The 57,671-nt window shown below is 42.4% G+C and carries 52 protein-coding genes, 1 tRNA gene and 4 pseudogenes (1 of these 57 running past the window's edge); 37 read left to right on the top strand and 20 right to left on the bottom strand.

The features are described 5' to 3' along the window. The 3 genes from M5U24_RS15290 to M5U24_RS15280 all read right to left on the bottom strand — a co-directional run. On the bottom strand, positions 1–155 hold the 5' end (the start) of the coding sequence (locus M5U24_RS15290) for a YifB family Mg chelatase-like AAA ATPase (RefSeq protein ID WP_099324644.1). 1,378 nt of this gene lie to the left of the window's left edge; the window shows 155 of its 1,533 coding nt (coding positions 1–155); the start codon lies at positions 153–155; its stop codon lies off the left edge, out of view. 392 nt (positions 156–547) lie between these two features. After that, entirely contained in the window at positions 548–748 is a 201-nt protein-coding gene (locus M5U24_RS15285; RefSeq protein WP_099324643.1) for a DUF542 domain-containing protein, read from the bottom strand. A 128-nt stretch (positions 749–876) separates the two neighbouring features. After that, the gene (locus M5U24_RS15280; protein ID WP_157820431.1) at positions 877–1,686 is read right to left on the bottom strand and encodes a DNA glycosylase; all 810 of its coding nucleotides are present in this window, start codon (positions 1,684–1,686) and stop codon (positions 877–879) included. A 407-nt stretch (positions 1,687–2,093) separates the two neighbouring features. On the opposite strand from M5U24_RS15280, the gene hutU reads away from it, so the two are divergent. The 19 genes from hutU (at position 2,094) to M5U24_RS15185 (ending at position 20,833) form a co-directional block, all read left to right on the top strand. After that, positions 2,094–3,779: a urocanate hydratase gene (gene hutU, locus M5U24_RS15275; protein WP_230408050.1), complete on the top strand. Its 1,686-nt coding sequence runs from the start codon at positions 2,094–2,096 to the stop codon at positions 3,777–3,779. 436 nt (positions 3,780–4,215) lie between these two features. Continuing rightward, positions 4,216–4,773 (top strand): hypothetical protein, encoded by a 558-nt coding sequence (locus M5U24_RS15270; protein ID WP_099324640.1) that lies wholly within the window; start codon positions 4,216–4,218, stop codon positions 4,771–4,773. A gap of 666 nt (positions 4,774–5,439) precedes the next feature. Continuing rightward, positions 5,440–5,604, top strand: coding sequence for a hypothetical protein (locus tag M5U24_RS15265; protein ID WP_157820430.1), 165 nt, complete (start codon positions 5,440–5,442; stop codon positions 5,602–5,604). Beyond that, positions 5,601–6,362: an ATP-binding protein gene (locus M5U24_RS15260; protein WP_197705369.1), complete on the top strand. Its 762-nt coding sequence runs from the start codon at positions 5,601–5,603 to the stop codon at positions 6,360–6,362. Before M5U24_RS15265 ends, M5U24_RS15260 begins: the two co-directional genes overlap by 4 nt. Before the next feature lie 141 nt (positions 6,363–6,503). Beyond that, a complete protein-coding gene (locus tag M5U24_RS15255) occupies positions 6,504–6,851 on the top strand; it encodes an STAS-like domain-containing protein (protein WP_099324638.1) in 348 nt (115 codons plus the stop codon). Further along, on the top strand, positions 6,851–7,474 hold the full coding sequence (locus tag M5U24_RS15250) for a hypothetical protein (RefSeq protein ID WP_099324637.1): 624 nt from the start codon (positions 6,851–6,853) through the stop codon (positions 7,472–7,474). Before M5U24_RS15255 ends, M5U24_RS15250 begins: the two co-directional genes overlap by 1 nt. Positions 7,475–7,576: 102 nt before the next feature. Further along, on the top strand, positions 7,577–7,867 hold the full coding sequence (locus tag M5U24_RS15245) for a nucleotidyltransferase domain-containing protein (protein WP_099324636.1): 291 nt from the start codon (positions 7,577–7,579) through the stop codon (positions 7,865–7,867). Further along, the gene (locus M5U24_RS15240; RefSeq protein ID WP_099324635.1) at positions 7,860–8,231 is read left to right on the top strand and encodes a DUF86 domain-containing protein; all 372 of its coding nucleotides are present in this window, start codon (positions 7,860–7,862) and stop codon (positions 8,229–8,231) included. Before M5U24_RS15245 ends, M5U24_RS15240 begins: the two co-directional genes overlap by 8 nt. 247 nt (positions 8,232–8,478) lie before the next feature. Then, positions 8,479–10,434, top strand: coding sequence for an AAA family ATPase (locus M5U24_RS15235; RefSeq protein WP_099324634.1), 1,956 nt, complete (start codon positions 8,479–8,481; stop codon positions 10,432–10,434). A gap of 280 nt (positions 10,435–10,714) precedes the next feature. Continuing rightward, positions 10,715–11,017, top strand: a complete 303-nt coding sequence (locus M5U24_RS15230; protein WP_099324633.1) for a hypothetical protein — start codon at positions 10,715–10,717, stop codon at positions 11,015–11,017. A gap of 213 nt (positions 11,018–11,230) precedes the next feature. After that, complete coding sequence (locus tag M5U24_RS15225) at positions 11,231–11,536, top strand: nucleotidyltransferase family protein (RefSeq protein ID WP_099324632.1); 306 nt, start codon at positions 11,231–11,233, stop codon at positions 11,534–11,536. Then, entirely contained in the window at positions 11,526–11,876 is a 351-nt protein-coding gene (locus M5U24_RS15220) for a DUF86 domain-containing protein (protein WP_099324631.1), read from the top strand. The genes M5U24_RS15225 and M5U24_RS15220 overlap by 11 nt, the downstream gene beginning before the upstream one ends. Further along, positions 11,873–12,076 carry a hypothetical protein gene (locus tag M5U24_RS15215; RefSeq protein WP_099324630.1) on the top strand — a complete coding sequence of 68 codons (204 nt, stop codon included), beginning with the start codon at positions 11,873–11,875 and terminating at the stop codon, positions 12,074–12,076. Before M5U24_RS15220 ends, M5U24_RS15215 begins: the two co-directional genes overlap by 4 nt. 40 nt (positions 12,077–12,116) lie before the next feature. Further along, positions 12,117–12,443 carry a 4a-hydroxytetrahydrobiopterin dehydratase gene (locus M5U24_RS15210; RefSeq protein WP_099324629.1) on the top strand — a complete coding sequence of 109 codons (327 nt, stop codon included), beginning with the start codon at positions 12,117–12,119 and terminating at the stop codon, positions 12,441–12,443. A 2-nt stretch (positions 12,444–12,445) separates the two neighbouring features. Then, positions 12,446–14,506, top strand: a complete 2,061-nt coding sequence (recG, locus tag M5U24_RS15205; RefSeq protein WP_157820429.1) for an ATP-dependent DNA helicase RecG — start codon at positions 12,446–12,448, stop codon at positions 14,504–14,506. A 302-nt stretch (positions 14,507–14,808) separates the two neighbouring features. Next, positions 14,809–16,014: an efflux RND transporter periplasmic adaptor subunit gene (locus tag M5U24_RS15200; RefSeq protein WP_099324627.1), complete on the top strand. Its 1,206-nt coding sequence runs from the start codon at positions 14,809–14,811 to the stop codon at positions 16,012–16,014. A 118-nt stretch (positions 16,015–16,132) separates the two neighbouring features. Continuing rightward, positions 16,133–16,855, top strand: coding sequence for an ABC transporter ATP-binding protein (locus tag M5U24_RS15195; protein WP_099324626.1), 723 nt, complete (start codon positions 16,133–16,135; stop codon positions 16,853–16,855). A 932-nt stretch (positions 16,856–17,787) separates the two neighbouring features. Then, the gene (ftsH, locus tag M5U24_RS15190; protein WP_099324625.1) at positions 17,788–19,650 is read left to right on the top strand and encodes an ATP-dependent zinc metalloprotease FtsH; all 1,863 of its coding nucleotides are present in this window, start codon (positions 17,788–17,790) and stop codon (positions 19,648–19,650) included. 136 nt (positions 19,651–19,786) lie between these two features. Beyond that, a complete protein-coding gene (locus tag M5U24_RS15185; RefSeq protein ID WP_298202884.1) occupies positions 19,787–20,833 on the top strand; it encodes a 2-hydroxyacyl-CoA dehydratase family protein in 1,047 nt (348 codons plus the stop codon). Between the two features lie 407 nt (positions 20,834–21,240). On the opposite strand, the gene rseP is transcribed toward M5U24_RS15185, so the two are convergent. From rseP to M5U24_RS18535, 13 genes and pseudogenes are all read right to left on the bottom strand, one after another. Further along, entirely contained in the window at positions 21,241–23,052 is a 1,812-nt protein-coding gene (gene rseP, locus M5U24_RS15180; RefSeq protein ID WP_298202882.1) for an RIP metalloprotease RseP, read from the bottom strand. Further along, positions 23,040–24,182: a 1-deoxy-D-xylulose-5-phosphate reductoisomerase gene (locus M5U24_RS15175; RefSeq protein ID WP_099324623.1), complete on the bottom strand. Its 1,143-nt coding sequence runs from the start codon at positions 24,180–24,182 to the stop codon at positions 23,040–23,042. The genes rseP and M5U24_RS15175 overlap by 13 nt, the downstream gene beginning before the upstream one ends. Continuing rightward, positions 24,182–25,234: a flavodoxin-dependent (E)-4-hydroxy-3-methylbut-2-enyl-diphosphate synthase gene (gene ispG, locus M5U24_RS15170; protein ID WP_298202880.1), complete on the bottom strand. Its 1,053-nt coding sequence runs from the start codon at positions 25,232–25,234 to the stop codon at positions 24,182–24,184. Before ispG ends, M5U24_RS15175 begins: the two co-directional genes overlap by 1 nt. A gap of 941 nt (positions 25,235–26,175) precedes the next feature. Next, on the bottom strand, positions 26,176–26,514 hold the full coding sequence (locus tag M5U24_RS15165; protein WP_164994529.1) for a HepT-like ribonuclease domain-containing protein: 339 nt from the start codon (positions 26,512–26,514) through the stop codon (positions 26,176–26,178). Next, on the bottom strand, positions 26,504–26,806 hold the full coding sequence (locus tag M5U24_RS15160) for a nucleotidyltransferase domain-containing protein (protein WP_099326999.1): 303 nt from the start codon (positions 26,804–26,806) through the stop codon (positions 26,504–26,506). Before M5U24_RS15160 ends, M5U24_RS15165 begins: the two co-directional genes overlap by 11 nt. Positions 26,807–27,032: 226 nt before the next feature. Beyond that, positions 27,033–27,218 carry a hypothetical protein gene (locus M5U24_RS15155; protein ID WP_099324620.1) on the bottom strand — a complete coding sequence of 62 codons (186 nt, stop codon included), beginning with the start codon at positions 27,216–27,218 and terminating at the stop codon, positions 27,033–27,035. An 11-nt stretch (positions 27,219–27,229) separates the two neighbouring features. Then, a complete protein-coding gene (locus M5U24_RS15150) occupies positions 27,230–27,586 on the bottom strand; it encodes a shikimate kinase (protein ID WP_157820428.1) in 357 nt (118 codons plus the stop codon). A 187-nt stretch (positions 27,587–27,773) separates the two neighbouring features. Next, a complete protein-coding gene (locus M5U24_RS15145; RefSeq protein WP_298202876.1) occupies positions 27,774–28,001 on the bottom strand; it encodes a hypothetical protein in 228 nt (75 codons plus the stop codon). Beyond that, positions 27,988–28,260, bottom strand: a pseudogene (locus M5U24_RS15140) (BrnT family toxin). Before M5U24_RS15140 ends, M5U24_RS15145 begins: the two are co-directional and overlap by 14 nt. Before the next feature lie 33 nt (positions 28,261–28,293). Next, positions 28,294–28,500, bottom strand: coding sequence for a hypothetical protein (locus M5U24_RS15135; protein ID WP_298202874.1), 207 nt, complete (start codon positions 28,498–28,500; stop codon positions 28,294–28,296). A gap of 86 nt (positions 28,501–28,586) precedes the next feature. Next, entirely contained in the window at positions 28,587–30,326 is a 1,740-nt protein-coding gene (locus M5U24_RS15130) for an ATP-binding protein (RefSeq protein ID WP_298202872.1), read from the bottom strand. Between the two features lie 620 nt (positions 30,327–30,946). Next, the gene (locus M5U24_RS18540) at positions 30,947–33,292 is read right to left on the bottom strand and encodes a CheR family methyltransferase (protein ID WP_338140601.1); all 2,346 of its coding nucleotides are present in this window, start codon (positions 33,290–33,292) and stop codon (positions 30,947–30,949) included. A gap of 45 nt (positions 33,293–33,337) precedes the next feature. Next, a pseudogene (locus tag M5U24_RS18535) lies at positions 33,338–33,750 on the bottom strand (chemotaxis protein CheB); the annotation flags it as partial. Positions 33,751–34,544: 794 nt separating this feature from the next. Here M5U24_RS18535 and dapF point away from each other — a divergent pair. Then, positions 34,545–35,378 (top strand): diaminopimelate epimerase, encoded by an 834-nt coding sequence (gene dapF, locus M5U24_RS15115; protein ID WP_298202870.1) that lies wholly within the window; start codon positions 34,545–34,547, stop codon positions 35,376–35,378. Between the two features lie 105 nt (positions 35,379–35,483). Next, complete coding sequence (locus M5U24_RS15110; protein ID WP_099324613.1) at positions 35,484–36,374, top strand: DUF4292 domain-containing protein; 891 nt, start codon at positions 35,484–35,486, stop codon at positions 36,372–36,374. On the opposite strand, the gene rpiB is transcribed toward M5U24_RS15110, so the two are convergent. Both rpiB and M5U24_RS15100 read right to left on the bottom strand, forming a co-directional pair. Beyond that, entirely contained in the window at positions 36,371–36,823 is a 453-nt protein-coding gene (gene rpiB / locus M5U24_RS15105; protein ID WP_099326998.1) for a ribose 5-phosphate isomerase B, read from the bottom strand. The genes M5U24_RS15110 and rpiB overlap by 4 nt on opposite strands. A gap of 52 nt (positions 36,824–36,875) precedes the next feature. Beyond that, a complete protein-coding gene (locus M5U24_RS15100) occupies positions 36,876–37,508 on the bottom strand; it encodes an L-threonylcarbamoyladenylate synthase (RefSeq protein WP_298202867.1) in 633 nt (210 codons plus the stop codon). A gap of 294 nt (positions 37,509–37,802) precedes the next feature. Between M5U24_RS15100 and M5U24_RS15095 the strand changes: the two genes are divergently transcribed. From M5U24_RS15095 to M5U24_RS15085, 3 genes are all read left to right on the top strand, one after another. Then, entirely contained in the window at positions 37,803–39,623 is a 1,821-nt protein-coding gene (locus M5U24_RS15095; protein ID WP_099324611.1) for a SpoIVB peptidase S55 domain-containing protein, read from the top strand. Positions 39,624–39,627: 4 nt separating this feature from the next. Further along, positions 39,628–41,868 (top strand): hypothetical protein, encoded by a 2,241-nt coding sequence (locus M5U24_RS15090; RefSeq protein ID WP_298202865.1) that lies wholly within the window; start codon positions 39,628–39,630, stop codon positions 41,866–41,868. Positions 41,869–41,943: 75 nt separating this feature from the next. Further along, positions 41,944–42,021 (top strand) — tRNA-Pro (locus tag M5U24_RS15085). A gap of 98 nt (positions 42,022–42,119) precedes the next feature. On the opposite strand, the gene M5U24_RS15080 is transcribed toward M5U24_RS15085, so the two are convergent. Beyond that, positions 42,120–42,356 carry a hypothetical protein gene (locus M5U24_RS15080; protein ID WP_164994257.1) on the bottom strand — a complete coding sequence of 79 codons (237 nt, stop codon included), beginning with the start codon at positions 42,354–42,356 and terminating at the stop codon, positions 42,120–42,122. Positions 42,357–42,677: 321 nt separating this feature from the next. Here M5U24_RS15080 and M5U24_RS15075 point away from each other — a divergent pair, with 321 nt between their 5' ends. The 7 genes from M5U24_RS15075 to M5U24_RS15045 all read left to right on the top strand — a co-directional run bounded on the left by M5U24_RS15075 (position 42,678) and on the right by M5U24_RS15045 (position 52,618). Continuing rightward, positions 42,678–43,043 (top strand): hypothetical protein, encoded by a 366-nt coding sequence (locus M5U24_RS15075; protein ID WP_099324607.1) that lies wholly within the window; start codon positions 42,678–42,680, stop codon positions 43,041–43,043. Between the two features lie 306 nt (positions 43,044–43,349). Further along, entirely contained in the window at positions 43,350–44,342 is a 993-nt protein-coding gene (locus tag M5U24_RS15070) for an Rpn family recombination-promoting nuclease/putative transposase (protein ID WP_298202862.1), read from the top strand. A 276-nt stretch (positions 44,343–44,618) separates the two neighbouring features. Next, positions 44,619–47,852, top strand: a complete 3,234-nt coding sequence (locus tag M5U24_RS15065; RefSeq protein ID WP_298202860.1) for a glycosyltransferase — start codon at positions 44,619–44,621, stop codon at positions 47,850–47,852. After that, complete coding sequence (locus M5U24_RS15060) at positions 47,845–49,455, top strand: glycosyltransferase (protein ID WP_298202858.1); 1,611 nt, start codon at positions 47,845–47,847, stop codon at positions 49,453–49,455. Before M5U24_RS15065 ends, M5U24_RS15060 begins: the two co-directional genes overlap by 8 nt. Positions 49,456–49,784: 329 nt before the next feature. Continuing rightward, entirely contained in the window at positions 49,785–50,000 is a 216-nt protein-coding gene (locus tag M5U24_RS15055) for a type II toxin-antitoxin system VapB family antitoxin (protein WP_157820424.1), read from the top strand. Beyond that, complete coding sequence (locus M5U24_RS15050) at positions 49,978–50,391, top strand: PIN domain-containing protein (RefSeq protein ID WP_298202856.1); 414 nt, start codon at positions 49,978–49,980, stop codon at positions 50,389–50,391. The genes M5U24_RS15055 and M5U24_RS15050 overlap by 23 nt, the downstream gene beginning before the upstream one ends. A 100-nt stretch (positions 50,392–50,491) precedes the next feature. Continuing rightward, complete coding sequence (locus tag M5U24_RS15045; RefSeq protein WP_164994535.1) at positions 50,492–52,618, top strand: BatA domain-containing protein; 2,127 nt, start codon at positions 50,492–50,494, stop codon at positions 52,616–52,618. A 268-nt stretch (positions 52,619–52,886) separates the two neighbouring features. On the opposite strand, the gene rpsT is transcribed toward M5U24_RS15045, so the two are convergent. Continuing rightward, positions 52,887–53,171: a 30S ribosomal protein S20 gene (rpsT, locus tag M5U24_RS15040; protein ID WP_099324601.1), complete on the bottom strand. Its 285-nt coding sequence runs from the start codon at positions 53,169–53,171 to the stop codon at positions 52,887–52,889. Between the two features lie 342 nt (positions 53,172–53,513). Here rpsT and topA point away from each other — a divergent pair. From topA to M5U24_RS15010, 6 genes and pseudogenes are all read left to right on the top strand, one after another. Further along, positions 53,514–54,896: pseudogene (topA, locus tag M5U24_RS15035) on the top strand (type I DNA topoisomerase); the annotation flags it as partial. 55 nt (positions 54,897–54,951) lie between these two features. Then, positions 54,952–55,122, top strand: a pseudogene (locus M5U24_RS15030) (DNA topoisomerase); the annotation flags it as partial. Between the two features lie 12 nt (positions 55,123–55,134). After that, positions 55,135–55,755, top strand: a complete 621-nt coding sequence (locus M5U24_RS15025; protein WP_298202979.1) for a topoisomerase DNA-binding C4 zinc finger domain-containing protein — start codon at positions 55,135–55,137, stop codon at positions 55,753–55,755. Between the two features lie 249 nt (positions 55,756–56,004). After that, a complete protein-coding gene (locus tag M5U24_RS15020; RefSeq protein WP_099324599.1) occupies positions 56,005–56,373 on the top strand; it encodes a DUF2294 domain-containing protein in 369 nt (122 codons plus the stop codon). Between the two features lie 681 nt (positions 56,374–57,054). Further along, complete coding sequence (locus M5U24_RS15015; protein WP_197705366.1) at positions 57,055–57,309, top strand: sodium-dependent bicarbonate transport family permease; 255 nt, start codon at positions 57,055–57,057, stop codon at positions 57,307–57,309. Between the two features lie 31 nt (positions 57,310–57,340). Then, positions 57,341–57,490, top strand: coding sequence for a hypothetical protein (locus M5U24_RS15010; RefSeq protein ID WP_157820423.1), 150 nt, complete (start codon positions 57,341–57,343; stop codon positions 57,488–57,490). Positions 57,491–57,671 lie beyond the last annotated feature (181 nt).

Below are 57,671 nucleotides of genomic sequence, written 5' to 3'. Positions count from 1 at the left end.
GCAGCCTTTACTCTGTCCCGGCTCTCCTTTACCGCAGTATCCGGCAGCCCCACAATAATCGTAGAAGGCATCTCTCCCTTTACGATACATATCTCTACTTCCACCAGATATCCTTCAATACCATAAACAGAAACGCTTTTTACATTTGCCAGCATATAATCGGGTCGCAGCGGGATAAAGTCAGGTTTAAATTACACTATTAAACCCGAGATTTAAATTAACATATGACCATGTTGATTAACCTTTATTTCCTGGGCAGTGGAACGTATTGGGTTAACTTTACCTGAGGGCTAAAGCCATTGATAATGTCACTTTGTAACACTTTAGTCTTTTGAAAAACTCCAATAATAGCGATGTTTTGCAGCATGGTGTGGTGGCGTATTGCATACACTCCTACTTCATGATTCGGAATTCCTTGTTCGACTTTCGTTATTCATTCGGAGGTCGGGGATGCCCTCGAAAAACACGGACATCTTGCCTTGCTCGTTTAAATTAATCAGTCATTTTAACTTAGTGCTTATGCAGCCTCGCCACCTGTCTGCCGTTGTTATTCGTCGATCGCCTTATTCAGTTTCTCAAGCAGTTTTTCCATATCTCCCCCGCTCATTGCCGCTGTTTTTTCGATGCTGAACCCACCGCCGCAGCAGGAATCTACGCCAAAATCCTTAAAAATACCAATTGTCTTAGAATATTTTTGTATCACATCATTAATAATCATATCCTTGGTAATTACTTTATTTTCACCCATTTTACATATTCTCCCTCTTATTTAAATAATCAAATAAACAATTAAACTCTCATCTTAACGCAAATATTTTTTAAAATCCACGCATTTTTGGCAGCACTTCATCCATCGTTTGTTAACAAAAACGCGGGTTATTTATTTTCTCTTGCAAGCATATAGAGGAATTGCTGGGCGTATCCTGCGTATTTCCCAAAATAATGCACCCCAAACGTGTGCAATTCATTATTTGATACGGTTTCATCTTTAAAATAAAGCCGCTGGAGGATTTTTTTTATCCATGTATCAATAGGAAACGCCTCTGAAAACCCAAGGGAAAACAAGAGAACGCAGTCTGCAATCTTGTTTCCGACGCCTGGAATCTGCAGCAGGGCTTTTTTAGCCTCCGGATAGGGGAGTTTGTTTAATGCAGTTAAAAAAGCATCGTTGATGGTATCGTTTGCCTTTTTAATATGTACTGCACGGAATCCTGTCTTTGCCATTAAAATCTGCTGGTAATCGTCCAGTTTACCCGGACGGGGAAAGGTGTGCCATTCGAAATCATGCAGCCGCACTTTCTCGCCAAAATACTCTGAGAGATTTTCAAGGTTTAACTGTATCTTTGGAATGTTTGCGGCGGAAGAACACATAAACGATATCAAACACTCCCAGGGATCCTGCCGCACGATACGCAATCCGTAAAACTTCCCTATCGCACTGTTCATGTGTGAATCCTTATTTATTTGCGATAGTATATCGCCATACGGTTCATCAAGCGCAAAAAAATTCGTTAAGAATTTTTTGCCGACGCCATAATATTCCACATGCTCTGATAACTGCCGGATTTTGAATATTCGGTTTTTTGCTGCAACGTAGAACCAATCGTCTATTTTTTTCACCCGGAACAATTGGCCGCATAAGAGTGTGTGGCTGAGATTAAAATCTTTTACCGCTAGTTTTGGCAAGGTATTATGAATCCCACATTACAAATTCATTGTAACAATTTAGTTTTTTGAAAAATTGAAAAAACTCGTTCAAAAGCTCCGGCTTAAGAACGCAATCAGTACCTTATTTGGTCATTAGTCATTAGTAATTGGAGACTGGAGATTTCTTTTAATCCGAGGTTCCCCTTTCGTATTTCACGTTTCGTGTTTGTTTGATTATAACCATGCCAGTTTAGGAGTTGTGTGCATCATTTTTAAAATTGCTTTTTTCTTCAAATAAATATAAACTCTTTTTCCAACAGTTCAGCTTACTCGAAATACATGCAAAATTACAACCCCCTTGTCCCCTTTTTTAGGTAATATCCCCTAAAACAGGACACATTTGTGAAAATAAATTACCTCTAAAGATTTTTAAGGAATTGATACTTATGACCCGACCGATGTTTTATGAATTCAGACCGGAAGGCCCGATTAAGGCGCCCACAGGAACTACCCTCAACTGCGACAACTGGGATAGCGAGGCGGCGTTGCGCATGTTGATGAATAATCTTGACCCTGATATCGCCGTTCAGCCGGAAGAACTTATTGTATATGGCGGGAATGGACGCGCCGTAAGGAACTGGAAGGAATATCAAAGGATTGTTGCCGCATTAAAAACATTAAAAAAAGACGAAACGCTCTGTGTACAGTCGGGGAAGCCGGTGTACGTGGCAAAAACGCATGAATGGGCGCCAAGGGTCATCCTCGCAAACGCCAACCTTGTCCCCGGATGGGCAAACCAGGATATATTTGATAATTACGACGCCCTCGGCCTTACTATGTATGGACAGATGACGGCAGGAAGCTGGATTTATATTGGCGCTCAGGGAATTTTGCAGGGTACCTACGAAACCTTCGCGGCATTGGCGAAAAAAGTACTGAATACCGATTCTTTAAAGGGGAAATTCGTGCTTACCGCGGGTATGGGTGGCATGAGCGGCGCACAGCCCCTTGCGGTAACAATGAATGACGGGGTAGTCCTTTGTGTGGAAGTGCGAAAGGACCGTATAGAAAAAAGGGTAAGAGAGGGATATTGTGACAAAATCACAGAGAGCCTTGATGAGGCATTGTCGTGGATATCTGATGCAAAATCCCGGCAAATACCCCTTTCAGTGGGACTGGTTGGGAATGCCGCTGTTATTCATCCGGAACTGGTAAAACGCGGAATAACCCCGGATATCGTAACGGATCAAACCCCGGCGCATGATTTAATGTCCTACGTGCCGGTGGGCGATTTAAAAGAATTGGATAACGTGCGGGAGAAAAATAAACGGGTCTATAAGGAAAAGGTCTTTGACGCCATTATCGAACACGTAAAGGCGATTTTACAGATGCAGAGAAACGGGGCAATATGCTTTGACTACGGCAACAATCTGCGTTCACAGGCGGAGTTTGCCGGTGTTTCCATGCGTGATTCACACGGGAACTACTGGTATCCCGGCTTTGTCTCCGCATTTATCAGGCCGTTGTTTTGCCAGGGGAAAGGCCCGTTTCGCTGGGCTGCGTTATCGGGGGATACGGCGGACATCGATAAGATAGACCAGGCGATTATTGAAAATTTTCCTGATGATACGGCTCTCGTTCGATGGATAAACCTTGCAAGGCAAAAGGTACCACAAGCAGGGCTTCCCGCAAGGATTTGCTGGATGGGATATGGCGAACGCGCAAAGATGGGACTCATTATTAATGATATGGTAAGAAGGGGTGTGGTGAAAGCGCCTGTGGTTATCGGAAGAGACCATCTTGACTGCGGTTCTGTTGCTTCTCCTTACAGGGAAACGGAAAACATGAAAGACGGCAGCGATGCAATTGCCGATTGGCCGTTATTGAATTTTGCCCTGAACGCAGTGAATGGCGCAAGCTGGGTAAGTTTTCACCATGGCGGCGGCGTGGGGATAGGAAACTCTCTCCATGCGGGAATGGTAATCGTTGCTGACGGAACCGCAGAGAAAGACAAGAGACTTGAAAGGGTTTTAACCGCAGACCCAGGCATAGGAATCGCACGCCATGTCGACGCCGGATACGAAGATGCAATTATTGTTGCAAAGGAAAAGGGCGTAAAAATACCGGAGTAGTTTCTTTTGCTATACTCAAAATGCCCGCAAAATGTTAGTTTTTTTATAAGGGTGGCACGGACAAACCCCGTTTGTCCGTGTTAAACTCGCACTCCATTGTCTACAAAGCATCTATTTTGAAATACGGAGCTGCAACGAAGGTAGAAAAACAGAAGTCAGCAATCAGAAGGCAGGATGTATCGTACTATCTGAATGGCGGCGTTGCTGTTCAATCTTTGTAACCTACGCCAACACAACAACATTATAAGCTGCGTAATAGCGAAATCTCTGTGGCGCACATTCACATATCTATTAACCTGAATCATGATCAAGCGAAGTGTAAGCGGGATCAGATAAGAGGGGGGAAAGGATGAGCGTATGTTGTGGGTAATCGCCGTGGTTGTGGTCCTCGTTCGGATCATACAGGGTCACCAGGTGCTTTGAAAAAGATGAACTCATGAAAAACTGGCTTCTATTTATTGCTTTAATCATTGTGTTGACGAGTGTGTCCTGTACAGAGAAAATACACACCCTCGGAGTCCCAGATGCGTCGCTCTTCGCTCAAACACTTCCCGCCTTTTCTCTGAATGACCCGAATGGAAATACGTTTACGAACGAGAGTATTTCCAAAGATGGCATAGTGCTGGTGGTGACGGCGCCTATTTTGAAGAATAAATCCGCCCAGGAAAAGTGGAATAAGTATCTCTTAAAAGCCAAAGCGGGTTCCAAAGCCAAATTGGCTTTCCTGGAAGACATGCAACCGAGCTTATTTAAGGGCGCGGCCATCAAGGGAATGAAGAAGGATTACCAGTTCGGCAAGGAGCCGCTTCTCCTGATCGACAACGGCGGAGAGATCCGCCGGGCCCTGAAAGTGCCTAAGAAAAAGACGGTTGTCCTGGTCTACGATCGTGACGGCAAACTCGTTCATTTAGAAGCGGGCAAACCTTCGGTGCAGGCTGCCGAGACGATGTGGGAAAAAGTGAAAGATAAATATTCAATAAAGCCGATAAAATAAAAAATTTTGCAAATTTCCATGTTTTTGCTAATCTGACCGCCTAATGGGGAAAAGCAATTTCCTATCATCTATACCAATATTGCTCACAGTGGATTTCCCTTATAGAGAACGTTATTATAAAGGAGGTGGTACATCTGAAGATAAAATATTCAAAGGAAGCTGATATTGTTCTGATAGAGCTTAGAGATGGTACGCTTGGTGACTCAATAGATTTGAAGGAGGGTGTAATTCTTCATCTTGACAAGCAGGGCTTACCACTCTTGAAATTGAAATACCCGATACTTCCAGGCTTGTAACACTGAAAGAAATAAGTGTGATGATACCTGTAGAGACTGGAAAATAATATTGACTTGCTGGAAATAAGGGGATACAAGAGGAGCACCATACCATTGCGTTTACAGGGGGTGGCTATTTTTTCAAAGTCTATGTGTCTGGACACTCAAAACCAGAATTTGTGAAAACACTGCGTCTGAAAAGCGATGGATGCATGTATCTATTAATCAGTGTAGGGGCGAAGCATTTGCTGTAAATTGCCATAAATGCATTCTTGCCCAAACGGGCAAATGCTTCGTCCCTGTTTTTCCAAAAAACTAAAGTGTTACATTAATCATGTTTTTCCAGGAAACAGGGCTATACAAAAACCAAAACGGAGTTGGTCCGCTTTCTATGAGATTCCCTAATGATAAAGCAGAACAGCGCAGTATTGTTGAATATCTCAACGGTCTTCAAAGGAAATCGGAAGAACTTAAACAATTGCAATCCGAGACAGAGGCAGAACTGGCAGTCTTTACTCCAGCCTTACTGGCAAAGGCCTTTAGAGGGGAGTTGTGAAGATAACGCTCTCTATACCTACAATCAATGACTACACTACCGCAGATTTTGATGTCTTGTTTAACCTCTGGAATCAGGTAAATAACGACAATCTGGATGTGACATTTGAATTTAACCGTTGTAGGTTTTTACGCCATAATGCCGTTGCCTTTCTGGGTGGGCTTACTCGGTTAATTCAAGCCAGAGGCGGGATTGTTCGATTTGATTTGGATACGATTCACCCAAAAATAAAAGTAAACTTGGAACAGAATGGGTTTTTTTCAACATTAGGATTTGGCGGCGCTCCATGGTCTGGTAATTCAATCCCGTATCGTGAGGATTTTTGCCAAGATAAAGTTGTTCTGGTTGACTACTTGAAAACGAATTGGCTGGGGCGAGGATGGGTTCCTGTGAGTGAAATGCTGAAGGATGCCATTGTTGGCAGGGTCTGGGAGATTTACGCCAATGCCTTTGAGCATGGCCAGTCGCCCATTGGTATCTTTAGCTGCGGTCAACATTACCCGAATAAACATGAACTTAAACTTTCAGTTGTGGATTTTGGCGTTGGGATACCGTCAAATGTAAGAATGTTTTTCAAACATGATCCGCGGGCGCACTCCTTGAACGCCGCAAGCTGCCTGAAATGGGCATTTCAGCGCGGGACAACCACGAAGCCAAATAATAGAGGTCTGGGGCTTGATCTGCTTAAAGAGTTCGTAAAAATCAATAAGGGAAAACTTGAGGTATTTAGCCATGAGGGTTATGCTATACATAGATAGCAAGCGGGAAGAGTTCTTGAACAGGTCTACATTTTTTGAAGGAACTCTTATAAATATAACTTTTATTTGTGATGAATCATATTACCACTTGGCGTCAGAAGTTGTTGAAGAGCCGCTTTTTTAATCAATGGAGGTTTTAAAATGAAGATAAACGTATTTGATCTGGTTGGTGAAAACTGCATTACACTGGAGGACGGTCAGAAAATTTTCAACTTGATACACCCTGAATTATCAGGCGGCAATATCGTTGCCCTTGATTTTAAGGATGTGAAAATATTTGCATCACCGTTCTTTAATGCCGCCATTGGTCGGCTACTCAAAGATATTAAACCTGACGACCTTAACCGCCTCCTCAAAATTACAAACATTGTCCCTACAGGTTTAGCGGTTCTCAAAAGAGTTATTGAGAACTCTAAAGAGTATTATTCCAACCCTAACGTTCGTAAGGCCGTTGACGAAGTCCTGCTTGAACAGTCCGAGGCTTTATAATGGCAATCAATTATACAGTCCATGCCGAAGTAATCGATATTCGCAATGACACACCGGGGCAAGACGATATCTTTCTTGTGGATACCAATGTATGGTACTGGGTTACTTATTCCAGGGCAGATCTGGCGGATACGCGTCCCAAACCTTATCAAACAAACGACTATCCATCATACATCAGCAAGACCATTTCAGCGAAAAGCCAACTCCACAGATGCGGACTTTCTCTGGCAGAATTAGCACACCTGATCGAAAGGACGGAGCGGGAGATTTACAGCCGCTCTAATGGGGCCTTGGGTAGTAAAGAATACCGCCATAACCATTCAACAGAACGGGCCAATGTCGTAGCAGAAGTTCAAACCGCCTGGAGCCAGGTTAACACAATGGCTCAAACGCTTGACCTTCAAATAGATGAACAGGTTACTAATGCTGCTCTCTCAAGGCTTTCGAGTCAGCCTCTCGACGGCTACGATCTGTTTATCCTTGAAGCTATTTCAAAGGCAGGTGTGCTAAAGGTCATTACCGATGATGGCGACTTTGTCACAGTGCCGGGGATACAAATCTTTACGGCTAATCATCCTGTCATCAAAACTGCTCAAAGCCAGGGAAAGTTGATGAAACGGTAATGATCCTAGCCTTTATTCCCTTTGCGGTTTGAAGGTCTCAAGGTCATTGAGGTGTAGTTATGGAAAGAAGATATTGGCAATAAATGCAGTAGGAGGCAGATAATGGGAAGAGATGATATACTAGCCATTTTGCGCGACTTCAAACAGAACTTTGCGGATAAATACGGCATACTTGAAATCGGAATCTTCGGTTCGATTGCTCGGGATGAAGCGAGGGAGGACAGTGATGTTGACGTCTGTATAAAAACAAAGACTCCCAACCCGTTTGCAATGGTGCACATAAAGGAAGAGATTGAAAGCCGGGTGCGGAAACAGGTTGATATTGTCAGGATGCGGGAAAAGATGAACCCTTTTCTTAAAGAACGCATAGAGAAAGAGGGCGTCTATGTTTGATAATGACCTTGTTCTGTCAATACTCCATCAGATTGATGAAGCCCTTGGAAAAATCAAAAGTCGTTCGGAACAAATTCATAGCGCAGACGATTTTACCGATTCGCCGGCCGGTATGGAAAAGCTGGATGGTATCTGCATGCTGTTCATCTCCATCGGAGAAGCCTTGAAAAATATAGACAAAATAACAGGCGGCAGCCTTCTTTCGAAATACTCTGAAACCGACTGGAAAGGCGCCATGGGTTTCCGGGATATTATCGCACATCACTATTTTGATATTGATGCGGAAGAGGTATTTTGGATATGTGCACATGAAGTGTCACCATTATCCATTACTATTAAAAGGATGATAGAAGATTTACGGTAATGGCACTATAGAATATGTCTTAATAAAGAAGCCCCCAAGGCCAGTGTAAAGATCAACAAACATTTTAAAGAAGCGGGTGTGGCGTTTCTTTGATAAAAGTGCGGCTGGGTCAAGCGCAACGGACACAACACATATCTTTTAATTGTGATGGAAGAGTACAAAAGGAAGATAGAAGGGCTGGAATTGCAAGAGATGAAGGAAATAAAGTCCAGTTTCTCTGAGTAATTAGAACAAATAGGAGGTGTAGATGAGACTCAAAACCGTAAGAATTCATAATTACAAGTGCATTGACGATTCAGAAGAATTTTCACTAGCGCCTATTACTTGTCTAGTCGGGAAAAATGAGTCTGGAAAGAGTGCAGTCTTGCAGGCTCTCTACAAACTTAAGCCAGTGGAACGCGATCAAGCTGACTTCGATGACCTTGAGGAGTATCCAAGGAAGGGTTTAACAGATTACGAGGTAATCAAGGATGAGAAACCAGCTAATGTACTCACGACTGTATGGGAACTCGACCAAAGAGACGAAAAGGTCTTGCAGGATACATTCGGGGTGAACCCGATCAGGAGTAAGCTGGTCACAGTAACCAAAGGCTATGGAAACAAACTCTGTTGGAATACTGAGGTTGACGAAGCGAAAGTTGTAAAGCATTATCTCAAGCAACTTCGTTCCGAGAAGGGAGAGATTACAGAAGGGACCAAGGTTCTCTCTGTTGCAGATATAATCACACAACTTGAGAACATCAAGACACCCTCAGCAGAACAGGCAGAGGTTCTTGCTAAGATTAAGAAGAATATCCCAAATGGGGAACTAAGCCAAGTGGTCAATAATGCATTGGCTACACGGCTTCCAACTTTTCTCTATTTCGCTGACTACCAGAAAATGGCTGGGCGAGTTTCCTTCAATGCGCTAAGCCAGAACATAAGTTCTAAGAAACTTTTATTCTCAGAGAAGATTTTCCTTGCCTTGCTTGATTTAGCCGGCACTACACCAAAAGAAATTCAAGAGTTAGGTAAACTTGAACATTTAATAGCAAAGCTTGAGGGTGTTTCCAATAAGCTGACCCGAGAGATATTTGAATATTGGAGTCAGAATGAATACTTAAGGGTCAACTTCCGCTTCGAAAATGCACTGGCAGAGGATCCGCCGCCGTTCAATAGTGGATATGTCTTTATGACTCGTATAGAGAACACCCGACATCAAGTATCTGTAAGCTTCGAAGACCGCAGCACAGGCTTCGTTTGGTTCTTTTCTTTCTTGGCGTGGTTCTCACAAGTACGGAAGACCTATGGTACGAATCTCTTTCTACTTCTGGACGAACCCGGTCTCAGCTTGCACGCCAAAGCACAGGGAGATTTGCTCAGATACATAAACGAAAAGCTAAAACCGCACTTTCAAGTTATCTACAGTACCCATTCCCCTTTTATGGTGGATCCCGACAACATCATGGGTGTCAGGACGGTTGAAGATGTCGTAAAGAATAAGCAACCATTAGGAACTAAGATAGGCGACAAAGTTCTAAGCACGGATTCCGACACTCTGTTCCCATTACAAGCAGCCCTTGGTTATGAGATCACTCAGACTCTATTCATCGGGAAGCACACGTTGCTTGTCGAGGGACCGTCCGACCTGCTATACCTCAAGTGGTTCTCTCAGGAACTCAAATCACAATGCAAAGAAGGCTTGGATTCAAAATGGGTCATTGCTCCGGCCGGAGGAATAGACAAGATAGGCAGCTTTATTACTCTTTTCGGCTGCAACAAACTTCACATTGCCGTTTTTACAGATTTTCACGATGGTGACAAGAAGAAAATCCGCACTCTCCGAGATTCCGAGATACTTAAGAAAGGGCACGTCTTCAGTGCCGAGATGTTTGCTAACCAAGATGAAGCTGATATTGAAGATATGTTTGGTCGTTCAACGTATATAACTTTAGTGAATGAATGTTACAGCCTGAAAGGATCTCAACAGCTGTCTGACAAGAAGCCCTCAAAAGCACCAAAGCGGGTTGTTGCAGAGGTTGAGGAACATTTCAGAACGCTTTCAATAGATATTTCTGAATTCGACCACTTTGGACCAGCATCATTCTTAGTAGAAAACTCGGGCATGATAAAAAAGAACCTTCCGCATCTTGAGGAAGCTCTAGATCGATTTGACAAACTGTTCAAAGAATTGAATCTCCTTTTAAAGGACGCAGAAGAATAAAATCAACGGAGCATCCAACTGCACATAACAGCGACAAGACACGATATTCACTTTTTTTAAGAACAGTTGAGTTCGTTTTATCCCGCTTGGAGTGAGAAAGAATTGGAATTCTAGTGACACCATATCTAATTTCAGAAAATAGCAATGAGAGGCAGCACCCAGTTAGGAAATACCTATGACGCCTTTGTAGTACATACAAGGCATTGAGAGTCTGAAGATTATCAGGTAAGATGAGTTTCAACAAAAAACTTGGCGCTATGAGTTTTTCAAAAAGAGGATTATGGAGGAAATTATGGGGACAAGGGCTGAATATGAAAAGATTATTCTTAGGGAAGTTCGGGAAATGCCTGGCGAGGTGCTTCCAAAGGTTGTGAAGATCATTCACTCGTTAAAGGAAGGTGTGCTTTCTGTGAAAGTGCGTCACAAGAAGCGCGAAACCAAAGGGAGCGGTCTCTACGGCATTTGGAATGATGAGCGCTCGGCGGCAGAGATAATTAAGGATATCCGTTTGCACAGGGAGGGATTTGGAGGTAGAGCGCTAAATCCTATGGATAGAGAGTTTGAAGATTATCAGGTAGAATGAGTTTAGAACCAAATACTCTGAATTTCTACCGCAAGAATAAACATATAGTGGATGCTAAAAGTAAGTTGTCATTGCGCGGGCGATAGCCCGAAGCAATCTCTGGGAAAGATTGCTTCGCTCCGCTCGCAATGACACGTTTTTATGTAAACTTGTTTATGACGTTTACTATAGATATCAGGTCACAATAATCGCATGGGAAGGGAGAAATAGCTGATGGAAAGAAAAAACCATATAGTACTGCCAAAAGACAAGATCGCCGAATTCTGTAAGCGGCATCATATACGCAAGCTGTCTTTGTTCGGTTCCTGCCTGCATGGCGATTTTGGACCAGAAAGCGATATAGACCTTCTCGTTGAGTTTGAGCCGGAGCATATTCCGGGTCTCATAACCTTATCTGGCATGGAGATCGAATTAAGCGAAATCATCGGGCGCAACGTGGACTTGCGGACACCGGAAGATTTAAGCCGCTATTTCCGCAAGGAGGTAGTCGAGTCGGCAGAGGTGCAATATGTGCAGTAAAGAAGATATTGTACGGATGCATCATATACTCGATGCCGCGAAAGAGGCCGTTTCTTTTGCTCAAGGGCAGGCCAGAAAGTCACTCGACAAAAACCGTATGCTGGTGCTTTCCCTGGTTAAGGATGTTGAGATTATAGGAGAGGCTGCCGCTAATGTTTCAAAGGATTGTCGTGAGAGGTTTTCTCATATCCCATGGAAAAGCATAATTAACATGAGAAACCGGCTGATTCACGCCTATTTTGATATAAATCTGGATATTGTCTGGCAGACGGTTACTAAAGACCTTCCGTCTCTCATAATCAAACTTGAAGAAATACCTTTCCTTAAAAACAATCCATGAAAAATATTAATAAACTCATCATCAATTCTCCGTACGAAGAACTGCTTCAGTATTGTGAATACATACGTGATACACGGGAACTTGTCTTACAGGAAGGCCGCAGGCCAGCAGGATATGTTGTTGCTACACTACGAGCACAAGGATTTGACGATCCGGGACTTTTCAAGGTAGAAATTATTATAAAAACCTCAACTTACTGAGAAGTTACGTTTTTTTTACTTTTTTTAGGAGGATATTAAAATGTCAGAACTCGCATCAAAAAAGTGTGTACCCTGTCAGGTAGGGGTGCTGCCTTTAAAGGGCAGCGCACTTAAGGAATTGCAGAAACACCTGCGTGGGTGGGACGTTATTGAAGAGCATCATTTATACAAGACGTTTAAATTTCCTGATTTCAAAACTGCGCTTACCTTTACAAACAAAGTGGGGGAAATTGCTGAAGAACAGGGGCATCATCCCCAAATATGCCTGACGTGGGGGAAGGTGGAAATCAAGGTTTATACACATAAGATACAGGGACTTACTGAAAGCGATTTTATCCTTGCCGCAAAGATAGATGCCATAGGATAACCTTGAGTCACTCATTACTCCAACCAGTCCAATATCTTAACGGCATAGGGCCTAAACGAAGCAAAATTATCGGACGATTAGGCATACAAACGGTCCATGATTTACTCTATTACTTCCCCCGCGACTACAATGATTTTTCTAAAATACAGAAGATTGCTGAAGCGAAGACAGGCGACAGCATTACCATTCAAGGCACTATTAACGGCATACAAAACAGGGTTGCCCGAATGGGGAAGACCATTCTGGAAGTTTTCGTGAGCGATGAAACAGGCGTAATAGCCGCCACATGGTTTAATCAACCGTTTCTGGTAAATAAATTTCGCATCGGAGATCGCCTGTTTTTGCACGGAAAGGTCAATTCGTATAAATATCTCCAATTGCTCAGTCCGGAATATGAGATTATTAGCGATAGGCAGGCAGGCGGGAGTGGATGGGGTATTATTCCCGTTTACCCTCTTACCGAACACATAAGCCAGTCCCAATTACGAAAAATTATCCACGCTGCAATACAGGAATATGTGGATTTGCTTGAGGACGCCTTGCCTCTGCCCCTCATAAAAAAATACAATTTTCTTCCCGTAGCGGACGCTATAAGACATATTCATTCCCCTCCTTCAATGGAGCTTTTAAACCGCGCCAAAAACCGGCTGGTTTATGAGGAACTGTTTTGCCTTGAGATGGCAATGGCACTCAGGCGTTACCGTATTAAAGGAGAGACTAGAATCCCCTTTAAAGCAGGGGCGAATGTGGACGCCCACATTCGGAATATTATCCCCTTTACCCTCACGAAAGCGCAGGAAAGGGTAATTTATGAAATCAGGGAAGATATGAAAAGTGACAAGCCCATGAACAGATTGCTTCAGGGGGATGTTGGTTCCGGTAAAACGGTGGTTGCTTTATATGCAGCCTTAATTGCGGTAGCAAACGGATATCAGGCGACCTTTATGGCACCCACGGAACTACTGGCACAACAGCATTTTCGCACGCTGCAAAAATTCTTATCAGGATCGCAGGTCAGGGTCTGTTTATTAACCGGCAGCGGCAATGCAACACATAAAAAAAATGTCATTGCCCAGGTGAGCGATGGCGGGATAGATTTAATTGTCGGGACGCATGCAATCATAGAAGAATCCGTCTCGTTTAAAAAACTGGGACTGGTGGTGATCGACGAGCAGCACAAATTTGGCGTTTTGCAGCGCCTTAAACTGCGGAAAAAGGGAGCAAGCCCTGATGTGCTTATTATGACGGCGACGCCAATCCCCCGTACGTTGTCGCTTACGCTGTTTGGCGATATGGATATTTCAATGCTGGACGAAATGCCTCCGGGCCGTATTCCGGTAAAGACATTTTGGGTTTCAAAAAATAAAGAAAAAGCCGCTTACGATTTCATCCGGGGTGAAATATCAAAAGGAAAGCAGGTATTTGTCGTCTATCCACTTGTGGAACACTCGGAAAAACTGGATTTAAAATCAGCCATCACTGAAGCAGAGAGGCTGCGGAACGAAATATTTCCCGAATGCAAAGTAGGACTACTTCACGGCAAGATGAAATCTGCGGAAAAAGAGCAGGCAATGGCCGATTTCAAAGAAAGGCGGTATGATATTTTAGTTTCCACGATAATTATTGAGGTGGGCATTGACGTCCCTAATGCCACTATAATGGTTATTGAACATGCGGAACGGTTCGGCCTGGCGCAATTGCATCAATTGCGCGGAAGAATAGGAAGAGGCGGTAAACAATCATATTGCCTGCTTTTTGGTACGCCAAAAACAGCCCTGTCGCGTGACCGGCTTAGAACAATGGTAAATACGTCTGACGGGTTTAAAATAGCGGAAATGGATTTCAGGCTGAGAGGCCCCGGAGAGTTTTTTGGCACGCGGCAGCATGGTTTGCCGGAATTAAAGATAAGCAATATCTTTCATGATTTCTCCCTACTACAAAAAGCCCGGAAAGATGCGTTTGAAATTGTTTGCCGTGACCCTTCTCTTTCTGCGGAAGAACATCAAAAAATAAAGACGAAGGTCGTGGAAATGTTTAAAGACCGGTTAGATTATTTACTTTAGGCGCTGTAAATAAATTAACGTCTCACTTTGAAGCCTTGATTGCATGTTTCCAGAGCATGAAATTGATCTACTTGATACCTTTATTTATTTACAGTGCCTTAGTACCTTGTCTACAGTCTACAGTTGTCAGTCGGCAGATTGAGGACTGAGGACTGAGGACTGAGGACTGTTCTCGCTGACCTCTGACCTCTGACCTCTGACTTCCGACCTCCGGCCTCAGACTGTCAAATCCATTCCCTTCGGGAACGCAGGGTAAAATTATAATTGCCATACGTATCAATATTTATTATCTTCTAGCAGATATGAAAAAGTACATTTATATTGGCATACCATGCGTATTGGTAATCATAGTAACCGTAATTTACCTGCTTAAAAAAGAAGAAACCGTCAGGTTTGAGACGGCTAAAATTGTTAAGGGCGATATTCAGAAATATGTGGTTGCCACAGGCACAATAAATCCTGTAAGAACAGTGATCATCGGCAGTCAGGTCTCAGGCCTTATTTCAAAGCTGTACGCAGATTTTAATTCCGAGGTGAAAACGGGTCAGATCGTGGCGCAGATAGACCCAACGCCCTTCGAGCATCAGGTACGGAAGGCGGAAGCAGCCCTTGCAACAGCGCTTGCAAAACTAAAAAGATCGAATGCTGTCTTAAGAAACAGCAAGAGGAAATATCATCGCGCGAAAAAATTATTCTCAACACAGGTCATTTCCATTGATGAATTTGATGAGTCCCGAACCGTTTACGAGACAAGCCTTGCAGACGCTGAACTTGCGAAAGCTGAAATAATGCAGGCAGAGGCGTCCCTTGCAATAGCAAAAACCGATCTGGGGTACACGGTAATTGTTTCTCCTCTTGACGGCATAGTGATTTCAAGGGAAGTGGACGTTGGCCAGACGGTGGCCTCCAGTTTTCAGACGCCCACATTATTTACAATAGCCAAAGACCTTGTCAGTATGCAGGTGAATACAAACGTTGATGAGGCGGATATCGGCATGGTTGAAGTGGGGCAAAGTGCAAGATTTAATGTTGACGCCTTCCCTGAAGACGTTTTTGATGGCAAGGTAACAGAAATTCGTATGTCGCCGGTTATTTTTCAAAACGTCGTAACCTACGATACCATTGTCAGCATAGACAACTCTTCCCTAAAACTCAAGCCGGGAATGACTGCAAATACTTCCATTTTAGTGGCAGAAGCAAAAAACGTATTAAGCATCCCAAATACCGCGTTACGTTTCACTCCATCAAAAACCATAAGAGATAAAACCGGTAAACCGGAAGGAGGCGAATATGATGGAGAGAAATATTCCCCTCTCTGGATACTGAAACACGGAAAACCGGTAATGGTGATGATAAAAACCGGAATAAGCGATTACGATTTTACGGAGATTGTTGGGGGAGAAGTAAAAGAAGGGGATGAAGTTGTCGTTGCGGAGATAACCGATAAATCCGCCGCGAAAAGTTCCCAACAGATTCCCTGGACCAGAATGGGGGGAGGCCGGCGCTAGTGCCTTATCGGTAATTTTTTTACATTTTTTGGCAAAATATTTAATGGTGAAACCCGAAATTTGTTTCGTATTTTTTATTTCATTATTGTTTGGCGCTGGCTATGCCAGCTTATGATATATGCAGGATATAATACAATTAGATTCCATTTATAAAATATACGAAATGGGGGAGATTGCCTTTACGGCTTTAAACAATGTTTCTCTCTCCATTAAAAAGGGAGAGTTTGTTTCCATTATGGGGGCTTCTGGTTCTGGAAAATCCACATTAATGAATATACTCGGATGTCTGGACCTCCCTACGAAAGGGAGATACTTTTTTGAAGGGGTAGATGTTTCACGTTTTTCAAAGAATGAACTGGCGGAGATCCGGAACAAAAAACTCGGTTTTGTATTTCAGAGTTTCAACCTTCTTGGAAGAACAACTGTCTTGGAAAATATAGAACTCCCGCTTATTTACGCGAAAAAACTAACGAAAAGCTCCGAACATAAAATCTACGAAACAATCCGGATACTGGGCCTTGAAGGACTCCATAAAAATTATCCCAGCCAGCTTTCCGGCGGCCAGCAGCAACGTGTCGCGATTGCAAGGGCAATTATCAACAGCCCTTCCCTGCTTCTCGCGGATGAGCCTACCGGCAATCTTGATAGCGCTACCAGCAAAGAGGTAATGAACGTCCTTTGCAAACTGAACAGTGAAATGAATCTTACCATTGTACTCGTAACACATGAAGAAGATATCGCAGGATACACACGCAGAATGATAATGCTGAAAGACGGCAAGGTATTGAGAGATTCAGAGACGCACCCTGTCTTGTCCGTTTCGTCCATGACCTCTATGTAACTAAGGGTTTGAGTATGGTGTATAAGCCCTTATAATACATAAAAATTGTAACACTTTAGTATTTTGAAACCGGAAATAATCATTTGTAGTGCGACGAGATTCGTCGCATTGTTTTGGGTAGACCCTATTCCTTGATCTCACAACTTTTTTTGGTGCGACGAATCTCGTCACACTACATGAATTTAGTGGGCTTAGATATTTCAAGTGAGGAAAGACCAGCAACCGTTTATAGCAAAGGGTGTATTCCAGATTTTTTGTAACCAGTCATTTTAGTAGGATGAAAAGAGAATATCGAACCGCAGAACAAGGAATTTCGAATTACGAAGTTTTCTTATCCTTCGATATTCATTTTTTCCGGTGTAGTTTATTGATAGGTCAGCGCCGAGTAGTCCATCCTGCATAAATAATAAGCTTTTTTACAAAAAATCGGGAATGCACCTTACGAAAATATGATACGAAATACGAAACAAATTTCAAAACTCTCCCCCCCCTTATCCCCTCCAAAGGGGGAGAATGTCTCCCCGCTGGGGGTGCAGGGAATGGTTGTCACCCTTTGGAGGTGGGAGGATTGAAATATAGCATTTCGTTTTCACCATTAAATATTTTGCCAAAAAATGCAAAGAAATTACTGATAAAGTACTAATTGCTGCTCCTCTCTTGCAAATGCTCCGATTATGTCCGTTCTTCAATGCGGATTCCTTCTGCACTCACAGTGACAGACAATTACCATTTTACAAATATCATAAAGTTTTTTTGAGTGATACAGCGCTTTCTGGTAGAATTAGACACACGGCCGTGCGTCTCTACCAAGTTGTATTCCGCATACATTTCAAACCGGCTGAACGGAGAGACGTAACAAAGATGTCGTCTGACCATAAATTCTTTATCTGTTTATAGCATGTTCTTTTGAATAATCAACCATAGGAGTGTAAATGTTCAAAGACTTAAAAAAAATGAAGTTTAAAAGGCCGAAAAAGTTTTCTATTTGGCACATTATTATGGCTTTTGGGTTTCTCATACTTATCCAAATGTATTTAATGAACCCCGGGGTAAGGAATATCTCGTACAGCGAATTTAAGAAATTATTGCGCGAAGATATGATACTGGAATGTCATATATCCCATGCGGCTATTCAAGGCAAATTAAAGGAATATGAACGCGGCACTAACAAATACGCAATCTTTATTACGGCGCGGATAGATGACCCTGAACTGGTAAGCGAATTAGAAAAAATGGGGGTGAAATACGAAGGACAGTACGAAAGCCCCTGGTTGAAAACATTTTTCTTTTCATGGATAGTCCCCTTATTAATACTGTTTTTGATCTGGCGCTTTGTATTTAAAAGATTCGGGCCTGCCAGCAGCATCATGACTTTCGGCAAGAGCAGGGGACGCCTTTACGTCCAGGAAGACTTAAATGTTACATTTGACGATGTAGCAGGCATAGATGAGGCAAAAGAGGAATTGCAGGAAATTATAGAATTCCTGAAAACCCCTGAAAAATTTCGTGCCATAGGCGGCAAGATACCAAAAGGAGTACTGCTTGTCGGTGCTCCGGGAACAGGAAAGACCCTGTTGGCAAAAGCCGTGGCAGGGGAAGCTGGTGTCCCTTTTTTCAACATGAGCGGCTCTGAATTCGTAGAAATGTTTGTTGGCGTGGGCGCCGCAAGGGTGAGAGATTTGTTTAATCAGGCAGACCAAAAAGCGCCATGCATTATTTTTATTGACGAACTTGACGCCCTTGGCAAGGCCAGGGGGCAAAACCCCATGGGGGGGCATGACGAACGTGAGCAAACATTAAATCAGTTGCTGGTGGAAATGGATGGTTTTGATTCCAATAAAGGCGTAATTATCATGGGGGCTACAAATCGTCCTGAAATATTGGATTCAGCCCTTTTAAGGCCAGGCAGATTCGACCGGCAAGTGGTAGTTGACAGGCCGGATTTGCACGGACGCGAAGCAATACTCAAGGTACATTCCGCAGACGTAAAGATGGAAAAAGAAGTGGACTTACATGCTGTTGCCGCAATGACGCCGGGATTTGTCGGCGCAGACCTTGCAAACCTTATCAATGAAGCCGCATTGCTTGCCGCAAGAAGAAACAAGAAAGCCGCAGGCATGCCTGAATTTGAAGAGGCAATTGATAGGCTTATGGCAGGGTTAGAAAAGAAGAAGCGTCTTATGAACCTGAAAGAGAAGGAAATCGTCGCTTACCATGAATCCGGCCATGCCCTTGTAGCGTGCATGATTCCAAATGCTGACCCTGTCCGGAAAATATCGATGATCCCAAGGGGTATCGGCGCCCTTGGTTATACCTTGCAGAAACCTACGGAAGACCGCTATTTGATGACAAGGTCAGAACTTCTCGACAGAATAGCAATATTGCTGGGAGGCAGATCTGCGGAAAAGATTATTTTTAATGAAATATCAACCGGCGCCCAGAACGACCTGAAAAAAGCGACAGAAATCGCCCGAATGATGATTAAGGAATACGGCATGAGCGAAAAAATGGGACAGGTTGCTTTTGATCAAGGCGACAGGCAATCGCTTTACGGACTCTCCTTTGAAAAAGAATACAGCGAAGAAACGGCGCGGGAAATAGATTTAGAAATCAAAAGAATAATGGACGAATCGTCCCAGCGGGTCGAAACAATACTGCTTGAAAAAAAGATGATTTTGCAGAGAATGGCAAAAAAACTCATCGAAGAAGAGGTAATAGAAGGTGATGACCTGAAAAAATTCTTAGAAGAACTCAATAAACCTACCGGAGAAAAGACTCCAACGGAAAAAGAATAATGATACATCCCTGCTGCCCGCTTTAGAGGCATGCGCCAGTATGATGTACGATTTACGATGTGCGAAGTACGATTTAAAAATCGTGCCTCGTACATCGTAAATCTAAAACGGCAGCATTTTATAAAACATGCATCTTATGTCTAACGACAATTTACTTCCTTATCTTCCCGATCCCGGGAAATTTCCAGCGGACAAAATCATAGGGATTACGTCCACCATCCCCATAGAGATCGTCTTTGCCGCAGGATATGTGCCTATCGATCTTAACAATATATTCATTTGCGATATTGCGCCAAATAAAATGATAGAGGATGCGGAGCTGGCTGGTTTGCCCAGAAACACATGCGCATGGATCAAGGGCATGTATTCCGCTGTGAAAAAATACTCAATCCGAAAGATTATCAGCGTGATTCAGGGTGATTGCAGTAATAATCAGGCGCTTATGGAGGTTTTTTTGTCGGAGGGCATAAAAACCATTCCTTTCGCTTATCCCCATAGTAAAGCGGATACATCCTTTCTGCGTGATCAAATGGAGTCGCTTGCCGCAAACCTGGGAGTTTCTTACTGGAGAGCGGAAGAAACAAAGAAGCGTCTGGATTCGGTGAGAAGCATAGTACACGAAATTGACCGGCTTACATGGGTGGAGAATGTTGTCACAGGCGATGAAAACCACCTGTGGACAGTATCGACGAGCGACTTCATGGGAGATTTTGAGACATTTGGGGAACTTGCAGGGAAATTTCTTAAATCGGTATCCGGACGGGAGCCAATCAAACATGCAATAAGGCTCGGAGTTGTCGGAATACCCCCCATTTGTGAAGATTTGTACCACTTTCTTTCCGCCCTTGGCGTACAGGTAGTATTTAACGAAATTCAGCGTCAGTTCAGTATGCCATACCAGTCAGATACCCTTGTGGAACAGTACAGCCGCTATACCTATCCATACGATATTTTTTCGCGTTTAGAGGATATTCAAGATGCGGTGAGGCAAAGAAGAATCCATGGCATCATTCATTATGTGCAAAGTTTTTGCCATAGGCATATTCAGGACAAGATTATTAGGAAAAATATACGACTGCCGATCCTTACCCTCGATTGCGATCGTCCAGGCCCATTGGATGGGTCAATGAAAACCCGTATTGAGGCGTTTATTGAAATGATAAAAAGTTGTAGTATTCTTTAGTTGGTGGTACGAAGTACGATTTACGATTTAAAACCCCAAATCCCAAAGCTAAAATCGTAAGTAACTATTCAGCGTAATATATTGAAAAAAACCGCTCGTTCCCAAGCTCCGGCTTGGGAACGGATTTGTTTGAGAAGCTCCAGCTTCGAATGGAAAAGGGAATGAACCCATGATGTCAGTTTGGAGGCTTTTCAGTATGTTACCCAAGATATTTGGAAACCTCTTTTGAATCGAATAATACACGAAGCTTCGCTTGCCGGCTAAATGGAAGCTAGAGCTTCCAACGCAATTACGTTCCCAAGCCGGAGCTTGGGAACGAGCATTTTTGTTTTTCCAAAAATCTAAACTGTTACAAAAAATCAGGAATGCTCCCGTTACAATCGTAAACCGTACTTCGTACGTATTTCCTACAACGTAAACAGCCGCATAATATCATTGCGTGTGGCGTAAATAACCAGTGAAATAATCATGGCGAAACCAATATACTGGGCAATTGATAGCGTTTTCTGGCTGACCGGAGAACCCTTGATTTTTTCAATTAACAAGAATAATAAATGTCCGCCATCCAGCACTGGCACCGGTAAGATATTTAAAAGCGCAAGCTGAAGGCTTAAAATCCCTAAAAAATATACCAATTTCCCCATGCCTACTTTTGCGGATTCGTATGATGCCTGGGCAATAAGGATGAATCCACCGACGTTTTTGGTTGAAAGTCTTTGGGAAAAGAACCCTCTTAACGTAAGATACAGTCTTTGTACATTGATAACAGCCTTTTTAAAGCCTACTACGCATGACCCAATAAGCCCATATTTTTTAAATTCTGTTTTTTCTCTGAATTTCACGCCAATGCTTCCTGCCGCTGTTTCACCATTTTTTTGCGGTGCTATGGCAGAGGTTAATTTTTCAGTCCCACGCATCCACCCAATGGTGATGGGTTTTCCCTGTCCCGATACTACCGCCAGAAGGAGTTCGTTCCAGTGATGCAGTTCTTTTTCATTCAGGGAAATAATTTTATCGCCGGGTTGCAATCCTATCTTTTCCGCAGGAAATCCCGGGACAACGGAATCGATTGTCAGTCCGTAAAAGGGGGTAATGCTTTTTAAAAATTCTTCTTTTGCACCAGCATCTTCTAACGGCACAGAAACTAATGTAACCTTGTTGTTTCTCTTTACGGTCAGGATGCATGTTTTATCTTCGTACGCCATGAATGTGTTCTTAAAACCGGTAAAGCCAATAATGGGATTGGAATTAACCTCAATTATTTCATCACCCTTCATCAATCCTGCTTTACTGGCAATACTGTTATATTTCACGCCGTCTATAATGGAAGAAGCGCCGGACAAACCAAGCATCCACCGTGATATTTTAGATGGAGTTGCTTTTACCTTTATTTCTTCGCCGTTTCGCAACAGAGTAAGGGTTATTTCTTTGCCTGCGCTCTGTGATTCTACTTCACGAAATTCCGATTCAGAGGTTATCCGTTTGCCGTTTACTGCCACGACAAGGTCTTTTACCTGTATTCCGGCGTCCCTTGCAGGCGACTCATTATTTTCAAAGGCAAATATTTTATCAATTTCCAGGCTGGTCGCGGGCATTATTCCGATGCGTTGAAGGCCATGCTCCTGGTCATACATCGGTATTACCTCTGTATGGAAAATATCGTTGCCTCTCTTCACCTTGATGGGTATGCCGGTAGTGGTGTTGCTCAACGCGACGACAGTAAAAATGTCTTCAAAATCAGGGTCATCAATGCCCCCGATTTCTGTAATTTTATCGCCTTTCTGTATCCCTGCCTGCCAGGCGGGCTGGCCTGGGATAACATCTCCTACTTCGGAAGTAATAAAAGGCACTCCTATCTGAAATGCGACAATAAAGGCAACGAATGCCAAAAGAGCGTTTAACGCAACGCCGGCGACCAATACCGATGCACGTTGCCCTATACTTTTGGAGGAAAATTCATAGGAAGCGCCGGTTTTCTCCTCGTCAGGGTTTTCTCCTGCCAATTTTACGTATCCGCCAAGCGGAAAAAGGGACAACCGATACTCGGTTTCACCCCATTGTTTTTTCAATATGGCAGGGCCAAATCCCAGTGAAAAGGCCAGGACACGGGCGCCAATTTTTTTTGCCATGAGAAAATGGCCCAGCTCATGGATAAAAATAAGCAGTCCGATGCCTGCAATAACGAGAATTACGTTTGTTGAAACATTTAAGTAAGGCATTTTTTAATCTCCTGTCTTGCCCATGCATCTGCCGCCAGAATCTCTTCCAGGCAAGGGTCTTTAATAAAATGGTGATGATTTATAACCTTTTCCACAAAGGAGGCTATTTCGGTGAAACGAATTTTCTTTTCAAGAAAGGCCTGCACGGCGACTTCGTTTGCGGCGTTTAGCGTAGCGCCAATAGTGCCGCCCTCTCTGACCGCAAGATAGCCGAGCTTTAAAGCGGGAAATTTTTCCCTATCCGGCTTTTTAAAGGTAAGATTTTCTATGCGCGGCAAGTCCAGCGGTTCAGCATTAAGACACGCCCTTTCAGGGAACGTTAAGGCGTATTGAATCGGGACCTTCATATCCGGCATGCCCATTTGGGCAATGACTGAGCCATCACAAAATTCCACCATAGAATGAATGATCGATTGCGGATGTACTACCACATCAATTTGGTCAGCCTCCAGATTAAACAGCCACTTTGCCTCAATAATTTCAAGGGCCTTGTTCATTAACGTCGCAGAATCGATGGTGATTTTCTGCCCCATGCGCCATGTCGGATGTTTAAGCGCCTGAGCAGGTGTTACATCTGCAAGTGTATCGGCGGGAAAATCATAAAAAGGGCCTCCCGAAGCGGTAATGATAATACGCCTGATTTCGTTCTGCCTGCCGGACTGGAGGGCTTGAAATATTGCGCTGTGTTCACTATCCACCGGCAGTATCTGATTCTTTTTTGCCAACGGAATGACAATATTCCCTGCCATAACAAGGGCTTCTTTGTTGGCAAGGGCAAGGATTTTCCCCGCTTGTACAGTTGCTATAGCGGCGGATAATCCGATTGCGCCAACTACCGCTGAAACCACAATATCCGCCTCGCTCTTTAAAACAATCTCTTTGAGGCAATTATTTCCGCTGATTACTTCTATCTGCTTGCCCGAAAGGTGTTGTTTCAGTTTTCCGGCTAATTGGAGGTCGCTCAGCGCTATGTGCGATGGATTAAATTCTTCCGCCTGCCGGGCAAGGAATTCCCACTGCGAATGACTGGAAAGCCCGGTTACCCTGAAGGAGTCTTTTAAGTTACGCACAACGTGTAATGCATTTTTTCCGATAGAACCTGTAGAGCCAAGGATAGCAACGTTTTTCATTATGATTTCATAAGGGAAATTTCTTCCAAAAGCTCATCCACCATCCGATCTTCCGGTATTTTCCTTACCTTTTCTCCCTTTTTGAAAAGAAACCCAAATCCCTTGCCTCCGGCAATACCGATATCGACCTCCCTTGCCTCTCCAGGCCCATTTACTATACACCCCATAATGGCTATCTGAAGATGTTTTTTGTCGTTTGGCAGACGGTGTCTTACCTGTTCAACAATTTTAACAAGGTCGATTTCGCACCTGCCGCACGTTGGACAGGAAATAAGATCCGCACGCCGCCGCTTGTAAAGCCCGAGCGCTTCGAGGATGTCAAAGCCTGCCTCTACTTCAAGTTCCGATGCGCCGGTATAGGAAACCCGTAACGTATCGCCAATGCCTTCTGAAAGTAACCCGCCGATACCGATTGCGGATTTAATGGTTGCCAGACTTGGAGGGCCTGCCGCGGTAACGCCCAGATGTAATGGATAATCGCATTGTGTTGCAATTGAACGGTATGCTTCCAGGGTTGAAGGCACGTCAGACGCCTTTAATGACAATACAATATCCCTGAAACCAAGCGATTCAAAGTGTTCGCAATACTGCAAAACGGTTCTGACCATTAAAGCCGTCAGCTCATCATGTATCCCTACGTCCCGTATTGAACCGGAATTAACGCCTATACGGATAGGGATACCCTTGTCCTTTGCAGCTTTTATTATTTCTTCCAGTTTTTTCCGGTCTTTCATATTGCCGGGGTTGATCCGTATCTTGTCAACTCCCTGTGAAATGGCTTCAAGGGCAAGATGATGTCCAAAGTGTATATCTGCAACAAGGGGTATGTTTATCTGCCGTTTAATAGCGCCAAGACATTTTGCGGTAACAATTGTGGGAACGGCAACACGTACGATATTGCAACCGGCAGCTTCCAGCGCTTTAATCTGTTTAACTGTCGCGTCAATATCCTCCGTGTGGGTCTTCGTCATTGTTTGCACGGAAATCGGGCTGTTCCCCCCCATCAATACTCCGCCAACATTGACCGTTCGCGTATTGCGTCTTTTAATCATAAATATAGTGAATCTAAGAAAATAAAAATGAACAATGATATGGTCTCAACGTTACAGAAAAAGTTCACGAAATTTTTAGGAATGCAGGATATTTGAAAAACCGGGGACAATGAAGGTACGTGTCAATTTTGTAAGTTTCAGTAAATACGTGACTTAATATAAAACAAAGAAGAAATTATAGTAGGTATATGCCGATTTTGTCAAATATTAAATTATACTTCAAGAGGTCTTTTTTCATAAGAAACATGATAAGAGGGATACTGAAAAGCCAGGTGACATTGTTGGCACGGGTCGGGCGGAGGGGAATGTTAGTGCCTTATCAGTAATTTTTTCGCATTTTTTGGCAAAATATTTAATGCTCTCTTCTGCAGTCGGCAGAGGAGCATTCCAGATTTTTTGTAACCGTTTGTGTGATTGGGGCAAAACAACGCTGCCAGGGGTTAATACTACTGTACGTTTCATTAAAAACATGGCAGAAGTCACAAAAAACCGGGAATGCACCCGGATCAACACCACAAGTGCATGAAAGCTGCAAGGGATGTGGCAAGCCTGTCCCCCGCTGGCGGGGGATTAAGGGGGTGGAATTGTCTGCGGAGCGTGGGAAAGAGGGTTAAATTTGTTTTCATAATAAAGGGGTAGTTGAATCGAGGGAGAAATCCGGTCCACCCCCTGCACCCCCGCCGGGGGATATAGTTTGAACAGGAGCATTCCCGATTTTTGGTTAACTAATTGTACATTGTAACACAAGCATCCTGCTTGTGGTATTTTACCCTCAAGCTGGAAGCTTGAGTTACTATTCTTCCCCCCCCTGCTAATGACATTTTTACAAAAAATCGGGAATGCTCCCGTCGACAGTCTACTGTCGGCAAATTGCAAATTGCCGATTGAGGACTGAGGACTGAGGACTGTTTTCGTGCTTGTTTGGTTCTGGCGTTGTCAGCTTAGGCATTTACTATTTCACGTACTTCTTTGATCAAAATTGGTAAATGGTTCTTAACAGCCTTCCAAACAATCATTTCATCTACTATGTCATAACCATGTATTAATATGTTTCTGAAACCAATAATACGGTAATGTTCAGAAATTCTTTCGATAAACTCCGCATCAATTTTCCGGATTCTATTAAGGGCTTCCCCAATAATCTCAAAATCTCTCTCAACCGCTCTTTGTGTAACGGGACTGTTTTTATATGCCTTGAAATCCATTTCATGGGTAAATCTCTGTATCTCTTCTGCTGCATGGAGGACGTCGATGAGATTTTTAAGTATTTCATCGTTCATATATGGCAATCCTTGTCTTGTCAACTGATTTCCTGAAAATAGGATTTCTAAATGGTTTGTCTACAACAAGATCTACTTTCCGTTTAAATATTTTTTCCAGTTGTTCTTTTAATTCAAAGTATTTATCAAAAAGATCAATGTTTTCATCCGAATCAAAAAGCACCAAAACGTCTACGTCGCTGCCTGGTGCAAAGTTTTGAGTCAAAACAGAGCCGAAAAGATCCAGTCGTTTTATGGGCAATACCCGACAAATGCTTTCAATTTTAGGTTTTAGTTGTAGAAGATTAATCATAATTATTATCCAATGTTTCTTAACGCCTAAGTTGGTATAGCCAGAACCAAACAAGCGCGAAAATAGTCCTCAATCAGCAATTTGCCGATTGCCGATTGCCGACGGCAGAAGGGACTGTTAAATATTTTGCCAAAAAATGCGAAAAAATTACCGATAAGGTACTAACGCCTTTCATCCAGTAGGGGCAGTTACGTTGGATTGGTCAGCGAAATCCAACAATGGCTTTTCACCGTACCTTATTGTCGAACATTTCCAAGGCCTCTTTTATCCTGGCGGCTGCTTGCTTAACACTAAGACCCGATATATCAATCTGCAAATGAGCACGTTCGTAACTCTTGCGGAAAAATGTGATGTACTTTTTGATCTCTTTCTGGTACAGGCGTTTCTCTTCAGTGGTTACGTGTTTCTCCATCGGTTTCGAGTCTATGTCGTAGAACCTGATTCTCTCCAGGATATTCTCCGGCGTGTCGTGTAGTACAATGATAAGCCATCGGACTTCTTAACAGCCCGCAGATACCCTCCCATCAGTCCACTCGGTGGCAGGGCGATTACGCTGTTGCGGCTGTCCGGACGATTCAGCAGATGAATCAGTGCCTTTGCAGCCTCATTTCGAAAGGAGTGGACAGTAAGGAATCTTGCCTGTAGTCGCTCGATACTTATCTCAAAGAAGGTCTCGATTTCATCATCTACATCAAAAAACTTTACACACAGAAGATCTGCCAACGCCCTGCCGGTCGTCGTCTTGCCTACACAACCCACGCCTGTTAAAAAAACTCGCACTGGTATTTCCCCCCATTGTGGATTTTCCGTTGTACAAACGTCTGAGATCAAGAAATAAAAAATACGAAATCCGAAACAAATCCGAATTAACAAAGCATAAAATTCAAAACAAATCCAAAACATAGTAACACTTTAGTTTTTTGAAAAATTCCAATAATCGCAGTGTAGGAACGCAGCGGAATAGCGGTCAGGTGGAGCGTTTTGTAAGACCTGTCGATTGACGTGCTATTTTCATCAAACTACGCAGGGCTTCATTGACCGAAGCGTCATCGGGGAATACTTCTGCCACATCAGGGCTTAGAAGAATAAGATTGGTCCCTTTTTTGTATTCATCGAAATATTTACCCCTTATTCCTTTGCCCAAATCTTTCCGTTTGTACTCCTTACGCATTTCTTCAGGTTTAACCCTCTTCATATATTTTCCTTTCGTGTCTTGTTGCACTCCTTACGCTTATTATTCTTATTTTTCCATGCCGTTCCGTATGAACGACAACCAGCAATTGACTCTCTCTGGAATAGCCAAAAGTTAAGAATCTGTGCTCTCATATTGAATTGTCGGGATCGCTAAAAGTAATTGCCAATGGATCACCAAATACTGTTGCTGCCACATGAAAAGTTATGCCATGCTTTTTGAAGTTAGCATCTGATTTGCCGGGGTCCCATTCGAATTCCATGTGCTATTTTATCATTTATTTTTGGTCTAAAATTTATTTTTCTCTTTGCTCTATTAATGTCGGCATTTTATGGTTTGCCATATTCGTTGCCAAACCAAAATCCATAGCATTGGCGCATCCATTCTTTTTTCCTATTCGAGCAAGCACAACCCTGACAGGGTTCAAAACCCTGTCAGGGTTTGATTCGAAGCCGGCACTTGTGAACGAGAGGAAAGTCGGCTTTCGGGCATTGTCTGGCATGTTATGATACAAACCTTGAAATTTCTAAACGTATATTCAGGGCGCGTTTCTTACCCGACGATATCATTTATGCAGGGATTGCAATATCAATCTCTTAATGAATCATTAATTGAGTGTAGCAGATTATCTAATTCGAATGGCTTGTTGATAACAAAATCCGCTTTTATCTTATTGCCCGGAAAGTCATCCGAAGCGTTCAGGAATCCTGTTATTATGCCGATCTTTGGTTTCTTAGCCATATCAGCTATTACATTCATAATATCCCACCCTGATATATCAGGCATGCCCAGGTCGCACAGCACGAGATCAAATTCATCCTTTTTTAGAAGATCCAACGCCCCGGCGCCATTATTGATAAAAACAACGTTATAGCCTTCTCCCGTAAGGAAGCTGCTCAATACTTTTCCAATAGTTGCTTCATCATCTACGATAAGGATGCCGTTTCTCAGTCCCCTTTTCTCTGGCGTCACTTTGCCAGGTTCATGATCACTCTTTGTAATACCCGGCGACTCCTTCGCTGCGGGAAAGCTTAGGATAAGGGTACTGCCTCTTTCCTTTTGACTTTGCGCCGCTATTTTGCCACCATGCCGTTTGACAGTCCCATAAACAATACTCATTCCCAATCCAGTGCCACGTTCCTTAGTGGTAAAAAAGGGGTCAAAGATTTTTGTCAGCGTTTCTTCGTCCATGCCAATGCCCGTATCTGAAATCTCCAAAACGACGCTTCCGTTTTCTTCCCTTGTAGAAAATGAAAGCGTCCCTCCCCCCGGCATGGCGTCAAAGGCATTCTTGATGATAATAATCAATACTTCCCGCAATTCCAAAGGATTGCCCATTATGCATGAAACGTGTTTAACACCATCCAAATTTATGGTATAGGCGATTCCTTCTCTCTCTGCACACTCCTTCCATCCCGGATGTGTAGAATCAATCGTGCTTTTTATCTCTTCACATAAGTCAATTGCTACAAACCAGTCACGATCTTCCTTTACTTTGGTAAATTTATTCATACGGCGTACAATTTCAGCGCCATCCTTGACAGAGCTGCGTATCAAACGCAACTCTTCCAGTAACTTCTCTCTGCCTTTATTTTCCCGCATCAACATCTGTATCTTTCCGTCTATGATGGCAAGGATATTGTTAAACCCGTGCGCGATGCCTGTTGTCATAATGCCCATTGATTCTAATTTCTTTGACTGCAGGAGTTCTTTTGTACGTACTTTTATTTGATACTCAAGCGTCTCATTTATTTCCTTCAGTTTTATCTGTGCCTCTATACGTGCTGAAATGTCGGTTATGATGATAAGATACTGGTTAATGTTATTTTTGGAATCCGGAATAGCACGGCTTTCAAGCTGCGCATGAAACGGTTGATCTCCTTTAAGCATCCTCAGTTCACAGGTTTCTTTGTTTCCCGTTTCAGACACCCTTTTACGATGCAGGTAAAAGAGATCGGCATCCTCTCTTACGATGTATTTAGACAGGGGTTTGTTTATCAGCGAATGCCGCTCCGCCCCCAACATAAAAGCACCTGCAAAGTTTACCTCATGGATGAAGCCTTTTTCATCAAGGGTAAAATATCCTACAGGGGCAAGGTCGTAAAGGTTTAAATACTTTTGCCTGGATTCTTCAAGCAGGGTTTGGGATTTGCGAAGTTCTTCCGCCTGCATTTCAAGCTCGATCTGATGAATCTGTAATTCATGGGCAAGTTTACGGACTTCCGCTTCCGAAAGGTTCTCGACTGGTATTGTATAGGGGTTGAGCTTTTCTAATGCTTTTCTGCGGAGTTCGGCGTCTGTTTTATTTTCGGGAGGCTTTTTTCCCATTTTTGCCATCCTTTATGAAATGTTGGTACGACAAAAAATAAAATGGTTATAAACCGGCAGAGTATTAACCCTGACAGGGTTAATACCTTCATTTTCAACGGTAGAGACAAGTTTGAAATCCTGTCTCTATGTTACTATTACCCCCCCTAATAATTGCTTTTTGCAATAAAGCGGGAATGCTCCCGTTGCTGTTCGTTCCTCATTTGAATATCTAAGCCAACTAAATTCATGTAGTGCGACGAGGTTCGTCGCACTACAAATGATAATTTACAGTATCAAAAGACTAAAGTGTTACTATAGTAACACTTTAGTCTTTTGAAAAATTCCCGGGATAGAAAAAATACCATGTAGCCCTGTTAGGGGCGGTCTGTTTGTAGCGCAATAAAATTCAATAAGGTAAATAGCTCCGTAGGAGCGACCTGTTCGTATTCAGGTAGACCTGTTTATATGGATTTACAAGAGACAGGTCGCTCCTAATTGCAGAGACAGGTTTCAAACCTGTCTCTACGATCGGTTATAATATCCTATTTTGCTACAAACAGGCTGCTCCTACGGAGCTTATAGGTAGTACATTTTTCAAAAAACTAAAGTGTTACTTACTATTTGTTTGGCTATATGTGCTACGTTCGCAACGGGTCAGTCAGGTCTTTTACAACGCATTGAACATATATATTTTTCGAGGTTTTTATAACAGTACTCATTAAGCACACGGGAACAATAACTCCATCAGGTCTTCGAATATTCATTTCCATAGAAACCGTTTCATTTTTCTTTGACAACCCTTGAAAGAATTCTGCCGGGTTCTTTGTCTTTTCCGGTGAAAAACAATCCCATATTTTGTACGTATGCTGCTCCTTAAGGCTTCTGCCGGTTTGTTCCTCAAATTTTTTATTATAATCCACGATAACGCCGCTTTCCGGATTAAAGAGCACAATGCCGAATAGCGAAGACTGATTCAACATGTCGAACCTACTCTCTATCAGGCGTAAAGCATCTTCTGTATTTTTAATTTTTGTAACGTCAATAAATGTGATAACTACGCCATCTATTACATTATCTACTGTGCGATAGGGCAAGATACGCATGTTATAAAACGCCTGCTCCTTTGTCTGTATCTGGCATTCTTTTTTGACCAGCGTTCTAAGCACTTCTGCCGAGTCATCCCTGAGGGTGTCCGTATTGAATTTTGCGGTGATGTCGCCTATCGAACGGCCAATATCCGACAGCAGCATATTAAAGAGTTTTGTCAGCATCGGGGTAAAACGGACAATATTCAGTTTCGTGTCAAGAAATATGGTTGCTATCTCAGTGCTTGCAAGGAGGTTGTTGAGGTCGTTATTGGAACGTGATAATTCATTTAACTTATTCTGCAGTTCCGCGTTCACCGTCTCCAGTTCTTCATTCGTGGATTGTTGTTCCTCTTTAGACGTCTCCAATTCCTCGTTGGTACTCTGCAGTTCCTCGTTTGTGGACTGCAATTCTTCATTGGTAGATTTCATCTCCTCATTCGAAGTTTCCAGTTCCTCGATGGTTGCCTGTAAATATTCCTTTGTCGATTTCAATTCTAATTCGAGTTTTGTAATCTGTGGGTCTTCTTTGCTGATTTTTAAGGAGGCCTTTCCTTTTTTCCGCGCTTTTTCAGCCGGTAATTTTTCATCAAAGATGATCATCGTCAGCCCTTCAGTTGCTATTCCGGTTTTAAGTGGCTTGACGGTCAGGTCAATCGTCAGGAAATGTTCATTGTCTCGTATCTTCACCTCTTTTTCCATGATAGTTTCTTTCCTTCTGGAAATTTTATGGAGAATGGCGCTCAGTTTATAACGCAGGTCTTCGTGCGCCATTTTTAATATATTGAAGGTGGGGACACCGGGTGGCGTTAGCAAGTATTTGTGTATATTGCCGTTAACATAAAGAATCTCATGTTTTTCATTGATCAGTGCAAACGACGGGGCATATTTGTTAAGAATCTCTCTTTCCGCAAGTTGAATAATATTGATTTCTCCGTAATCCTTTTTTTCTTCTTTCCGGTCTGATTGAAAGACTCCCTTCGTTGGCAAGGCAGGAAGATCCACGCCCTTTTCGATAACGCCGCTTTTACGTTTATAGATTTTCCATTTCGCATTTTCAGTTGAAAAAAGATCGGTAAAATTACCAATGGTTTCAGATGACCCGAGGAAAAGGTACCCATCCTTATTCAGGGTATAGTGAAAAACCGACAGTATCTTTTTTTGCAGCGAGGCGTCCATATAAATCAGCACGTTTCTGCATGATACAAGGTCTAGCCTGGAAAAAGGAGGATCCTTTATCAGACTTTGAGCGGCAAAAACCAGCATTTCGCGTATCCGTTTTTTTAGCTTGTAGGAGTTGTCTTCTTTTATAAAGAACTGTTTCAGCCGTTCTTTGGAGACGTCCGCGGCAATACTGTCAGGGTAGATACCCGCGCGCGCGAATTCGATGGCCGTCGAGTCTATATCGGTTGCAAATATCTGTACGTTACACTGCCGCTGTTTCTTTTCCATAATTTCCGCGATGAGTATGGCAATGGAATATGCCTCTTCGCCTGTGGCGCAGCCAGCCACCCAGACGCGTAAAGCACTGTTTGTCTGTTTTCTCTGTATGATCTCGGAGATTACCGTATTTTTCAGGAGATCAAAGGCGTCCTTGTCTCTGAAGAAATTGGTGACCCCTATGAGCAGGTCTTTGTAAAGAATTTCTATTTCAGCCGTATTTTCTCGTATATAATTGAGATAATCTGCAATTTTATCGATCTGATGAACGGCCATGCGCCTTTCAATCCTTCTCCGAATCGTATTTTGTTTATATTGGGAGAAATCCTGTCCTGTATGGTTACGAATCTGCAGGAGGATTTTTGTTACATTGTTTTGATATTTTTGTTCCGTGGCGCCCGTTGACCTGGCGCTATCAATATAGGGGTGTTTGATATATTTTAACAGTTCTCCCGGCATTCTTTCCACTGGCAGGACAAGATCAACCGCACCGGTGTTTATCGCGCTTCTGGGCATGCTGTCATATTTTGCCTCGGTTTCGTCCTGCGCCATGGTCATTCCCCCTGCGCCCTTGACTGCTTTAAGCCCCAGGGTGCCCCGTCGGTGCCCGTTCCTGAAAGCACGATGCAGATTGCCTTTTCTCCCAGATCATCTGCGAGGGAACGAAAAAAGAAATCAATAGGCAGCCTGGAGGCATGTGGTTCAAGAGGTTGTATCAATTGAAAGGTCCGGTTCATAATAGCAACGTCCATCCCCGGGGTATTAAGATAAACGCAGTTTGGTAACGCCCGCATTCCATCGTCGATTTCCAGTATCTTCATTGTGGTATATTTGTTTAACAGTGTTGCCATAATGCTTTTGTATTTAGGCGCCAGGTGCTGGATAATCACTACGGCAAGGTTGCTATTGTCAGGCATGTTGGAAAAGAAACCTTCGAGCGCTTCAAGTCCGCCGGCAGAAGCGCCGATTCCGACAATGGGGAATGTCATTGTTTGATTTTTTATAACCTTTTCATCACTTGCCGGTGCTATCGTTTTTGTTTTTGGCAGAGCCGTTTTTGCTCCGGTATGTGTGGCGGCTTTTATGGTTTGTACCTTTGATTTCTTGGCGAGTGCCTCTTTTTTTCCTGCCTGCGCTGGCTTCTTTTTTGCAGCTTCAGTTTTTTTTCTCACCATGATCTATTGGGCTTCTGAAATGAATTATTTTGCTTGCATTGTTAGATAAAGACATTTTAAAAATCAATAGTTGGGTAATTGGGTGAATCGTAAGCAGGTAAGCAGGAGATGTCAATATAAATATATTGATGTATAGACGCACAGCCGTACGTCTGTCCTTTAACCACAAAGAGAGTTGTAGAGTTAAAGAGTTAACTCCTGAACTCCTAAACTTTACGTAAGCCTCGTCTAATCAATGCCTTACTGTTATGCATTTTGAAAAACGAGCATAAAAAACAAAAGGTTGAGGGATAGTAGTAAGAAGGAAAACTTACAAAAAAAAGAAGTTTTTAAAGGGTAATACTATATAATATGAATACCTATACTCAGTCGGCGATCTGCAATTTTGCCGACTGCCGACTTCTGATTGCTACGGTATAATAGAAAATCCCAATCCCCTTCAAGTCCCTTATGGAAAGGGGACGGAACTATTACAAAAAATGTTTGTATTGTACGAACGTTTATTCTCTTTAAAATAAAATTGTTTAAGGGTTATCATGAAATTCACAAAAATGCATGGAATAGGCAACGATTATGTTTATGTTAATTGTTTTCATGAAGTAGTTGAGGACCCCGTCGGGCTGTCAAAAAAAATAAGCGACCGGCACTTTGGAGTGGGGTCCGATGGGTTAATACTTATATTGCCGTCAGAGATAGCAGATTGTAAAATGCGTATCTTTAATGCGGATGGCAGTGAAGCGCAAATGTGCGGAAATGGAATCCGTTGTGTTGCAAAGTACGTTTACGATCATGCACTTGTCAGAAAGAACCCGCTTACAGTAGAAACGTTGGCAGGCATTAAAACCATTGAACTGTATACGAAAAATGAAAGTGTCTGTAGCGCAAGGGTAAATATGGGAAGGCCGAAGCTGATGAGACCGGAAATACCAATGGTTGGCGCTGAAACGCAAGTAGTAGACGAAATGCTCGTGCTTAATGAAAATACTTCATTTCGGGTTACCTGCGTTTCCATGGGAAATCCTCATTGCGTAATCTTCGTTGATGATTTAAAGCAACTCCATATAGAAAAAGATGGAAAGGCAATTGAACACCATCGCGTCTTTCCCGAAAGGACAAATGTCCATTTTGTAAAGGTTCACCATCCGGGAGAGGTTACAATGGTCACCTGGGAGCGTGGATCGGGCATAACCCTGGCGTGCGGAACAGGCGCTTCTGCTGTTTGCGTTGCCGGCGTTCTTAACAACCTGACAGAACGTAAACTTTTGGCACACTTGCCAGGCGGGGATCTGGAACTGGAATGGGTGGAAGATGAAAATGTTTATATGACAGGCGCTGCTGCTGAAGTTTTTACGGGAGAATGGCTTTTATAGCAGCAGGAAAACAGTCTGCAGTCCTCAGTCCTCAATCGGCAATTTGCAGACTGTCGGCTGCAGAAGGAACAAGTAAATATTTTACCAATAAGCACGCACTGACGAATGGAAGTGTGCAAAGAAATTACTGATAAGGTACTAAAATCTGCAATGAAGTTATCTATAATTAAAAGTGTATTTCTTTTTGTCATCCTACTGTCCGGTTGCGCAGGCAGCAAATCAGCGATTATGCAAAGATCGATTTGGGAAGATACTTCTGCCATACTGAATAGCACGGGGGGGGAAGCGCAAAACCTTTCGGTACAACAAATAAAAGAGGTGTTAATTGACAACAACTCTAAACTTACTACGCTTCGGGCAAAGGCAAAAATAACCTTAACCGCGCCTGAATCAAAAGGGCCTGTTACATGCACCGGCCTGATAGTGTATGAAACGCCAAATCATCTGCGTGTCATTGGCTCAAAACTGGCGACTACCCTATTTGATATGTCTACCGACGGCAATACCTTTTGGATTTATGTCCCCTCGGAAAAAAAGGTTTACACAGGTTCCAGCAACGCCTTGCATAAAGTGAATTCATCAGGAATGGGCATTTCACCGAATGATATGGCAGGGTTATTTAATCTTAAAAATATTCTGGGCGGCGAGAGTACGGTATTGGAAATCTGGCCTTATTATTGGATCATTTACGCGATAGATACGAATGAAGGCAAAATAAATCTTAAAGGGAAATTGTTGATTAACAGGAGTAACACGGATACATTTCGATGTGAAACATTTAATCCGGACGGTTCTGTCCGGCTGCAGGCAGTATTTACCGATTATTCTGATTTCGATAGTTGCCGGCTGCCGCAAAGAATTGACGTCCGTTGGCCCACATACAATACCGCAATGGGCATCACGCTTTCTGATATCATTGTAAACAGCCAGCTTGACTCAAAAATATTCACCTTTACAATCCCAAATGGCGTGGAGGTAGTCCATATGGGGAATTAAATTCCGCCTCCATTTTCCAGTTCCACTATTTTCTCCAAACGGCGGGCGTGTCTTCCCCCTTCAAAAGGCGTTTCTAACCATAGTTTTACTTTTTGTTCCAAAAGTTCTTCGTCGATAATATCCGCACCGATGCACAGTACATTGGCATCATTATGCCGTCTGCTCATTTCTACCGTATAAAGATTGTGGCATAAAGTCGCCCTGACGCCCCTTACCTTGTTTGCTACAAGCGACATACCTATTCCGGTGCCGCAGATTAAAATACCCCTGTCGCATTCCCCGTGTCCCACCGAAAGCGCCGCCTTCATTCCAAAATCGGGGTAATCCACGGACTCCGATTTTGATGAAGTGCCAAAATCCGTTACGGAATGGCCTAATTCCTTCAATGTTACCTTAATACGTTCTTTAAAATCATACCCTCTGTGATCTGATGCTATTGCAATCTTCATTGTCGTTTCACAATCTTCCATAAAAAAATGTACAAAAAAATTATCCCGATTCTCAATATTTTTTAAGACAATTTCGAATAGTTGTTTCGGGAATAATGCCATGCCGAACGACCTCACATACTCCATCTTTTATTTTGACAACCGTTGAAGGCTCGTGTGATGGTGTTGGTCCGCCATCCAGTATGAAGTCGATTTCATCCTTAAAATATGCCGTTACTTGTGATGCATCCGTTGACGGCGGATGCCCTGAAGTGTTTGCGCTGGTAGTTGCTACCGGAATATTTGCGGTGCGGATTAAGTCTCTTGCGATGGCATTATCGGGCAATCTTACGCAAATGTCTGAGCCATCCTTCAGCGGAAAAATAATCGCTAAGGGACCCGGCCAAAAAGACTCCATCAACCTTTTTGCCACATCAGAAACAGCGCCCGCGTATAGTTCCACTTCCCCGATATCGGCAATCATCAGGGTCAGCCTCTTTTCTGCAGGCCTCTTCTTTGCCTCATAAAGCCGTTCGATAGCTTCTGGATTATCCTTATGAACGCCCAGGCCATATACGGTCTCCGTTGGGAAAGCCACTATCCCGCCGTTCCTCAAAGCTTTAGCAGCTATTTCAATAGATGTCCAGTAAAGGTCTTGATTTCGGACGTCAAGTATCTGTGTTATTTTGGCGGTGTTACAAGGCATAATATAAATCTACGTTTATGAATTTCAATATTTCTAATCAAGCAATGAACAAACCCACCACTAACCTCTCCCAAGAGGGACTTGTCTATTCTCCTCCTGGGAGGGGTTAGAGGGGCGGGTAAAAATGAATGCCGTTGGGTTTATATCTTTTAAAATCCAACCTAACTTATGATTGCGGTTTTGCTGTGCTTTGAATAGATTATAATGTGAGAGTATAGTTTAAATGCTTAATCGGGGTATTTCAACTTCTTTTATAGCTTGACAATAAATTGTTAAATTTGGTAGAGTTTCCGCATGAAATCTCTATCGTTGAACAGGTATTTTTTATTCGTTTTTTTTGCGGCATCTGCCTTTTTTGCTTCGTTATCCAATCCTCAATCCCTCCTTGCACAGGAAAGTTTCATGGGTATCGACGAGATCAAGCCCGGGATGAAAGGGTTTGGTAAGACGGTATTTTCCGGTGATAGTATTGAAAATTTCAGCGTCGAGGTTTTAGGCGTCTTAAAAAATTGGGAAACAAAGGCAGATCTTATTCTGATCAAAATGACAGGTGGTCCTCTTGAAGAAACCGGCATCATTGCAGGTATGAGCGGAAGCCCTGTTTACATAGATAATCGTTTGATTGGCGCCGTCGCCTATGGGTGGAGTTTTTCAAAAGAAGCGATTGCCGGTGTGTCGCCAATAAATGAGATGAAAAGTACATTGTTCGATCTCCCTGAAGAAAATGGCAGTAAATTATTCCCCTCGCCCGAATGGGAGCTTCCATTACCGCCCGCAAATACCGGTGAAATAATACCGCAAACATCATTGCCAAAAATTCAGGATGAAGCGATAAACCATCCGGGACATGGGATAAAAATTGCGCCAATAATTTCTCCTTTAATAGTATCAGGGTTTTCAGGCAGGGCATTGGAAGAAATGAACCCTTTTTTTAGCGCGTACAATTTGTACCCCCTGCAAGGCGGAAGCTATGCAGCAACATCGGCGACATACCCAACCAGGCTGGTTCCAGGCGCATCGGTAGCCGCAGTGCTGATCAAAGGAGACCTGAATGCCGCTGTAGTGGGTACGGTTACGTATGTTGATGGCGATCAGGTACTTGCCTTCGGACACCCCTTTTTGCATGCGGGAACCACGAACATTCCGATGGCAACGGCGCATGTATTTGCAATCCTCAGCAGTCACTCCAATTCAGTAAAAATGGCGTCGCCGGTTGAAATAATCGGACAGATTAATCAGGACAGGAGATCGGGAGTTGCCGGTACTATTGGCACATTTTCCCGCATGATTCCCTGTCGCATAGCAGTTGACGGCACGCAAAACATTGAATATAGCTTCGAAATTGTGGACAACAAACTGCTCACACCGGTGCTTGTTTTAATGGCGGCTCAGGGCGCTGTTGCCGCCACCGAAAAAAAATTGGGTGAACGGTGCGTTGACATACAGCTTTTCGCAAAGATTGACGGATATGAGAAACCACTGATATTAAAAAACAGCTATTATGAATTTAACCAGACATGGTTCTCTATCGACGAAATTGCACAATGCTTTGCAATGGTTATCAACAATCAGTTTCAGGAAATTACCGTTCAGGAGATTGATCTGAAGATTAACATCCTGAATTTGCGGCAAACTGCGTCTATCGAAGCAATTCAGGCAAGAAATAACTATGTACGACCGGGAGATGAATTATCTTTGGACGTATTGCTAAAGCCTTACACCGGAAACGATATTTACAAGACAATTCAGATCAAAATCCCGGAAGACGTCCTCCCCGGTGACCTTCTTGAGATTACGGCATGCGATGCGAAATTCAGCAAATCATTGGATATGGGAAGGGCTGCAGGTAGGCATTTGCCTGTTAATTTTGAACAGCTTTTGGACGACGTCTGCGATATGGAAAGAAACAACAATCTCATTGTACGCGTCCTTCTCTCTAAAAATGGGTTAACCTATAAAGGAGAAGGTCTTCCATCGCTTCCTCAATCCATTTTTTCTATTATGAATAATGTAGGTCAAAGCGGCATCGGACCTCTTATGGGGGAAATAATTACTAAGGTTCCGACTAAATATGTTCTTAACGGTAAACAAAGCATACACGTATTGGTTAAATAACATTATGAATACGATTCTATCATCATGCAATCAAGTCATAGCCATATTCCTTTTTTCCTCTCTATCGATCCCCTTTGCAAACGCTACGACCACCCATACATGGTCACAATCCACAGAGTATGATTTTAAAAAAGGCTACTATCAGAACATTTCTATCCACAGCAAAGGGGAGCTATCCCTTTCCCCTCAAACAGAAACCATTCAGGGCATAGATAATACCTACGTATGGTCAATCGCCCAGGATGAACAAAGCCGCATATTCATTGGCGCCGGAGACCCGGCAACGGTTTACTACATAAAAGACAATGCCGGAGCGGCAGAGATCTTCAGGTCGCCGGAATTATATGTGCAAAGTATTATTGCCGGCAAAGACGGTAATATATACGCCGGTACTGCGCCAAGGGGCATAATCTATAAAATCAGCAAAGAAGGGGAATGTTCGGTATTTTGCAGCCTGCCTGTTTCCTATATATGGGATATGGAAATAGACAGCAATTTCAATCTCATTGTGGCAACAGGAGATGAAGGCCTGTTGTTTAAAATCTCACCAGAAGGATGCCCGGATATTCTTTTCGATTCTCCGGAAACAAATCTTTTAGACGTCGTACTTGATAAAAACAATAACATATATGTAGCGACAGAACCAAATGGCCTTATATATAAAATAGACAACAACGGGAACGCTCATGTACTTTACGATGCGGAAGAGGAGGAAATACATTGTCTTGCCATTGATTATTCCGGCAATATATATGCGGGTACTGCGTCGGGCACACAGATGGCAATGCCTAAATCACCCATGGCAAAAACCGTCGGAGAAACAACGGTAATTGCATCTCCATTCAAAGAGGGAAAAGCCTGGGACCTTAATATTCCGGATGAACTAACCGTTACTAAAACGGCATATATTCAACAGAAAACACATCCTTCGCAGAGATCTGGACTGCAACACAAAACGATAGGAAGCCCGTTTAAACCAAATTATATTTACAAGATCACTGAAGAAGGGTTTGCGGAAAAAATTTTCGAGATAGAACAGGCATTCATTTTCGATATGGTGTTTGATGCAGAAGGAAATCTTTTTGTAGTTACTGGAAATGAATCCGCTATATATAAAATTTTTAGTGATGCCTCGTTTATCCGTATTGCGGCAGCAGAAGTTGGACAGTTGCTTTGTTGCCGGATTACTGACCGTAACGAATTATACGTCGGTTCTGGAAATGAGGGAAGGGTGTATAAGATATTGCCGGCATATGAGAAATCCGGCACATTCCTCTCGAATGTATTGGATACATCATCCCTGTCGTCATGGGGAAATATTTCATGGTCATGCGCAGAACCGCCATCGACTAAAATTACCATGGCCACCAGAACGGGAAATTCTGAAAAACCTGATGCAACCTGGAGTGACTGGTCATTGTCCGGAACCTCGCCTTGGGCAAAAATTACAAATTCCCCTGCCCGTTTTATTCAGTACAGGGCAACATTGCAAACGGAAAATGCAGCAATCTCCCCTTCTTTAAAGAGGGTCTCTTTGTCCTATCTGCCGAAAAACCAGCCGCCAAATATTATTATGTTTGAGATAGAAAAGGATATTCCTTCGCCGCAAAAACCTTCACAAGCAAAAAATGGTTCTTTAGCAGAAGCAACGTCTCAATTGCCATCCTCCCAAAAACCACACCATGAAATTGCACAGAAAAAGATTCTTTGGGAAATAGAGGATCCAAATAACGACACATTGCAGATTACGGTTTCCTACAAAGGCATGGACGAGTATACATGGAAAATACTTACTAAAAGTAATCAAAACAAGGGTTCGTATACATGGGATACCCTGCGCCTGCCGGACGGAAGGTATCAAATCAAATTAGAAGCCGGCGATTATCCGGATAATCCGCCGGAAACAGCACTTAGTTCTGAAGCAACATTGCAGCAGCCCTTGATAATTGATAATTCAAAACCTATAATCGCCGGGCCAATAACGGTTGATGTTACCCCGGAGGGAAGGGGTATTATCACCGGCTCTGCGCAGGACGAATACAGTGAGATAGTAAAGGTTCAATATGCTGTCGATGGGCAGGAATGGCTGCCCGCCAATCCCGTTGACGGGATTTTTGATTCCCTGCGGGAATCCTTTCGAATTACAACAGAACCTCTACTTCGGGGCAACTATACCGTTGTCATCAATGTCTTCGATCTTGCAGGAAATATTGCTGTAAAAAAAATAGTGCTTGAGGTAAAATAAAACTTCTTACAAACTCATGTCTGGAGTAGTTTTTTGAAAAAATTCCAATAATCGCAATGTTATATATAAATGGTGCGGGGCGTGGCTCAGCTTGGCTAGAGCGCGACGTTCGGGACGTCGAGGTCGCTGGTTCAAATCCAGTCGCCCCGACCATTAAACAGGGATTATCACGGATATTAAAAAATACTAAATAAGAGACGTTTGATAACAGCCACAATATTCGTAACTATTTGAATCCAAAAGAATAATAATCAGCAATTCATTTTGTTTACGGCAAGATAATAGTATTTATTATTTCCATATATACAATTAAAAACATTTTGTTTCTTTACTCCTGCCCCATGTTGATCTCCAATAGATTTTTCGGCTAATTTGTCCAGTTTCCAGGCAAGGATGTCTTCCTCAATTTGTCTGCCACATTCTTCAGCGTCAAATCTGTAAAACCATTTTTTGAATGTTGCAAGCGCTGAATGGCTAAGAACAACCATTAAGCCCATTCATTGGGAAGATTGTGCTTTAGTGCTTGATACCTATGAAAAGAAGAAGTATTTAATGCAGGGATGGTAAATGAGTATGCTGACAGGATGAATTTTTGGTAACACTTTAGTTTTTTGAAAATTGATACACATATTTTAGCTCAATATGGGTGGCACGGACAAACTCCGTTTGTCCGTGCCACCCAAAACTAAACTGCAACATATTTTCAAAAAGCTAAATTGTTACAATTTTTGAAGGCTTGAAGGCTTATAGAGAACAAGGGAAAACCAAGGGGAACAGATAACGGTTAGTCATAAACAGAGGGGGAAAAATTGAAGGAAGGAAAAAAAGAAAAGATTTCTGAAATGGTAGAGCATTTTGCAAGGGAATACCTCTCGCTGGGTGAAGATATTGAGCATAAGCAACAACTCTTAAATAGCGCTGCTACCGCATGGAACATAGCCTGCTTAAATGAACAGAAACGAGAAGAGGCAATAGAGAAATATCTGAAGGAATGGAAAAGGCTCAATCCTGCCAATGGAAAAGATATGTTGAAAGCAGTGGAAGAAGACCTTCGTTTATTGATAAAAAGAAAACTTGAATTATACCCGGATATCAAAAAACAAATAATAAACGTACACATTCAGGATGAACATGGGAAGAATCGCATTACGGTAGCATCAGTTACTTTGAAATAAATAAAAGTTTTCCACATGATCAAAGTCGGTACATCAGGCTTTTCCTTTCCCTATTGGGTACGCAACATTTCTTAAGAATGGGGAGGGGCATTCCCGATTTTTTGTTAACTAATTGTACATTGTACCACAAGCATCCTGCTTGTGGTATTTTACTCTCATGGTAGAATGGGGTCACATCTGGACTATTGACAATATTTACATGATATGTGTAATGTGAAACAATGGCAAGACAGGCAAGCATAGAAAAGGAGATGATATCCATGTGGTAAAATGGCTTTTACAGAAAAAACTAAGGGGGTTACTTTTATGGAGGTTTTCAACCCACACGACAAATTCTTCAAAGAGACATTTTCCATACGGGAGAATGCAATCGATTTTCTTAGCGGGACGTTTCCTCCGGAAATTTTAAAAAAGCTGGATTTAGCCACTTTAACACAGGATAATAACTCATATATCGACGAGGAACTCAAAGAACATTTTTCAGACATTGTATACACCTGTTTCTGTAAAGACAAAGAACTCCGGATAACCCTTTTATTCGAGCATAAGAGTTATGCCGTAGCATGTCCATATCTGCAGTTGATGAAATACCTTTTAAAGATATGGGCAGCAAACAGCAAGCAGATGCAAAGGCTCATACCGGTAATTCCGGTAATATTGTATCATGGCAAAGAGACGTGGAAAGTCAGGCGATTCAGAGACTATTTTGAAGGGATAGACGAGGTATTTTTTAGATTTATACCGGAATTTGAATATCTGCTGACTGATCTGAGTTTCTACAGTAACGAGGAAATAAAGGACAAGGTATTTAGAAGGGCATCCCTTCAAATATCCATGTTATTAATGAGGAACATATATAATGACAAAATTCTGGGAGACAAGCTAAAGGGATTCTTTGAAATAGGGAGGCAGTATTTTGAAGAGGGTGAAGGATTAAAGTTTCTGGAAAGTGTGATCAGGTATTTGTACTATGCGTCGGATATAGAGGAAGAAAGGGTAATAGATACCCTAAAAGAGATATCGGAAGAAGGAGGTAGATTAAGCATGACAATAGCAGCCAGATTAATAGAAAAGGGCAAAATAGCCGGTAGGATGGAAGGCAGAGCGGAAGGTGAGAGGAAGGGGAGGATGGAGGGTCTGATAGAGGCGATAGAGATAGGTTTGGAACTAAAGTACGGAGTTGAAGGTCTAAGGCTTCTGAAGCGTATCGGGAAAATAGCAGCGATAGAGAAGCTGGAGTCAATAAAGGAAGCGGTGAAAATATCGAAGAATTTGGAAGAAATTGAAAAACTGCTCTAACAAGAAAAAGGTAACATTTTAGTTCTTTGAAAAATCCCAATAATCCCGAAGGGATGAAATGATTATAGAAATTATGCGAAAAACCCGTAATTAACCCCGAAGGGGTGATATAATTTTATCTGTGTTACCTTTCATAAAACACCTAACCGTGGCGATTATGTCATCCCTTCGGGATTAGGCGTGGTTTTACTGTGTTTTCTATAATCATATTACCCCTTTGGGGTTATCATTTTTCCCTGGAATTTTTCAAAAAACTAAAGTGTTACAGCAAATTTAATGACAAATAACAATGAAAACAAAAAGGTTCTCATGAATTCTTCATCCGTTTCACTCCATCAGAATGATAAAAAGTCAATAAGGTGTCATTCCCCGCAAGGCAATAAATCCGGCGTTATCTCCTCCATTATCATCCCGGTTTTCAATAAAGTCGAATATACAAAGAAATGTCTTGAAGCGTTATTCAAAAATACTCCTGGAGATATCTATGAGATTATTGTAGTAGATAATGCATCCTCTGATGAAACTCCGGAGTTTTTAAAGCGCATGATAAATAAGCTGGAGGTCATTACTAATCAGGAAAACATGGGCTTCACTAGTGCCTGCAATCAGGGTGCAAAGATTGCCAAAGGCAATTATCTGGTGTTTCTTAACAACGATACTGAACCACAACCAGGCTGGCTGGAATCGATGGTAAAACTTGCAGAATCCGACAGCAAAATCGGGATTGTGGGATCAAAACTTGTATACCCTGATGGACGTTTGCAGGAAGCCGGGGGCATTATATTCTGTGACGGCAGCGGCTCAAACTTCGGGCGCGGAGGCAATCCGTACGAAGAGGGTTTCAATGATGCCTGTGAGGTTGACTATTGTTCCGGGGCATGCCTGCTTGTACGAAAGGAGCTATTTGAAAATATCGGGGGGATGGACCATCGGTATAGTCCTGCCTATTATGAAGAAACCGATTTGTGCTTTGCGGCAAGGGAAAAAGGATATACCGTTATGTATGCACCCAATTCGGTTGTTATACATCATGAATCAATAACCGCAGGAGACGATACTTCTTCCGGTTTCAAAAAATATCTTGAAATCAACAGGATTAAGTTTGTTGAAAAGTGGAAAGACGCCCTTACACTTCAGGACCCTCCCCTGCGGGAAACGGGGATGCGTCCTGTTACCGCTGACAGAAAATGGCTTGGAAGAAGACACCTGCGGATATGGCCGTTCAAGAGTCATGAAAAACGGAACGGGAAGGTGTTGATCTTTTTGCCTCATAATCCGTTTCCGCCCAGAACCGGAGCGCATCGTCGTACGCTTTCCATTGTCGAGGCGTTCTACAGTATGAACTACGATATTACCCTGTTTGCTACAAGGATCTATCCTGACAATGAATGGCCAGAACAACTTGTTTCCGAAATGAGGAAACGGCGTATACAACTGTTTCTGTATGACGGTACAGCCAGTGATAAGAAATACATCGAAGAAAAGAAGGCGCTGAAAAAGAATTTTGTCGAATCGGGCATATTTATACCACCGGGTTTATGCCATGCATTGAGCGAGGTATGCCGTTCATTCGATCCTGATGTTGTCTGGGTCAACTATTCATATTATGCCGGTCTTGTAAGGAATACCGCCTTTTCGTCACGTATAAAACTGATAGAGGTTCATGACCTTGTGACTCTCAACAGGAAAATGGCCGATGCCCTTTTGGTGGATTTCAAAAACCAGAATTATGAACAAATTGCCAATATAGACTACTTTAGCAAACGGCAGTTATCAGCGGATGAATCTGAATACAAATATTATGACCTGTTTGACGGCACAATTGCACTTTCTGTATTTGAGCGCAATTGCATAAAGGCCAATACGGGACAAACAAAGCCGTTTTATATACCTATGGCTTATGAGCCGCAGCGCCTGAATAATACGTATTCCGGCTCACCCCTTTTTGCTATCGGTGACAATCTCTTTAATATGCAGGGGTATGCCTTTTTCGCGATGAAAATACTGCCCCGGTTGTTGAAGAATGAACCGCAATTTGAATTGCAAATAACAGGCGACGGCTCAAAACAGATACCATCAACCACTGGCATCCGTTCGAGAGGGTTTGTTGATGACGTCTCATCATTGTATCTGCATACGCCATTTACCATCTGCCCGCTTATCGGGGGTACCGGACAGCAGATAAAGATTGTGGAGTCTATGGCATACGGGGTGCCTGCGATAGCTCTTGCAAATATAGCGGCAAGCTCGCCGATAGAACATGGCGTCAACGGTTTCATAGCGGCAAACGAGGATGAATTCGAGAACTATGTAATGATGCTTTTCAGAGACCGGGATCTCTGCCGGAGGATGGGCGAGGCAGCCCGCAAAAAAATAGAGGCTGCCTTTTCCAAAACAATGCTGACCGGTACAATCCAAAATATAATTACTTACCTGAAGGCCGAAAAGTGTATGAAAAGGTTGAACCAATTTAAATCCTCTTTCAATGAGCAGTTCTGGAATCGGAACTACGAACGCGCATCCACACTTCTAATCCGGTGTGCTCCCGCTATAGGGGACGCCCTGTATCTGACTGCTATCGTCATGGAGATAAAGAAAAGATATCCCCATATCCGGATTTATTTGTCAGGAAATCATGTTGTAGAAGCCGTATTTCGTGGACATCAGGCCGTCTCCGCCTTTGTGCCGGATATTGTCAATAAAATTTCCGTCCCAAAAACCGACATTATAATCGATTACAATAACGTTATTGCCAACCTGCCTGAATATTACAACGGCATAGGCCTAATGGACATCATGGCAAACATTGCAGGCGTCAGGCTTGGACAAAGGGGAATCATATATACCATCACACCGGAAGAACGAGAATGGGCGCAAAAGGAGGTAAGGACATTTTCACCGTCAGGCGGCATGCTCATTGGCCTTCATTTTACCACTGATAAGGATATCAAGAGAAGTTATCCCCACGGGGAAAAGGTAATCTCGCTGTTGAGCAGGCAATTTGACGGGGCACGGTTTATCCTGTTCGGGAAGGATCCTCTTGCTAAGGAAAATCCTCTCGTTTATGACTGTACGTCCCGCCAGATTTCTTTAAGAAATCAGATCGCCATTTCTTCACATTGTAATGCATTCATAACCATCGATAGCGCATTTTTCCACATCGGACACAATTTTTGCTGCAAACCAACACTTTTAATATGCGGCCTTACAAGCCCTGAACTGTTAGGTAATCCTGCAACTGAATGTTTTACTCCAATACGAAATGAAGCACTCCCGTGTCTCTCATGTTACTGGAGAACCAAATGTAATATAGAATGTATGAACAACTTACTGCCGGAAGTGATCGTTGATGCATTTAAAAAAATGATGAATGATTCACCTAAAAAATTAAAATGGCAGCCATCATTGGAAACTGTTGAGGCCGGGATTTCACCAAATGAAGATTATGAACAAACGATTATCCGCAATCTGGTGAGTAAGAAAAAAACCAATAAGGCTCGTATTGGATGACCCCCATCGTGTCTTGCCAGAGTATGTTGAGGAATGGAATGGGGTTGTAATAAAACGTGATTCCGGTAAAGCGGCTGCGGGCAAACCTGGCATTGTCTGGGAAGGCTCGCAGTTTGTCACTCACTCCCTGGCGCTTATTAACAGGGAACTCTGTTTACAACTTATCAGGGACGGCTACGAAGTTTCTTTGCTCCCTTACGAACCCGATCAGTTCGGTACTGAGGCTGACCCTCGTTTTAAAGCGCTTGCTGAGTGTATTAACAAACCGCTTACCGGCAAGATCGATATTCACGTCCGACACCATTGGCCGCCAAACCTTACCCCTCCACAGGAAGGACACTGGGTAATTATTCAACCGTGGGAATTTGGCAGCCTGCCTGAAGAATGGGTACGGGTATTTTCAGCACAAGTAGATGAGATGTGGGTACCCAGCAAGTATGTTCGACAGGTCTATATTGAAAGCGGCGTTCCTGCCGAAAGGGTTGTTGTTATACCAAACGGCATTAATCCTGAAAGGTTTCATCCGGATGCGAAACCGTATCAATTGACAACAAAGAAGAAATTCAGATTCTTATTTGTAGGCGGCACGATCTATCGAAAAGGCATCGACCTACTCCTGCAGGCATATCTCGAAACATTTAAGGATTCGGATGACGTCTGCCTTATCATAAAGGATATGGGGGGAAACTCGTTTTACGCAGGCCAAACCTTCCGGGAAGAAATCGAAAGGATACGACAGGCGAAAGGGGTCCCTGAGGTTGAATACATTGAGAAAATACTGTCCGAAGATGAAATCGTCGGGCTATATACCGCCTGCAATGCCTTCGTCCATCCATACCGCGGGGAGGGGTTCGGTTTGCCGATTTTAGAGGCAATGGCGTGCGGCATACCGGCAATTGTTACGAATGGCGGCGCCTGCCTCGACTTCTGCAATGAAAACAACAGTCTGTTGGTACAGGCAAACAAAAAGATATCAAAAGAGAAGAGGGTGGGAAACAGGCCAACGGTTGACAATCTGTGGTTTTACGAGGTCGATATTAATGACCTGAAGGCAAAGATGCGTTACGCCTATGAACATCCCGGGGAAATACGAACACTGGGGAAAGAAATTAGCCCTGATATCCGTAACAATTGGACATGGGAAATGTCGGCAAATAAAATCAAAGAACGTATCGAATATTTGAGAAAAGTACCTGTACTTCGTTATACCAAAGACAACCTCTGTCGCCAAACATCCAGTATTTCTGGAGAGATGGAATTATTGAACAAGGCAGATGGGTTATTTCAGAAAGGTGCATATCAGGAGTCCATTGACGCCTATAAAAGAGCCATAGAATACCATCCCGTTTTTTTCGATGCATATAATAATCTTGGTCTTGTTTATGCGAGCATTGATAAACCGGATGAGGCGATTTCAATTCTTAAAAAGGCTATTGAATTAAACGGCAAAGAAGCCTCTGTGTTCAATAATTTAGGCGTACTCTATTACAAGAAAAAGATGCACGGCGAAGCAAGGCGCTGTTTTGAAAAGGCATTAGCGATAGATGCCGGCTATAAAGAGGCACGACAAAATCTTGAAAAGGTAGCGAAGCTTCTTTCTTAAGGTTGTACTTTATACCAATGGAACCGTAACAATTTAGTTTTTTTAAAAAGTAGGGGGCGAAGCATTTGTCCGTTTGGGTATGAACGCATTTATGTCAATTTATAGCAAATGCTTCGCCCCCTACATTATATATTGTATAGAAGTTGCATGTCGAAAAGTTTTTTGGACAACTGAATATGTGAATATTGTTTAGCACGGGCCTGGATGTTGCCTTAATCCGCACCCCCCATGCTCTCACATTGTATTTGACATTGTAGCCACATTATTATAAATTGTATACATGTCTTTTAATGCTGCGATTTTTCCGCTATTATAGCAGGGGGTACATTATGCAGAATGTAATAAAAAAAGTTGCAAAACATTTCAGGCTGGATGAAAATCTGATTAAGGACGCACAAAAGATACTGAAAACGAAGACAGAAACGGAGGCTATAGAAACAGCGCTCTCCGAGGTTATCTACCAGGAAAAGATGAGAAAGTTTATTGAACGAACAGGCGGTAAGTTTTATTTCGAGGGACTAAATGAGGCAAAAAGCAGTTCTTGATACATCTTTTCTCATTGAGCATTTCAGGAAAGATACTGTTCAGGATATATTTATAAATCTGAATAAGTATTATCACATCACATTCAGCGCTATAGTTTTGATGGAATTGCTTTCGGGGTCTTTTGACAAAAAGGAACAAAAGCTCATCGAACAGATAAAAAAAAATTTCACAGTAATAAGCGTAAGTGAAAAACAATGGTATGCCACAGGAGATGTAATGCTGAAATTAAGAAGAGACAAAAAGATTGATTCCTTAAGAATTCGCAATCTTCTTGCCGATATCCTTATTGCTGTATCAGTAAGAGACATTGGAGCTATTCTGGTGACAAAGAATGAAAAGGATTTTAAGCTGATAAATGAAGTATTGGATTTCAGATATTTGGCTGTTTAAGAATGAAATGATGAATAATATTAACCTTAAACCCTTCCGATAAAAAGCATTCAATGCTTTTCTCCTTCATTTTCTCCGGAGCATATGGTAAAATTTTTGAATGATTTCCTTTCTCAATCCGCTTTTATTATTTGGCGTCCTGGGCGCTTGTATACCTGTTATCATCCACCTCTTCAATAAAAAGAAGGCGATATCCCACAGATTCGCGGCGATAGATTTCTTACTCCAATCCAATAAACGTATCTATGTAAAGTTCAAACTCCGGCAGTTGATACTCCTTATTCTACGGGCATGTTTGTTTGCCTTTCTTGCCATGGCACTTGCCAGACCCTTTGTCAAAAATATTGGCGGCGGTAACGACGGAAAAAATCCCACCAGTAATGTTATCATTGTTGATGATTCTTACAGTATGCAATATGCGGAAAAAGGCAAGCCCCTTTTCCATGCTGCCAAAAATACGGCAAGGAATATTATCGGGCAATTAACGAAGGATGATAAGGCGGCCGTCATTGGCTGTTCGCTGGCAAATTCAATGATTGTGCCTGAACTTGAATATGATAAAGAAAACCTCCTTACTGTCATCGAAAATTTACGCCCCGGGTATTCAACCACACATATTACGTCCGCCCTGGACAGGGCAATTGAAATATTAATGTCCGATGAAACGCCCATTAAACAGATATTTATTATTACCGATTTAACACGAAATGGTTGGGACCTTAAATGGTTTCATGACGGGCAGCAAAAATTGCAAAATAATATCACCGGCGTTCACATAATAAATGTGTCGGAAGGAAAGGACTACGGGAATATTGCTGTTACGGGACTGGAATTTCAAAACAATGTGTTCAATAAGAGCGGAGACGTGTCTTTTAAGGCAACAGTTTCTAATTATTCGCCGGTAAAAATAAAAAATCTGTTAGCGCAGGTATATGTAGACCAAAAAAAAGTGGTACAGGGATTTTTCAATATTGAGGCGTATTCTCAGGAAGTAAAAGAATTTAGCTTCAAGGTGGAGAAGGGCAACCACTTTGGCTGGATTGAAATACCCGAAGATAATTTAATCGCTGATAATAAACGATATTTTGCCATCAATGAGGAACAAAAACTTGATGTGTTGTTAATTGACGGAGACCCCAAAACAAATATCTATGAAAGCGAAACATTTTATCTGGAAAAAGCCTTAAACCCGGCGCGTGGACACGTTTCCTCGCTCAAGCCGGTCATTTGTTCAATACACGAAGTGGAGGGTATGGTATTTGAAGATTTTGACATCGTCTTTTTGTGTAATGTTGAAATGCTGCCCTATGAAAAGATCGAGGAGTTGGAAAGATTTGTAAAAGACGGCGGGGCGGTCGTTTTTTCACTCGGCGATAAGGTAGAAGGCAGTTATTACAACAATTCATTTGAGGCGCTGCTTCCGCACCGGCTTTACACAAAAAAAATCTTTACCGGGAATGTACTGATTACCGAGGAACAGCCGCTTAGTCTAAAGATATCCGGGGTAATGCATCCGGCAATGCGTTTTCTATCCGAAACGAATATTAATATGTTGACATCGGTCAGCTTTCATCAGGTTTTTTATGTAGAGCCCGCCCCATTAGAAGGAGCGAAAACGGTGCTTTCCTTTTCCGACAATACTCCTGCCATTGTTGAAAGGCAGGTTGGCAAGGGAAGAGTGGCGCTCATTGCCTCCTCTATCGACAGAGATTGGACAGACCTACCGGTAAAACCTCTTTTTGTCCCTCTTATTCAGCAGCTTTGCCGGTATATATCAGGCAGTACTACAGGTGAAACCAAACAAGAAATTCTTGTGGAGCAAAACTGGCAATTTCCAGCCCCATACGATGTCGGCAATTTGGAAATAACCAATCCCGGGGGGGTAAAAACCCTTTTACCGCCACAAGTGATTAATAATGAAAAATATTTTGTTTATCATGAAACCCATTTGCCGGGCGTGTATTCGTTTCTTATCAATGATACATCGCAACAGCAGAACCTTTTTTACTTCCCGGTAAATGTTGACGCATCAGAATCCAATCTTGAAAAGATCAGTGAAAAAGAGATTACCGCGCTTATGGGAGAAACGAATGTGATGGTAAGGTCTTCCAGTTCAGGCGAGCGGCGTGAAGTGGTTCGGGGTGAAGCGAAAACGACCCTCTGGGGCGTTCTCTTGTTGCTTGCGCTCGGCATTCTTGTGGCGGAATCATTTGTTTCCAGAAAATGATGGGTAACAATAACCGCACCAGCCAGCCAATGATAGGGCAAGCATTAATCCTTCGCAAAAATTTCTTTGCATTTTTGGCAAGGTATTTAATAGTGAAATCCGAAACAAATGCTAATGACAAAATGATTTGAAATTCTAAACGAATGCATCTTATGGAAGAAAAGAATGAAGGATGAATTTGGAAAGAGTAGGGCAATTCTCAAATTTATCCCTCAGCCTTCATCCTTGTTTGTTTCTGGCCTGCAACTTTCGTTGTTTATTACCCCGGTTAACCATCTTGTTTTGCAGATGCTTTTAAATCGTTTAGTTTTTTTGCAAAACGAGACTTTTTTCTGCTTGCATTGTTTTTATGCAAAATGCCTTTTGCCGCGCCTTTGTCCATTTTCTTTACGGTCAGGCTATATTCAGCTTCGGCGGCCTGAATATCCTTGCTTTGTAATGCCGTTAAAAACTTTTTTACCTGGGTCTTTAACGCGGTTTTCCTTGACTTGTTAATTAAATTGCGAGTCTCATCCTGCCGCAGTCTTTTTTTTGCAGAGCTTGTTGTTGGCATTACACCCTCCCTATTCTTAACTTAAATACGAAAGAAAAATAAATTATTTTGATTTTCACAGGAATATACTTTATTTAACTCATAACATAATGTCAATAGTAAAACACTGGAAAATGTGTAGTCAAACAAATAGGATTGCAAAAGCCGGAGATCAGAAGTCAGAAGTCAGACACCAGGCTTCAGACCGCCGACCTCTGATCTCTGATCTCTGTTAAGCATGCGTTTTACCATTAAATTTCCGAAAAAACCTGCAAAAAGAACGATAATGTATAACGATGTAAAAATATCTTGACACAAATTGTTCATCCTGTTTAAATTTTTCTTATTTTCAGAGGTATCCTAATGGCCAAGTCTAAAACAAACCTGGTAATCGTTGAATCGCCTGCGAAAGCTAAAACCATAAGTAAGTTCCTCGATGCTTCTTTCTTCGTGAAATCCTCCATGGGTCACGTACGGGACCTTCCTGCGAAAAAACTCTCCGTAGATATTGAAAACGACTTTACCCCGGAATATAAAGTAATTCCCAGTAGAGAAAAATTAATTAAGGAATTAATCAGCGATTCCAAAAAAGCCAGCACGGTTTATTTAGCCTCCGATCTTGACCGTGAGGGAGAAGCGATTGCGTGGCACTTGTACAAGGTGTTGGATATCCCCCCTGAAAAAATACGCCGCGTTACCTTTAACGAAATTACAAAAGACGCTATCCAGGAAGCCTTTAAACAATATGGCCCTATCAATATGGAAAAGGTAAATGCGCAACAGGCCCGAAGAATACTTGACCGCATTGTTGGCTATAAAATAAGCCCTCTCCTGTGGAAAAAAATTGCTAAAAGATTAAGCGCAGGCCGTGTTCAATCCGTTGCAGTCAGACTTATCGTAGAACGTGAGAAAGAAATCAACGAATTTAAACCCCATGAATATTGGAAAATAACCGCAGAGTTAAAGACCATCTCCGGGGATAAAAAATCTGACGACATAAAACCCTTCAAAGCCCTTCTGCAAAAATTAGAAGACAAAAATATAGAAATAAAAAATGAACAGCAGGCAAAGGAAATTACCGAAAAACTGCAGAATGCATCATTTATTATCACAAACATAAAGAAACAAACAAAACGCAATAATGCGCCCCCGCCATTTACTACAAGCCTTTTACAACAACAGGCATCTACTCGTTTGCAATTCAGCGCAAAAAAGACCATGTTGATTGCGCAACAACTTTATGAGGGCATTGATGTTGGCGCTGATGGTCCTGCGGGATTAATCACCTATATGAGGACAGATTCTTTTCATGTATCAGACCATGCATTAACGTCATGTAGAAATTTTATCGAAAGCAATTACGGGAAAGACTATCTCCCTGAAAAACCCAATATATATGCCTCTAATAAAAAGGGCACCCAGGGCGCACATGAGGCAGTAAGGCCGACATATCTGGAATATACCCCTGAATCCATAAAGCAGTTTCTTACAAAGGACCAGCATAAACTGTATGAACTTATATGGAAGAGATTCGTTGCAAGCCAAATGAAACCGGCGCTGTATGCGATTACTGACGTGGAAATCACTTCCAACCGGTATATTTTTAAGACAAGGGGCAGGGAACTCTTATTTGACGGGCATACACTTATTTCCGGGCACGAAGTTGACCGGGAGGAGCAAATACTGCCTCCACTGGAGAAAGACCATGTTCTTGAATTAATACAACTTTTGCCAACACAACACTTTACCCAGCCTCCGCCGCGTTATTCAGAAGCGTCTCTGGTAAAGACTCTCGAAAAAAATGGGGATAGGAAGGCCAAGTACCTATGCCACGATTATTTCAACTATTCAGGACCGCGGATATGTGAAACAGGAGAAACGCGCTTTTTATGCAACCGAACTGGGGATATTGGTTACCGAAAAACTGATAGAACATTTTCAAAAAATAATGGATGTAAATTTTACGTCACACATGGAAGATGAATTGGATAAGATTGAGGAAAAAAAAATTGATTGGCTGACCGTGCTGAAGGAGTTTTACGAACCCTTTAAGATTGATTTGGAAAAAGCTATTGGTGAAATGAAAAGCGTAAAAGGAACCCCGGAGGAAAGCGACCGGATTTGTAATCTATGCAGTAAACCCATGGTAATCAGATGGGGAAGGCATGGGAAATTCTTTGGTTGTTCCGCATTTCCGGAATGTAAAAATACGATGCCATTAGACGAAAAAGGGGAGGCAGCGCCTCCGGAGACGTCTGATCAGGCTTGTGAAAAATGTGGTAGCCCTATGATTATTAAAACCAGTCGCCATGGTAAATTCATGGCTTGTTCGGCATATCCTAATTGTAAAAACACAAAATCTCTGACGGGAGAAACCACAAAGGTTGAGCCAACAAACGAAAAATGTGAAAAATGTGGAAGTCCGATGGTCATCCGGTTCAGCAAAAAAGGTAGATTTATGGGATGCTCCGGCTATCCCAAATGCAGAAATATAAAATCCCTCCCTACGGGTATAAAATGCCCAAGAGATGAATGCGGTGGAGACTTAATACAGCGTTATTCAAAAAAAAGGCGGCATATTCTTCGGATGCAGCAAATACCCTGATTGTGATTATATTTCAAAGGAGCTGCCTATTGCCGGCGAAGAACCAACAAGTGAAAATGAAACAGACAGTTCAAATAAATAAGGCATATCGCCAGAGATAAATCTGTTTTGGGAAAACATTACAGGATACGATGTACGATTTACGAGGTACGATTTAAAATCCCAAATCCCAAATCGTAAGCCGTAAGTCGTACTTCGTAAATAATTTTACGAGTATTGATATTTTTACCTTTTTAATAAAGAAGTATTATGAAAAAAACCAAAGGGCAAATAGAGGCTGAAATTAGTGAAGCGATCATTAAATTCGAAAAAGAATACATGGGTAGGGGACCATTGGAAGCAAAAACCTATATTGTTGATGACTTGGTTTTGGTCAGGCTAAAAGGCGTTCTTACAAAAGCAGAGTACCAGCTTGCCAATCCCGTAGATATTGCCAATGGAAGAACATTGATAAAACAGATGAGAATTGCCTTGTTGGAAAAAGGGCGGCCGCTTTTGGAAGCTGTTGTGGAATCCATTACAAATCAAAAAACAATAAGCTTACATACCGATATCAGCACCAGAACAGGAGAAAAAGTTGTTTTATTTACCCTCGATTCTCCGCCAAAGCTGGAGTAAAAAGAAGTGCAACACGATAATTTCAAGAGAAAAACGGGTTTTTCCACCTGCCGCAAAACGCCTTTGTGACCATGCCTGCCCATAATAAAATTCGTAAAGGGATATTCCATTTTGGCGCTATTATTTTTTCTTGACTTCATAGAATTTTCATATAGCATCAGTATACTTTTAAGCCGATTTCGGGGCAGAAACTTGAGGGGCGATTTTTTTTATCGTCTGTCAATGGATAGGCCGCACAATGACAAAGCAATATCGTTGTGCGGCTTTTTTTGTTTCTCTACCTGCGATATTTAAATTAAGACAGGCAAATATAGTCTAATAAATCTGTTTTTCGAAAAACATTCTGGGTAGGGGCGAAGCATTTGCCTGCATATAAGAGAGAGACGTAAAATGCTGTACATACGCCAACCCCGCTATGTTGAAGGAGTTATACTGTACGCAGGCAAATGCTTCGCCTCCATTTTTCAAAAAGCCAAATTACCGCTAAGTTTCTAAAACCAGATTTGTTTGACTATAGTGTACAGGCAGCGCTAAAATTGAAAACCGGAAATACCCTCCAACTGGCGTTCTTCAATTTGTCTATTAATATGGTATGGGTGGTGGATGATCAGGCAGGACAATGTAAATGTTGGGAAAGAAAATATCTTTTTCGTGTATCTGGAAAAGTAAAGGAGAACGCAAGTGAATGTTTCTATTATTATTGATAATTTGTTGCATCCGCCGGCCTTGTTTTTCTCCCTGGGGATGATTGCATCATTTTGCAAATCAGATATTAAAATTCCTGAGCCTTTACCCAAACTATTTTCGCTTTATCTGCTATTTGCCATAGGATTTCACGGCGGAGTAGAATTAAATAAGACAGGCGTCAACCATGCGGTTATCATGTCCCTGGCACTGCGATATTCATGGCGGCGTTTGTTCCGGTGTATAACTTGAATACCCTGCATGGCGGAATCCGGACGGTTCAGTGCTGCTTATAACAGGCAACCTGTTAATAGGCCTGATTTCTGGCGAAAAAGGGTGGGACTCTTTAAGCGCTTTTGCAAAAGACATATTTAGCGGAATTTGTATTGTTTCTGATGTTGTTGTGATACAAGGCCATTCTCCCGCAAAGTGATAGTATGTGATTTGCGGGGTTTTATAAAACCATCAGACGTTTACTTTTCTTTATTACCATTGACATAAATGCAAGGAGAGGGAATTATGTCGGACGAAGCAAATTCATTATCATTTAATTTAGACAAATGTCATGCCATTCTTTCCCGTGCCGCGTCAAACGATTTAATTCCGATATTACA

The organism is Candidatus Kuenenia sp. (assembly GCF_027493735.1).
Lineage (GTDB): Bacteria > Planctomycetota > Brocadiia > Brocadiales > Brocadiaceae > Kuenenia > Kuenenia stuttgartiensis_A.
The sequence above is the reverse complement of the archived record's forward strand: the minus strand, read 5'-3'. Positions and strand labels throughout refer to the sequence as shown.

Bases quoted from the DNA above. Each gene is read 5' to 3' on its own strand.
- M5U24_RS15210 (WP_099324629.1), top strand. From the start codon at position 12,117: ATGTCAGAACTCGCATCAAAAAAGTGTGTACCCTGTCAGGTAGGGGTG.
- M5U24_RS15135 (WP_298202874.1), bottom strand. From the start codon at position 28,500: ATGCCAGACAATGCCCGAAAGCCGACTTTCCTCTCGTTCACAAGTGCC.
- rpiB (WP_099326998.1), bottom strand. From the start codon at position 36,823: ATGAAGATTGCAATAGCATCAGATCACAGAGGGTATGATTTTAAAGAA.
- M5U24_RS15070 (WP_298202862.1), top strand. From the start codon at position 43,350: ATGGAGGTTTTCAACCCACACGACAAATTCTTCAAAGAGACATTTTCC.
- M5U24_RS15045 (WP_164994535.1), top strand. From the start codon at position 50,492: ATGATTTCCTTTCTCAATCCGCTTTTATTATTTGGCGTCCTGGGCGCT.
- ftsH (WP_099324625.1), top strand. From the start codon at position 17,788: ATGTTCAAAGACTTAAAAAAAATGAAGTTTAAAAGGCCGAAAAAGTTT.
- M5U24_RS15080 (WP_164994257.1), bottom strand. From the start codon at position 42,356: ATGGTTGTTCTTAGCCATTCAGCGCTTGCAACATTCAAAAAATGGTTT.
- rseP (WP_298202882.1), bottom strand. From the start codon at position 23,052: ATGCCTTACTTAAATGTTTCAACAAACGTAATTCTCGTTATTGCAGGC.
- M5U24_RS15145 (WP_298202876.1), bottom strand. From the start codon at position 28,001: ATGAAGAGGGTTAAACCTGAAGAAATGCGTAAGGAGTACAAACGGAAA.
- M5U24_RS15255 (WP_099324638.1), top strand. From the start codon at position 6,504: ATGAAGATAAACGTATTTGATCTGGTTGGTGAAAACTGCATTACACTG.
- M5U24_RS15215 (WP_099324630.1), top strand. From the start codon at position 11,873: ATGAAAAATATTAATAAACTCATCATCAATTCTCCGTACGAAGAACTG.
- M5U24_RS15055 (WP_157820424.1), top strand. From the start codon at position 49,785: ATGCAGAATGTAATAAAAAAAGTTGCAAAACATTTCAGGCTGGATGAA.
- M5U24_RS15020 (WP_099324599.1), top strand. From the start codon at position 56,005: ATGAAAAAAACCAAAGGGCAAATAGAGGCTGAAATTAGTGAAGCGATC.
- M5U24_RS15285 (WP_099324643.1), bottom strand. From the start codon at position 748: ATGGGTGAAAATAAAGTAATTACCAAGGATATGATTATTAATGATGTG.
- M5U24_RS15265 (WP_157820430.1), top strand. From the start codon at position 5,440: ATGAGATTCCCTAATGATAAAGCAGAACAGCGCAGTATTGTTGAATAT.
- M5U24_RS15220 (WP_099324631.1), top strand. From the start codon at position 11,526: ATGTGCAGTAAAGAAGATATTGTACGGATGCATCATATACTCGATGCC.
- M5U24_RS15245 (WP_099324636.1), top strand. From the start codon at position 7,577: ATGGGAAGAGATGATATACTAGCCATTTTGCGCGACTTCAAACAGAAC.
- ispG (WP_298202880.1), bottom strand. From the start codon at position 25,234: ATGATTAAAAGACGCAATACGCGAACGGTCAATGTTGGCGGAGTATTG.
- M5U24_RS15050 (WP_298202856.1), top strand. From the start codon at position 49,978: ATGAGGCAAAAAGCAGTTCTTGATACATCTTTTCTCATTGAGCATTTC.
- M5U24_RS15250 (WP_099324637.1), top strand. From the start codon at position 6,851: ATGGCAATCAATTATACAGTCCATGCCGAAGTAATCGATATTCGCAAT.
- hutU (WP_230408050.1), top strand. From the start codon at position 2,094: ATGACCCGACCGATGTTTTATGAATTCAGACCGGAAGGCCCGATTAAG.
- M5U24_RS15240 (WP_099324635.1), top strand. From the start codon at position 7,860: ATGTTTGATAATGACCTTGTTCTGTCAATACTCCATCAGATTGATGAA.
- M5U24_RS15230 (WP_099324633.1), top strand. From the start codon at position 10,715: ATGGAGGAAATTATGGGGACAAGGGCTGAATATGAAAAGATTATTCTT.
- M5U24_RS15130 (WP_298202872.1), bottom strand. From the start codon at position 30,326: ATGGGAAAAAAGCCTCCCGAAAATAAAACAGACGCCGAACTCCGCAGA.
- M5U24_RS15165 (WP_164994529.1), bottom strand. From the start codon at position 26,514: ATGAACGATGAAATACTTAAAAATCTCATCGACGTCCTCCATGCAGCA.
- M5U24_RS15090 (WP_298202865.1), top strand. From the start codon at position 39,628: ATGAATACGATTCTATCATCATGCAATCAAGTCATAGCCATATTCCTT.
- M5U24_RS15185 (WP_298202884.1), top strand. From the start codon at position 19,787: ATGTCTAACGACAATTTACTTCCTTATCTTCCCGATCCCGGGAAATTT.
- rpsT (WP_099324601.1), bottom strand. From the start codon at position 53,171: ATGCCAACAACAAGCTCTGCAAAAAAAAGACTGCGGCAGGATGAGACT.
- M5U24_RS15225 (WP_099324632.1), top strand. From the start codon at position 11,231: ATGGAAAGAAAAAACCATATAGTACTGCCAAAAGACAAGATCGCCGAA.
- M5U24_RS15270 (WP_099324640.1), top strand. From the start codon at position 4,216: ATGAAAAACTGGCTTCTATTTATTGCTTTAATCATTGTGTTGACGAGT.
- M5U24_RS18540 (WP_338140601.1), bottom strand. From the start codon at position 33,292: ATGCCGGGAGAACTGTTAAAATATATCAAACACCCCTATATTGATAGC.
- M5U24_RS15160 (WP_099326999.1), bottom strand. From the start codon at position 26,806: ATGATTAATCTTCTACAACTAAAACCTAAAATTGAAAGCATTTGTCGG.
- M5U24_RS15175 (WP_099324623.1), bottom strand. From the start codon at position 24,182: ATGAAAAACGTTGCTATCCTTGGCTCTACAGGTTCTATCGGAAAAAAT.
- M5U24_RS15155 (WP_099324620.1), bottom strand. From the start codon at position 27,218: ATGGAGAAACACGTAACCACTGAAGAGAAACGCCTGTACCAGAAAGAG.
- M5U24_RS15235 (WP_099324634.1), top strand. From the start codon at position 8,479: ATGAGACTCAAAACCGTAAGAATTCATAATTACAAGTGCATTGACGAT.
- M5U24_RS15095 (WP_099324611.1), top strand. From the start codon at position 37,803: ATGAAATCTCTATCGTTGAACAGGTATTTTTTATTCGTTTTTTTTGCG.
- dapF (WP_298202870.1), top strand. From the start codon at position 34,545: ATGAAATTCACAAAAATGCATGGAATAGGCAACGATTATGTTTATGTT.
- M5U24_RS15065 (WP_298202860.1), top strand. From the start codon at position 44,619: ATGACAAATAACAATGAAAACAAAAAGGTTCTCATGAATTCTTCATCC.
- M5U24_RS15195 (WP_099324626.1), top strand. From the start codon at position 16,133: ATGCAGGATATAATACAATTAGATTCCATTTATAAAATATACGAAATG.
- M5U24_RS15200 (WP_099324627.1), top strand. From the start codon at position 14,809: ATGAAAAAGTACATTTATATTGGCATACCATGCGTATTGGTAATCATA.
- M5U24_RS15100 (WP_298202867.1), bottom strand. From the start codon at position 37,508: ATGCCTTGTAACACCGCCAAAATAACACAGATACTTGACGTCCGAAAT.
- M5U24_RS15110 (WP_099324613.1), top strand. From the start codon at position 35,484: ATGGAAGTGTGCAAAGAAATTACTGATAAGGTACTAAAATCTGCAATG.